Source organism: Sphingopyxis sp. GW821-FHT12C06 (assembly GCF_058807415.1).
The window spans coordinates 220,235-274,654 of record NZ_JBXAQR010000006.1 but is presented as its reverse complement, the minus strand read 5'-3'; the positions used below and the strand labels follow the sequence as shown (position 1 = coordinate 274,654).

Sequence of the window (54,420 nt, the reverse complement as noted above, 5' to 3'; positions counted from 1 at the left end):
ACGTGCCCCGAAGGGGATATGCGCCGCTCGCCAACATGGCGCTTACGCTGCAAACGATCGTCGAATGCACGGAGGCTGAGGAAGATCAGCCCCGCATGGGCCTCGTCTATGGCAATTCCGGCTATGGCAAGACCGTCGCCGCCGCATTCGCCGCCGCCCAAACCGGTGCCACCTATATCGAGGCGAAAAGCCTCTGGACGGTTCGCGCGCTGCTGGAAGCGATCGCCGAGGAATTGGGCATCTCCAAGCCCGAGCGCACGGCACCGCGGCTGTTGCGCCAGATCATCGACGAACTGAACCGCGCGCCGCGTCCGCTGATCATCGACGAAATGGACCATCTGGTGAAAAAGCAGATGGTCGAGATCATCCGCGATATTCACGACGCCACGTCGATCGCGATCCTGATGATCGGCGAAGAGGCGCTGCCGACCAAGCTCAAGGAATGGGAGCGGTTCGACAACCGCATCCTTGTCTCGACGCCCGCCCAACCCGCATCGTCCGACGACGCGCTCCTGTTGCGCAACCACTATGGGTTGGCCGGTGTGATTGCCGACGATTTGGCGATCCATTTCGCGCAGCGGTGCCGGGGCGTCACTCGTCGTATCGTCAACAACCTGCGCGCTGCCGCCCGCACCGCTGCGACCGAAGGCGTTGATTGCATCGACCGCGCATGGTGGGGGCCGCGTCCTGTCAGCAACGGCGACATCCAGACGCGCCGGAGCATGGGCGCATGAGCGGACATCCTCGCGCCGTTCCGGTTTCCGCAATTGAAACCAAGCGACTCCTCAAAGAGGCGGGCGGGCGTACCCTACATCTCAGCATTGGCCGAGACGGAGCAGCACTGCATCCCGATTGCAAATGGCCTGAACCGCTTCTGGCGCAATGGCGCGCAGATAGCAGCTTCGACAGTCGCGAAGTTTATCACGGTCTTTATCGCATCTTTTGGAAAGCCGGAGGAACCTCGTTGGCAGCGATCGGCAGCGACCGGCAGGGCCGTCGCTGGATTGCTCCGACGAACTGGACGAGCGCCGGACTTTTGGACGAAACGATTGACAGGATCGCTTGCGTCGAAGGCCCCGGCGAATGGCCCGGAGCGTTCGCATGACCGCGCTTGCCGCCGCCAGCCCGTGGCGCCCCGTCGATCGTCTGCGCGATCCGGCGCAGGCGCTGTGGAGCGAGCTGCGCTTCGCTGATGCGCCGGTCGATGAACTTGACCTGCTCGTCGGGGCAGTCCGCCATTGCGAAGATGCCCGCCCCACGCGCGGCGCGACGCTCAAGCTGCTGGAAACCTTGCTCGGCCGCTGGGTCGGTGCCCGCTTTGTGGTCACCGAGCCCGGCAAGCCTCCCCGCTATTCCCTCGATCGGAGTTGTCTGTCGATGGCCTCGCCCCCCGCGTTGCCCGCGCCCGCGCGCGCCAATCCCTTGCCCCGTCGCACCCAGCGTCAACGCCTTTGGTCGGCGATGCGCGTCTTGCGCAATTTCGATCTGACCATGCTGCTGATCGCCGCAAATGCGAAGCCGACTGCTGCGCGCAACATGCTCAGCATTTTGGAACGCGGCGGCTGGCTGCGCCGCACCGCGACGGGCTGGAGCACAGGCGCCGCTCGGCCATGGGGACCCGTCGTCCCGTCATGGACGCGGATCGTGGAGGCGGGGAAGCCGATCCTTCGCGTCACCGATCATCGCGACAGCTCGATCATCGACCTGCCGGTCCGCCGCCATCGTGCGCAGTCGCGATTGGACAGCTCCACCGAAGCCTTCGTGGATGGGGGGGTAAGTTAACCATGTCTGGTAACGTTAATAAAAATGACGACCTGAACAACCTCGACCGCGCCCGCGTGGCGTGGGGTCACGATATGCCTCGCTGGGTCCGACTGCTCGCGAGCGCAGCCGATGCGACCAGCCAACGCGCGGCGGCCGACCGGATCGGCAAATCCAGCCCCTATGTCAGCCGGATTATCCGCAACAACTATACCGGCGACATGGCGGAGGCCGAAAAGCTCGTGCGCGCCGAATGGGGCGCCGAGGATGTCGATTGCCCGCTGTGGGGCTCGATCCCGCTGTCCAGTTGCATGACCGCGCGGCGCCGATCGGCGCCGCCGACCAACCGGGTCCACCATGTGCATCGGCGCACCTGTCCGACCTGCCCCAACAACCTCGACGGCCCGGCCGCCGAAGAAGGGGGCGCCTGATGTGCCCTCCCGTCGTGTCCCGGCGCGCGCAGTGGCGCGCCGCGCTGCTCACCGTCGCGTGGCTGTTCCCGCTGCTCTGGGCGCTCGTCTGGGGCGTGATGGCAGTGACGCCATGACCATGATCACCGAACCGCCGCCGCCGCTCTGGCCGCAGCTTCTCATGGTTGCGTCCGCAATCATCGCAGGCGGCTTCCTCGCCGCCGCCGTCATCTTCGCATCGCTCGTCTGAAAGGAATTCCCATGGGCCGCCGCAAATCTGCACCCCAAAAAGCCCCGACCACAACCGCCGAGGCAATCGCCCGGCTCGAAACCTATTTGGGCAAGATCGGCGCGATCGAGCGCCTGAAGGCTGACGCCGACACGTCGATCACCGCCATCGAGGCCGACCGCGACAAGGCGATCGCGCCGCTGGAAGTCGAGGCCAAGGATTTGTTCCTTGAGCTGCGCGCCTGGTGGGGCGTCGCAGGTGCCGCGCTGACCGAAGGCAGGCGCAAGTCGATCGAACTGGCGGGCGCGCTGATCGGGGAGCGGACCACGCCCCCTTCGCTGAAACTCCCGAGGGGAAAGCCGGTCGCCGAGATCGTCTCGGAACTGCTCGACGCACTCGGTGGCGACTTCCTGATCACGACCAACAAGCTCGATAAGGCGGCGATCGTCAAAACGCTTCGGATGCAGCTCGACCCCGAAGACTTAGACGACGCAGCGGCTCTCCACGAGCAGAGCATCCTTTCGGAAAAACTCAGCCTGACCGTCTCGCAGCGCGAAGAATTCTTCATCGACCGCGCGGCGCCGAAAGAACCCGATCCTGAAACCGTCGCGACTCCGGCGCCGGCCATCGTCGAGGTGCCGGCATGATCCGGGTCCAGAGCAATGTCGTTGGCGAAGCGCAAATCCTGATGCGCTTCACCAACGGCTGGACCGCCGCGATCGCGCCTCACGCCGATGGCGCCGCGACCCTCGCCGCGTGGGCCAGCCACGACGATCAACCGTCCTTCGAAACGATGAAGGTTGGCGGTGGCGGCTCCGTCCACCCCGCCGACGAGATCGCTGATTTCCTGATCCAGATTTCCAGCCAGCCGGTCGCGGCACTTTCGCAGGCGGTCGCACCGTGAGCGCCGGTCGCTTCATGACGGTCCCGGCCAGCACCGTGCTGACCAGCCCGCCCCCCGGCGCGCCGTGCCGCGACGGTATCGGCTTGGCCGTTGTCGATGGCCAGTTGTGCGTCGCGATCGTCGATGGCGCCAGCGGTCAGATCATGGTCGCACGGCTTCACCAGTCCGTCCTCGACGAATTCGCCGGGGTGCTGGCTGACCATCTGTCCGAAGTATCGCCAGTGGTGGCGGAAACGCTCGCGGAGGCGGAAATATGGCCCACGATGCAATGACCGATATGGTCACCATCCGCATCGATCGTTTCGCGCGCTGGATGCCCCAGCTCGTGCGCGCGGTTGCGATCGTCGGCGACGTGACGCCGGAGGCGCTGGTCGGCCCCAGCCGTTCAAAATGGCTGGTCATGCTTCGACAGGCAACGGCGCTCGCCGCGCACGACGTGCTGAGGAAGTCTTATCCCCAGATTGCTGGCGATCTGGGCGGCCGGGACCATTCAACGATATTCGCTGCGCACCGTCGCGCAGTAGCGCGCCGCGAAACCGACGGGGAGTTTCTTCAGTTGTCGGACGTCGCACTTGGCATCGCTCGCGCGATCGCCGGTCGCGAGCTGCAGGAACCGGCCATCGAACCCGAACTGCCGCTGTGGAACACGCTTCCCGCCACATCCTCTGACATCGCAGAACTTGAGGTGATTTCATGACACCGCACGAAAAACAGCTTCTCGATTTTATTCGCCAGCGCGTCGCCGAAACCGGATGCGCGCCAACCTTAACCGAAATGGCTGATCATCTTGGCCTGAAGGCAAAATCGAACGTCGCCCGCCGCGTTGATAGCCTTGTCCGACAGGGCCTCCTTGTGCGCCGTCCGCGCTCCACGCGCGGCCTCACGCTCAATACCTCGGACCTCGCTCATGTTCCCACGGCGGCGCTGCAAGCCGAGTTGGCGCGGCGCGAGGTGAACCAATGAGCGATCTTCTCCTCCGTCAAGCCGTGCTGCGCATAGTCCGCGGCCAAACCGAAATCGCCCTTTCGCGCATCCAGTTGGCGCTGAGCAACGCCGGTCAGGAAGTCGGCGGCGTTGCCCTGTCACGGCAACTGCGCGCGCTCGGCTTCCGCCGTGATGGCTGGCATGGCGTCGGCTACGATCGGACGCCCCGTTATATCTGGGGAGCATCGGCATGACCGCGCGCTCCGCACCCCGTCGCGCCGCCAAGCCCATCAGCCCTGAAAACGCGCTGATGCGCGCGATCATGGCCGCGTGCAAACGCCAGAAGATCGACAAGGACGAGCGCGTCGGCATCCAGACCCACATCATTGGCAAGACGTCGATGAAGAAAATGACCGTCGCCGAGCTGACGAAGCTCCGCGACCATTTTAACCGCGGCTGGAAGGGGCCGACAAATCAGCGTCCCCATGTCGGCAAAATCCGCGCCCTATGGTGGTCGCTTTACTGGATAGGTGCGATCGAAAGCGTCAGTGACGACACCTTGAATGCCTTTGTAAAACGCCAAACACACATCCAGCACATTAACTTCCTCGACCACACCAAGGCGGCATCGGTGATCGAGGCGCTGAAATCATGGCTCGAACGCGAAGGCGTGATGTGGTGGTCGGCCGACGAGCTGGCGGGCGTCGCCAGCACAGCGGGGCCGACTTCGGCGGGAACCGCCTTTTCGTCCGCCGAGGCCGATCGCCACGCCGTGCTGTCGCAGCTCGCGATCCGGCTCGATCGGGCCGGACTGATGGGACGCTTCGCCCTCTATCCGTGGATCGGCCAATGCATCGGCCGCCCGACGGTCAAGCAATGGTCGTTCAGCACGTCCGAACTGGACATGGGCCTCCGCGCACTGGGCAAGAAATATCGCGCCCACCTCGCCAAGGTTCAGCGGCTATGAAACTCAACCGCCCCTGCACGATCGACGAACTGCCGATCCCGCAGGACGCTCGCGTCACTGCGAAATGGACCGAACAGATGCGCGAAATGGCCGCCCATATCGGCGCCCATCGGACGCTTCTGGTCGTTGACGCGCTGGGCGGGCAACAGATCGACATCCCCAGCAACCCGGCCAACAACCGCATGGCTGCCGTGATCGGCGACGAAGGCGCGACAACCATGTCGCGGATTTATGGCGGCAACAAGCTGTGGGTCCCTGTCGGCCGTGCAGCGCTCAATGAAGCCCGCCGTGGCGGCATCATCGCCGCAATCCGTGAAAAGAGGATGACGATCGCCGAAGCGGCGCCGATCCTGAAAACCTCGCGCAGCTATCTCGGCTATCTGGTCAACAAGACCGACGAGGGCGAGGATGTCGAACCCTATGTCCCGCGCAGAGGTCAGCCCGATCCGCGCCAGCTCGACATGTTTCTAACCGCTGGCAATCCCCAATCTAAATCCCCCGGTTGTGACGATTGATCGCTACCCAACGTTCGGTGAAGGATTGATTTTGGAGCCTATCGACTTCAGCTTTTGCGGCGAATTCCGTCCATCGCTTTTGTTTAAAGGCATCGAGATATTCCACTCGCCCCCATACATAGAGATACTTTCCCTTGTCAGCGACAAGTTCCAGATAGTCGCGAGGCAAATGGCTGTCAGCAATGCAAAAAACGGGTGAGCCAATGCCGACAGTTGCGGAGCCCTCTTCAGCTCCGCCACGCTGGAGTGGGAAATCGAAATTGGGAGCAAGCGGCTGATCCGACATGGACCAGTTCGCCCAACAATCGACTTCGAATGCTGGCGTCTGGCCCGCGTTGATCCATTTGATCACAATTCTCCAGTCGCCCTCATCAGTCGCGACCTCAATGTCGCCGAAGCAGAGATACGCACGGAGCTGACGTTCATTGCTCTCTCGCGTTTGGCGCAAATCGGTGATCAAAAAGCCAAGTGCAATTGCCGCAACGATAGTTTGTCCGATCACCGCCCAAAAATTGTTTCGAGCCCACACCACCGCATTTTCTTGCGCTGACAGTCCCTTTCGTTCCCGCTCATTTCGCTCTTTCTCAAAACGGTCAATTTGCGCTTCCCGAGCGGCCGCAATCTCCGTTGCGACCTGCTCGATCGCGCGGGCCGTGTCGGAGGATGTGCTGACAGTCCTCGAAGGTGCAACTTGCGCGTCGGCCGTAAAATGGGCCTCTTCAGCGTTTGACGTGGTCGCGGTCGCGACGCCGATCAGAAATAGAAATGCGCAAATCCTAGACAATTTCATCGCAATAAATCCCCCGAGTTGCCTTCGCCGCTCATTTCTGAGATTTAGATATGTGTCCATGAAAAAGTAATCGCTCTTCTTGGTCAACGTATCGGTGGTGTAAGTCGCTAGCGGCTGCCCGCCCCAGCCCCCAACCTCTGACAATGTGACCCCACGCGCGGCGCCAGAAGGCGCCGCCGATTTGCACCTGCAATCGGGGGTTACATGGGTTCCTTCTTGGCAAAGTTCATGGTCTTTTGGCCACTTGCCGTTTTCGCAATGCCGGTCCTGCTCGCGGTCGGCCTTCTCTGGCTTCGCACCAAATTCCCCGACATCGTCGCTTTCAACAGGGCTGTGGGCGAGATTTCCGACCTCAAGACGAAGGTGGGAATGTTCGAAGTCGAGTTGCGCGAGCTGCGCAACGACATCGAGAGCGAACCGACCCGCGCGCAGGTGCTTTCCCAGCTCAGCGACGCAATCTCGCGCTTGAGCCGGGTGGAAGGCGGCATTGAAGGCGTCAACCGCCAGCTTCAGGCGCAAAGCCAGTGGATACAGGCCCTCGCACTGCCGGAGGGACGCCGATGATCCATCCCAAAATCCAGCCGGTAGTGCGCCGTGCTATCCTTGATCTGGTCGAAGATGTCGGCGGCGAGATCAACGACGATACCGCGACCATCCTTCTCAACGAGCTTGGCCATCGCGTTGGCGGCCCCGATGTCGTGATCGAGCTGCGCTGGCTCGCCGATCGCGACCTGCTGAAATTGCAGGAATATGGCGCGCTCATCGTCGTGTCCTCGACATCGGCGGGGCTTGCGGCCGCGCGTGGCACCATGCGTTTCGAGGGCGTCAGCCGCCACAAAACGGGGGAATGAAATGGCCCCTCGTTCAACGGTCGCCCAAAATCCCGCCGCTCAGGCTGCCGTCGATAGACTGATCGCCGACGGCGGCTACACCATCGACGAAATCCATGATGCGGTCGCCGAATTCGGCCTCTCGCGCTCGGCTGTCGGCCGCTATGCGAGCCGCTATCGTCCGATGGTCGAAACGATCAGGCGCGATCGCGCCGTCCGCGAAGCGATGCGCAAGCATTTGCCCGATGGTGTCGATACCGGCTTGGTCGACATCGCCATCCACCGCGCCCAATCCGAAGTCCTGCGCGCCATGGATGCGATGGGCGACGAGGACGAGCCTGCCGAGCCAGCCAAGATCGAACGGCTTGTGCGTTCGCTGCGCCACGTCATCAACGCGATGCGCGACAAGCAATCGTTCCAGGACGAAATCCGCACCAGCGAGCGCGCGGCGGCGGCCGACGTTGCCGCTGCGGCTGTCCGCGAGATCGGCGCGGGCGATGCGCAGGCCGAATACATCAAGCGGAAAATCCTGAAGATACCGGAAAAGCCGCAGTGAGCGACGCGCCGGCCCTTTCGGAACCGCTGCTGCGCTTCGCAGGTGCGCGCCCTGAAGATGGCAGCCGCGCGGCTGTCCCTTGGCGGCTGGCGCTGGCCCTTCGCGACTATGCCTATGCCTGCGGTCTGAAAATTGACAGGCTGGAGCGTAGCCGCAATCGCGCATCGGGCAGTTCCTACATTTTGATGACCGATGCGCTCGATCGCGGATGGATCATGCGTGTGTCCAACCATCGTCGCGGACCGCGCCAGACCAGCCACGCAACGCCGCACCTCGATCTTGTCAGCCTCGACGGAACCTCCGGCCTCGCTGCCGGGCGCAAACTGATCGACGCGATCATCGCCGACACCGCGCCTTGGTTCGATGCGGGCGCTACGATCCGCCCCCTGCCGCAAATCCGCCGCAACGTCCGGAGGCGGCGCCGGTGATTGAGGTACAGGACGACACGCCGGGCATCCTGCTGTCCTATCAGTCCGATGGCCATAGGATCGCGGACGACAATCAGTTCGCCCTTTGGGAAAAATCGCGCCGTATTGGTCTGACCTACGGCTTTTCGCCCTATGCCGTCCTTAAGGCATCGGCGTCCAAGGGCGCCCAGAATGTCTACTACATCGGCTATAATCTCGACATGGCGCGCGAGTTTATCGGCTATTGCGCCGACTTCGCGACCGCGTTCGAAGAAATAACGGTTTCGCTCCCTTCCGACGATGAAATGGAGCTTGTTCAGCGCCGCTTCGACGGCAGCTATCTCGATGCCAAGGGCGATGTCCTGGTCGATGCCCAGGACGAACATTATAGCCCTGACCAAGTCGTCCGCGAAACCAAGGGCGGCTTCCTGATCAAGGGCGACGCGGGCAAGTCGATCAAGACTTTCCGCATCGATTTCCCGTCGGGCAAGAGCATCGTGGCACTGCCGTCCAGTCCGCGATCCGTGCGCGGTAAGCAGGGCATCTTCATTATCGATGAAGCGGCCTTTCACGATAATCTGGAAGCCCTGATCAAGGCGATCCTCGCAACCCTGATGTGGGGCGGGAAGGTCATCGTGATTTCGACCCACGACGGGGTCGATAATTACTTCAACACGCTGATTGAGGATATCCGCGCCAAGAAGCGTGGCGGCAACGTTGAGCGCATCACGATCAAGGACGCGATCGCTGCGGGCCTCTACAAGCGTATCTGTCTCGTTGGCGGCAAGGAATGGACCAAAGAGGGCGAAGAGGCTTGGGAAGCCGAACTGCGCTCGATCTATGGCGATGCGGCGGACGAGGAACTGGACGTTATCCCGGCGCGCGGGACAGGCACTTATCTGGCCCGCGCCACCATCAAGCGCGCGATGCGTTCCGATCTGCCCGTCGTTCGCATGGCCTGCCCCAAAGATTTCGAGAAGCTGGAGGAAGAAGAGCGCCGCGACTGGGTGAATGAGTTTCTGGAGCGCGAAGTCTATCCATGGGTCGATAGCTTCGACCAGACGCGCCGGACCTTCTTCGGGCAGGATTTCGCGCGCAGCGGAGACGTGTCGCCGATCATGTTCGGTCAGCACGACGAGTCCATGAACCTTGTCACCCGGCTCACGCTGGAAATGCGCAACGTTCCCTTTTCCGAGCAAGAATATATTCTCGAAACGCTGCTTTGGCGTGTGCCCCTGTTTGCCTGCGGCAAAATGGAAGGGCGCGGCAACGGCTCGGCGATGGCCGAGAAAATGCAGCAGAAATTTGGTTTCGACCGGATCGAGGCCGTTTCGGCGACCGACAAGATCTACCTCAAATATATGCCGCTGCTGAAATCAGCCATCACCGACGGCACCTTCTGGCTCCCCGAAGATGAAGCCGTTCTCGACGACTATCGCATGGTCAAAGAGGTCCGCGGCATCCCCAAAATCCCCGACGGGCCGATGAAGAGCAAAGAGGACGGCAAGGTAGCGAAACGCCACGGCGACACCGCGATCGCCGGGATGCACCTCGTTGCGGCGGCTGAGGAAGACATCGGCCCGATCGAATTCGAAAGCACCGGCTCGCGCACCAGCGAAACCGGCCAGTTTGAAACAACCGAGAACGGCTTCGGCACCGTTCGACGCACCAGCAATGGAGGATTTTGGCAATGAACGCGCCCACCCGCAAGCGCAGGCGTTCGCGCGCCGGAGCTGCGCGACGCTTGGCTCCTGAAATGCAGGGAGAGATCGCAACGACGGCCGATGGCCGCGATATTACCCAGCCGTGGATGACGGGGCTACAGCAGCCAAAAGACCCGCGCCTTGCGGGTGCGGTCGATTGGGGCATCTATGACCGCGTCTATCAGGACGATCAGGTCAAATCGACGTTCCAGCAACGCCGCCTTGCCGTCGTAAAACATACATGGTCGGTTTCGCCGGGTGACGAGAACGATCCCCGGTCCGTCGAAGCGGCCGAGAAATTCTCGGCGACAATGAACCGCGTCGGCTGGGACCGCATCACCGACAAGATGCTCTACGGCATCTACAACGGTTATTCGGTCGCCGAGATCATATGGAAGCCCCGAGACGGTGTGATCGACATCGACAGGATCAAGGTCCGCCATGCCCGCCGCTTCCGCTACGATGCCCAGAACCGGCTCCGCCTGCTCACATCTGTTGGCGGGCTGGGCGAGCCCTTGCCCGACAAGAAATTCTGGGTGTTCAAATCGGGCGGCTCGAATGATGACGAGCCCTATGGTCGCGGGCTTGCCGAATGGCTCTACTGGCCCGTGCTGTTCAAGCGCAACACCATCGGCTTCTGGAATACCTTCCTCGACAAGTTCGGGTCGCCGACGGCGGTAGGGAAATATCGCCCTGGTACGCCTAAATCCGAACAGGCGAAGCTCTTGGCGGCGCTCCAGGCGATCGCCACCGATAGCGGCATCACCATCCCGCAGGGGATGGAAATCATCCTGCTCGAAGCGGCGCGGTCCGGCACCGGCGATTATGAAGAGCTTTGCCGCTATATGGACGAGGCGATCGCGAAGATCGTCCTTTCCCAGACGATGACCTCGCAAAATGGCTCCAGTCGGAGCCAAGCCGAAGTGCATCAGGACGTGAAGTTCGAAGTCGTCAAATCAGACTCTGACCTCCTGTGCGAAAGCTTCACCGCCGAAGTTCCGCGCTGGTGGACCGACATGAACTATGGCGAAGATGTCGCCAGCCCGATCGTGACGCGCCCGGTCGAACAGGAAGCCGATACCAAGGCGCAGGCCGAAACCGATGAAATCCTTGATCGGCTCGGCTGGGTTCGCACTGAAGAAAGCTTCCGCGACACCTATGGCGACGGCTATGTCCGCAAGACCAAGGCGGATGCGGCCAAGCCCGACGACGGCGATCGCACCGACGTTGACGATCCGGACGGCGGCGAGGCCGACGACGACGCGCCGGCCGATCCGAACATCAACGATCGCAAAGCCAGCTTCGCGGCCGACGATCCGCGCCCGCTCTATGTCTATCGGCCGCTGCTCAACGCGGACGACGTGATCGCCTGGGCGCGCGAGCAAGGTTTTGCTTCCACCCTCCCGGCCGAGGACCTGCACGTCACCATCGCCTATTCGAAACGCGCGGTGAATTGGATGAAGATGGGTGGCTTCTGGGGCTTTGGACCTGACACCAGCGACCATCTTGTCCCGATGGGCGGCCCGCGCCTCGTTGACGCGATCGGCGGCGAGGACGCGATCGCACTCCACTTCTTTTCGGGCCACCTCGAACAGCGCAACCGCGAAATGCGTAGTGCCGGTGCGAGCTGGGACTATGCGGATTACATGCCGCATATCACCATCACCTATGATGGTGGCGACGTCGATCTGTCGAAGGTCACGCCCTATCGCGGCGAGCTGCGCTTCGGCCCCGAGGTATTCGAACCGATCCGGCAGGATTGGGAAGCCAATATCCGCGAGGCCAGCTTCGCCGAAACCGGCATTCCCGACAGCGCCACCGACCAGCTCGTCGATGAACTGATTGCCAAGGACGGCTACCGCGCCGTTCGCGCGCTCACCGAACCGATGCTCGCCGCGATCCGCACCGCCCAATCGCCCGCCAACCTGTCTGTCATCCTCGGCTTCAGCCCCGGCGACACCGCGCCGATTGGCGCCGACCTCGAAGCCGCCGGCCTCGCTGCTTCGCTCGATGTCGGGGAGAGCGACGATGTCTGATGACGCGATTGAAAGCGATGACCTTGTCGACTGCGCCTTCTGCGGAGGTTTGTTTTTGCCGGACGACATGGACGGGGAACATTGTCGCGGCTGCGCGGAGGATCTGTTCGAAGATGACTGATGCAATTCGCCGCGCTGCTGACTTCGTCCACGGCGATCGCATATCGCTGTCCCGCGATTGGGGGCCGGGACCACGGGCCTTCATCCTCGGCCACAATCCTGCGCGTGCCGACGACGAGTCCGACGACATGACCGTCCTTTGGCTGATCGCATGGTTCAAGCTGTTCGGCTTCGGCGGGTTCGATCTGGGCAATCTCTATCCGTTTGTTACGGCCGATCCTGCAGAGTGTCGTCGCCGCGCCAATTGGGCGGCGAGCAATGACTGGCATGCCCGTGACCAGATGCTGTTCGTCAACCTGCCCGCCGTCGTTGAAATGGCGAAAAAGGCCGATCAGGTTTTCGTGTGTTTCGGCGCGATCGCGTACGACTGGGATTGGGTTGAGCACGTCGTCGAGCAAATCCAGTCGGGCGTTGAACCCTATCCTGACCTTTGGTGCTGGGGGAAGGCGAAGGCCGGCGCCCCAAAGCACCCGATGGCGCGCGGCTTGCATCGCATTGCTCGTGATCAAGCGCCGATCCTCTGGAGGGCGGCATGAGCACCGAATTGAGCTTTCCGACCGACTACTCCATCGCGCGGGCCGTGCGGGATGGCGGCCGCGCTTATCACATCGCCGACCGGCTCGGCGCTCCCGATAGGCATCTTCGCCGCATCACGCGACGACTGCTGTCGTTGGAAAAATCAGGGATGGTTCTTCGGTCAGCACGCTATTCGGTGCCCAACAGCTATTTCTGGGAACTGACCGAGCGCGGTGCGGATTGGGCGGGCGTCGAGGTCGGCTGTGGCTGATCGCCCCATTCTCTCCGACACGATCTATATGGAACCGGGCGACATCCTTGCCGCCTGGGCCGAGCGGTCGGCCTTTCGTTTCTCCACCCATTGGACCGATACATGGCAGGAAGAGCATGCCGCCTTCTTCACGGTCGCCAAGATCGCAAAGCTCGATCTGCTCACCTCGGTTCACCGTTCGCTTGACGATGTCATCCGCAACGGCGGGACGTTCGAACAATGGAAGGCCAACCTGCTTCCCGAGCTGAAGAAGCACGGCTGGTGGGGCGTCGTCCAGGATGAGGCGCTGACCGGCACACCCGATCCCGTCATCGTCAACGATCGCCGCCTGCAAACGATCTACCGCATGAATATTCGCATGAGCATGGCGGCGGGTCGTTGGCGCAAAATCCAGCGTGAAAAGGCGCTGTTCCCCTATCTGCGCTACCGCTCGGACCACTACCGCAAACATCCGCGCCTCGACCACAAAAGCTGGCACGGCGATATCTTCCCTGTCGATGATCCAGTGTGGCAGTGGCTGTTCCCGCCAAACGGCTGGGGCTGCAATTGCCGCGTCGAACAGGTCAGCGAAGCGCGGATGCGGCGCATGGGCTGGAAGGTCAGCGATCGGCTCAATCCGTCGCGCCACGACTTCATCACCGCTGCCGGCGAAATTGTATCGGTGCCGCAAGGCGTCGCGCCGGGCTTCGGCTATAATCCCGGCACCGCTCACCTCCGCGTCGTCGCCGATCGCGCCACCGCATCGCTGTCGTCGGCGATCGGTGCAGGCTTGGAAAGCGCTGCCCGGCAAACGCTGCGCGAGCTGGTCGCCGATCCCGCGTTCGATCAGTTTCTCGCGCTGCCCGATCCGCAATTCCCTGTCATGATCCTTGATGACATGATGGCCGACGCGATCGAGGCGAAAGCGCGCGTTGCCGTCCTGTCCGAAGCGACGATGGCGAAGCAGCTCCACAAGCGCGGCGATCTGCCCGCCGAAATCTACCGCAAGCTGCCCAGCCTCGGCGATCGGCCCGATATCGTCGCCCGCGATGGCGACAATGTTCTGATCGTCACTCGCGAGGAAGGCGGCGCGTGGGTCGTTGCGATCGTCAAGCGGACGGCCAGCGGCGAGGGTCTGTTCGTCGTCAGCGTGCGGCAACAGAATGAAGCGTCGCTGCCGCGCCTGTTGCGCGATGCGGAGATCATCCTTGATCGGCGGTAGGGAAAGTGGACGCGCGGCGAGGACTTGCATCCCCCGCATGGCGCTTCGTCAGCCCAATGGCTGTCGTGCTACGGCCGCAAGGTTCACCGTGTCACGCGCGTCCTGGGGACCGCATAGCACTTCACCCGTTAATTCTCAATTCCTGCCTGAGGTCGCCCTTTCGGCGCCGGGCATCACGATATTTGCTTGCCCCCTAAAGGGGGAGGCAAAGGGCGTTGGCGCGCCCATCACCGCAGGAGCCAATTCCCGCACCTTGCGACGCCGCGGCGTCGCGCAGTTCCCCCACCGGCGCTCCGGCCGGGGTCCGATAGGTGCTTCAAATGCAGGAGTCTATTCGTTGCGGCGGTTGCCGCGCCCTTTTGTTCAAATGCCATGCAAATGCGATTGCAGGCACCATAGAAATCAAGTGCCGGCGCTGCCGGCAAATCAATCACCTGAGGCCATTGAGCCCTTCTCCGAGCGCCGATCGAGCAGCCCATGGAGAATGCCATTGTGGCTCTACGTCCCCAAAACCAATCTAACCTCTTCGGCCTGTCCCTCTGCGCCGGCTATGCCGGCCTCGACCTCGGCATCACCATTGCCGAGCCCCGATATCGAACTGTCTGTTACGTCGAGCGGGAAGCTCACGCAGCGGCAACTCTCGTGGCGCGGATGGATGACGCGGCCTTGGATCGCGCGCCTGTCTGGGACGATCTGCGATCCTTCGACGGCCGCCCATGGCGTAGCCGCGTTCATATCCTCTCTGCCGGTTATCCCTGCCAGCCATTCACCTATTCGGGATTGCGACGGGGAAACTCCGATCCCCGGCATTTGTGGCCCGAGGTCGAGCGGATCATCAGCGAAGTCGCCCCCCCAATCGTGTTCCTCGAAAACGTCGAGGGACACGTCACCTTGGGACTTGCCGATGTCGTCGGAAGCCTTGCGGAGCTGGGCTATACGGCAAAGGCGGGCCTCTTCACGGCGCGAGAAGTTGGCGCGAGCCATACTCGGCGCCGGCTCTTCATTCTGGCCCACGCCAACGGCGACCGATGGGGGCCATGTCGCGGACATCCTGATCGAGCGGGGGGAAGTGAAGCTGGTGAAGGTTCACTGTCTCTCGCCGAAGAGCGCGGGGCAAATCCCGCTCAACAACGCCGCGCGGATATGGACCCAGCTCTGGCTATCTATGAAGGCGCTGGGTTGGCGGCCGGGGGTGGTGAGCTACCAATCTTCCCACCCGGTCCAGGTGAGCTTCCGAAGTGGGAACGGATCCTTTCACAGCACGCTCATACCCAACCCGCGCTTCTACGAATGGATGATGGGCTGGCCGATCAACTGGAGCGCACCCGAGGTGCCGGGAACGGGGTTTGCAGCATGGCTTCTGCGGTCGCGTATTCTACACTCAAGGCTGATTTCGCTTGCGACGGATGGCGGGTTTGGTGAGTAGCTGGCCGCGCCCTGTTATCGCTCTTCGGAGTGGCGGCAGGGCGTGGCTACCGCGTCAATGTTCGCGTCAATGTTTGGTGTCGCGCGACAAAAATATCGTGCGGCGTCGAGCCGCAGAATTCCGCCGATTGCCGCGTCAATGTTCGAAAGGCGCATAACTTTGACGCGCCGACGCGTTTCTGCGCCTTTCAGGGCGGTTGAAATGCCAATTAAGCGTCATCTTATCCCGTATCGGACAAAAACTCTTTGTCTCGCATCGAAACCGCAAAAATCCCGGATTTCCTATGCTTTCATCCCGTCGAAATGCCCTGATGTCCCCCGATATCCCGTCAAGGTATTATTGGCCGGTCACACCGCTTTGCGGCGCGGTGGGGTCGGCATGACGGTCGGCGCGCCATTTGTTCATGAAATGTTCCACGCGACATTTCAGGCGACGGCCGGGTTCGCGGCCGCCGCGCAGGTCGCTGACGAGCCGCGGATCCGAGACCGCGGCGCGGCCGAAGACGGTTGGGGGCATGGCCGTCTCCTTCAGGAAAGTCTCGATTCGCTGCAGCAGAGTGCGTTCCATTTTCTTCTCCCCATCCGACGCTGATCGGGCGACTCGCCCAATAGGATATTTCCTATCAAAAGATCAAATTTCCTACTTGTCTAGGAAAAATCCTGTTGCTAAAAAGAAACTGGAAGGACCATCCTTTGCCCGACAATTTCCAGGACCCGCGCGTGGCGCTCGACCGTCTGCTTCAGGACAAGGGCATCGATTATGCCAGTCTGTCGGCGAAGATCGGGCGCAATCCCGCCTATATCCAGCAATATATCAAGCGCGGATCGCCGCGGCGGCTGGCCGAGCAGGATCGCGCGCGGATCGCCGCCTACCTGGGTGTGTCCGAAGCGATGCTGGGCGGACCTGTCGCGCGAGTCGCGGTGCCGACGCGGGTTCGTGGTCCCGGCATGATCCTGGTGCCGAAGCTTGCGATCGGCGCTTCGGCGGGGCCGGGGGCGAGCGTCGACGGCGAAGCGATCGAGGGCGAGATTGCGTTCGACCCGAAATGGCTGCGCGGGCTTGGCGCCGATCCGCGCGCGCTCAGCATCATCCGGGTCGAGGGCGATTCGATGGCGCCGACGCTGAACGACGGCGACGATATCATGGTCGACGGCGGCGATGCTGCGGCACGGCTGCGCGATGGCATTTATGTGCTGCGCATGGACGATGTGCTGATGGTGAAGCGTGTCGCGCGCGCGCCGGGGCCAGGTCGCATCTCGGTGATCAGCGACAATGCGCATTACAGGAGCTGGGATGATCTGCCGATGGCGGCGGTTCAGCTCGTTGGCCGGGTCGTGTGGACCGGGCGGCGCGTGCGCTAGGATTCAGGATGGCGCCGCCATTGCGGCTTCGATCTCATGCTCCAGAACTTCGGCGCGCTGGCATTGCCCGGTATCGCCGCGCTGGCATTTTTCGGCCGCCTTGTCGCGCTGACGCGAAAGCTTGCCGACCTGCTCTTCGCGCTTGCGCATCTCGCGGCCGCGGTTTCGGTCGGCTTCGTCCTGGCTGGTGGTCGTCCAGTCGGCGACCTGCCCGACAGCCTTTACCGGTGCGGTGACGACGGTCTTCACGGCGCTGAAGCAGCCAGTGAGCAGCGGCGCGGCCAATATCGCGATAATCATGACGCGCATTCTTCAATCTCCCGGCGGTTGCTGCTCCATCGCATAACTGCCCCGATCTGAACAGATGATTGCGACAGGAGCCCTCTTCTTGCGGCAATCTGTCATATCACTGAAACAAATGGTTAAAGTCGTGTTTACCAGTAGCGCGTAGGTCCCGGCACCGAAGAAGGATCGAAGCATGAAGAGAAGCCGGTGAACTCCATGGACATTGCTCTGGCCCCGTTGGCCGGCCATGTGGCCGCGATCGGAGGCGACGCGCATCTGTCGCAGGTGATCGATCTGTTTCGCGGCGATCCGCAACTGCGTGTTCTTGCCGTGCTCGATCCGGCGGGCGCGCCGGCCGGTATCATCCGCGAACAACGGGTGCGTGAACTGCTCTTTTGCCCCTATTGGTTCTCATTGATGCAAAATCCCTCGATCGGCGGATCGATCGCCACGATGATCGAGCCGTGCGTGATCGCCGATGTGGCGCAGTCCACGGCCGATCTGCTTCGCATCATGTCGCGTTCACAGGGTCATGACAGCCTTGTGCTGGTGGAGAATGGGCGATTCGTCGAAACGCTCGACAGCGGTCAACTCGCCCGATTGGCGATGCTGCGCGAAGTCGAGATCGCACAGGAGCGCATAGCGCGTGCGGCTGAGGTCGATGATGCGGGGCGCCGGTTTCAGCAGGATATCGCGGGGCTGTCGGCGACGCTTTCCGACATGGCGGGCCAGGTCGAGGTGGTGGCGCAGCGATTGTCCGATCGTGCCCGGCGAACCGGCGGTGATGCGGTGACGGTCGCCGGAGCCTCGGCACAGACTTTGGCGGGGCTGCGCGAACTGGGCGATCGCGGCCATGCGCTCGCGGTGACGATGGCGAAAATCGTCGACGACGGGTCGCGGGCGCGCGCGGTCCGGCAGGATGCGCAGCGGAAGGTGAGGCAGGCCGGCGAACGGGCGGCAGCACTGCAGGCCGCCAGCCAGTCGATCGAACAGATGCTGGCGCTGATCATCGACATGGCGAGCCGTACCAACATGCTGGCGCTCAACGCGGGGATCGAGGCGGCACGGGCCGGCGACGCAGGCCGTGGTTTTGCGGTCGTCGCATCGGAGGTGAAAACGCTTGCCAGCCAGACGCGGGCGGCAGCGGGCGACATCACCCGATATGTTGACCATATCCGCGATATCGTCGGTCAGGTGACGGCGGGGGTGGTCGAGGTGGAAAAGGCGATCGATGCGAACAATGGTTTCTCCGACGCGATCGACCGTGCCGTCGACGGGCAAAGCGCGACGACCTTGATGATCGCCAGCTATGTCGAACAGGCGGTGTCGGCGGGCCGCGAAATCGACGGCCGGGTTCAGGAGATCGGCCGGGGTGCGGGGGCGGTTGGCGATGGCGCGACGATGCTGGGGCAATTGTCCTCGGGGCTGACGCAGGCGGCGCTGTCGCTGCACCAGCGTGCGCGGCGTTTCGTGGAAGCCGTGGCTGCTGCCTGATTTTCGGCTGTCCGCAAGCACTTGCTGCGCAGGCCAGCGCTGTTAGGATGGCCCCCGTGCCAGCGGCGCGTGGCCGCCGGCGGGGAGGAGGGTCCTATGAACAATATGCAAAAGGGTCTGGCCGAGTTTATCGGCACATTCTGGCTTGTCTTCGGCGGCTGCGGCAGCGCGGTGCTGGCGGCGGGCTTTCCCGAACTCGGCATCGGTTTTCTGGGCGTGGCGCTGGCGTTCGGCCTGACGGTCGTGACGATGGCCTATGCGATCGGCCATATTTCGGGATGCCACCTCAATCCCGCCGTCACGGTTGGATTATGGGCGGGCGGGCGTTTCGACGCGCGCGACATTCCGCTCTATGTCGTTGCACAGGTCGCGGGCGCCATCGTCGCGGCGTTCCTGCTTTTCTATATTGCCAGCGGCAATCCCGCCTATGATCTCGCGACCAATGGCCTTGCCGCCAACGGTTTCGGTGCGGGTTCGCCGGGCGGCTACGATATTTGGTCGGGCTTCATCATCGAAATCCTGCTGACCGCTTTCTTCCTGTGGGTCATCATGGGATCGACCGATGGCCGCGCGCCCGCGGGTTTCGCGCCGTTGGCGATCGGGCTGGCGCTAACGCTGATTCACCTCATCTCGATTCCGGTGACCAACACCTCGGTCAATCCGGCGCGTAGCACGGGGCCGGCGCTTGTCGTCGGCGGGTTGGCGCTCCAGCAATTGTGGCTGTTCTGGCTGGCCCCGCTCGTCGGCGGTCTTGTCGGTGGCTGGCTGTATCGGACGATCGGCGCCGACAGCGTCGCCAAGCCGGGCATCAAGGGCGATTGAGGCAAGTGCGCCGGCCGGCAATCCGCCGGCCGGCGCCTGTCCTGTTATTTGAGCAGATCGAGAGCGAAAGCGCGGACCTCGTCGGCTATGTCGGGCCGTTCGAGTGCGACCGCGAGATTGGCCTGAATATACCCGGCCTTCGATCCGCAGTCATAACGCGCGCCGTCGAAGGTTACCGCGTGGAACGGCTGGCTGCCGATCATCGTCGCCATTGCGTCGGTCAGCTGGATTTCGCCGCCAGCACCCTTTTCCTGGCGCTCCAGCACCCGCATCACTTCGGGCTGTAAAATGTAACGGCCCGAAATGATCAGGTTGGACGGGGCGTCGGCAACCGCGGGCTTTTCGACGAGGCCCTTGACCTGGGTCAGTGCGCCGTCGGCCCGGCCCGGCGCGATCACGCCATAGCTCGATACCTGGCTGGGCGGCACTTCGAGAACCGAGATCAGATTGCCGCCGACCTTATGGTAGGCGTCGACCATCTGCTTCATGCATCCGGGCGAGCCGTGCATGAATTCGTCGGGCAGGAAGATAGCGAAGGGCTCGTCGCCAACGATGTCGCGGGCGCACCAGATGGCATGGCCCAGCCCCATCGGTTCCTGCTGGCGAACATAGGCGCAATTGCCGGGCCCAAGGCGGGTTGCTTCGAGAACCGAAATATCCCGGCCGCGCTCCGACATCGTCTTTTCGAGTTCGAACGCGATGTCGAAATGATCCTCGATCGCTCCCTTGCCGCGGCCGGTGACGAAGATCATTTGCTCGATCCCCGCCTCGCGCGCCTCATCGACCGCATATTGAATCAACGGTCGATCGACGATCGGCAGCATCTCCTTGGGGATCGCCTTGGTCGCGGGGAGAAAGCGGGTGCCGAGGCCTGCAACGGGAAAGACGGCTTTGCGGATCGGTTTCATGGATCGGCCATAGCGATGAGGACGAGGCAAGGAAAGCGAAGCCGGGCCGGCGCTGCCGGCCCGATGGTTTATTCCGGCGAAACGATCACGACGACGCGGCGATTGTCCTGCCGGCCTTCGGGCGTATCGTTGCTCGACAGCGGCAGCGTTTCGCCGCGCCCGACGATCTGGCTGGGGGTAAAGCGCATTCCCCCGGCGGTCAGCGGTGCCGCCACCGCCTGCGCGCGCGCTTGTGACAGCGCGAGATTATAGGCGGCCGCTCCCGTTGAATCGCTATGGCCTTCGACGCGCGCAGTGACGATGCCGACCGACAGCAGATTCCGCGCGAGCGTCGTTATGCGCCCGTCCTGGCCCGGCTGCAGCGCGCTTTCGTTGGACGGAAAGAGCAGGCGTTCGTTCAGCGTCAGCTGCCAACTGTCGTCGGTTTCGCTGGCGGTTTCGACAAATCCTTCGGCCTTCAGCACCACAATCTGCGCTGCGGTAAAGCCGCGCGCCGGCGGTGCGCTCTGGCATGCGGCGAGCAATGCAGCGAGCGCTGCGACGAACAGGAAACGGAACGGGGGGGGGAGGGCATAGGTCACAGGGTTACTCCGCTGGGGGGTGGCAGATCAGGAACGATTGGTCAGCTTGTTGGCGTACATGGCGGCGTCGGCGGCGGTCAGCAGCGCGGTCGCGTTGGCGCCATCATCGGGATAAATGGCGACGCCGACGCTGATCGATACCGAATAGCTGCCGCCTCCGGGCAGGGTGATCGGCAGCGCGACGCCGGTGCGAACCCGGTTCGCAAGGCTGTCGGCGCCGGAGTCCTCGCCCAATGGATCGATGATGACGACAAATTCGTCGCCGCCGATGCGCGCCGCGAAATCGCCCTTGCGCAACGTGTCCTTGATGCGTTCCGACAGGGCGACCAGTACGGAATCGCCCGCTGCATGCCCGAAATTGTCGTTCGCTGCCTTGAAATTGTCGGCATCGATGAACAGCAAGGCAAAGCGATCGTTCCGACTCTGTGCCGACTGGATGCGTAGCGCCAATTGTTCGTCAAAGGCGGCGCGGTTCGGCATCGCGGTCAGCGTATCGTGCGACGCGCGGTGGGCGAGAATCGCGTTTTCGCTTTCCATCGTGCCCTGCCAGCCCTGCAGTTCGTCGAGCAGTGCATTGATGTCGCCGCCCAGCCGGTCGAGTTCGGCGATGCCCAATGGCGTCACCCGTTTGTCGAAGCGGCGATGCAGCCGCACGTCATGCGCCACGGTCGCAATTTCGTTGAGTGGCTTGACCAGTTCATATTCGAACCGTCGCGCCAGAAAAATGGTGCCGAGCGCCGTGATCAACAGGCAGACGAGACCGGCCAGCAATCCGATCCGGACATAATCGGTCAGTGTCGATGAATCGCCCCACACTTCGATCGTGCCAATGACCGAGCCGTTGCGCCGCACGGGGACCGACGCGGGTTTGGGAAAGAAGATACCGGTCAGCAGCGGTATGGGGTCCTTGGTGGGCGACGCCCATTCGGTCAGCGGCTGGCCCCGGTCGTCGAGGACGCGCAGCCGCGCGATGCCCGGAATGCGGGTCAGCGGCGCGATCCCCTCACGCGCGGCCTGGGCGTCATTGAACACCAGTGCCGGTTCGGCGCCATAGGCACCGAGCTGCGCCGCCAGTTCCAGATTGCGGTCGGACGAGCCGAGCAAAGCGGTAACCCCGGCGAGCAGGATGGTGAGCCCCGACAGCGCGACCGCGAACAGGGTGATGCCGAAATGGAAACGCGACAGCAGCTTTTGCAATGTCGTGCGCGCGCCCATTCTTTCGGGCGCCGGGCGTTCGACGGGACGTTCGGTCATTCGCCGCCGCCGATCTTCAGTACGCGCGGGTCAATGCGCAGCGGTCCGCGCCCGATCGAGTCGAGGTTGACCGAAAAGCTGAGGCTGGTGCGCCGGCCGTCGAGGCAGAACATTGCGCCATGGACGCAGGCCGCGTCGTCGTCGGTGACGGTCAGCACCGGGCGGCTGCGAACCCAGCCGATCAGGCGCTGGCGGTCGGCGACGGGCATTTTGCCCAGAAAGATAATGTCACAGCCGGTATCGTCGGTGACACCGGCCGCGGTCGTGCGAAGCACGGTCACAACGGATCCCGCCGGGGCGATGCGATTGGTCATCTGCGGCGTGCCGACGAGGCACATCGTTCGGGCTGCGTTGGCGCGTGCGCCAGGCCAACGGGCATAGCTGATGATGCCGCCGAGCATTCGATTGACCGCGCGGGCCCTGCCGTCAGCGCTGTCCTCGATGATCGTCTGGCTGGCTGCCTGGACCGACATCTGTGGCGCCGTAAACAACGTGCCGATCAGAAATAGTGATGCCAGCACTTTTCACGGTCCCCAACTACGCCCTGAACTCACCCTGCCCCGGCGCGCGGGGGTCCGCTAGCCAAAACTACCTGAAAGTCAATGAAAACTGACGTCATGCGACCATAATGCAACAGGTCTTGTGGTGGTGCCCCGGTCTTTAGTCCGTACGCAGCCGATCGCCGAACCCTTTGCGCAGCTTGGCGATCTTGGGCGGGATGACGGCAAGGCAATAGGGGTTGCGCTGGCCTTCGCCGTCCCAATAGGACTGGTGATAGTCCTCGGCCGGATACCAGTCGGACGGGGCCTCGATCGTGGTGACGATCGGTGCCGGCCAGTCGGGCCGGGCGCGTTCGATGCCTGCGCGCACGGCGCTTTCCTGCGCGGCATCGAGGGGGAAAATCGCGCTGCGATACTGGGTGCCGATATCGTTGCCCTGGCGGTTGAGCTGGGTCGGGTCATGCGTCGCGAAATGGACGTCGAGCAGATCGTCATAGCTGATTTCGGCGGGATCATAGGTGATGCGGATCGCCTCGGCATGGCCGGTATTGCCACTGCAAACCTGCTTGTAGGTCGGGTTCAGCACCGCGCCGCCGATATAGCCGCTTTCGACGGCTTCGACCCCGCTGAGCGACTGGAACACGGCTTCGGTGCACCAGAAGCAGCCTCCGGCAAAAATGGCGGTCTCTCGGGTCATGGCAGCGGTCCTTGATCGGGAAGGGGAGGAATGATCCCCAAATAGGATGGGCGCGCGGCTATTCCAAGGGCGGCGGCGCGCCGATCAGGGGCGGGGTGAGTGGTGCGCCCGTCGCCTCGGCGGCGCGGATCGCTGCGATTTCGGCTTCGACCGATTCGACGCGGGCCTGCCAGCGCGGGTGGGTGCCGGCCTGGAACAGCACCGCTCCGCCCTGCTTGCCATAAGCGCGCCAGAAACGCACCGCCGCGTCGATGTCATAGCCCGCGCCCTGCATCAGCCACACCGATAGCCGGTCGGCTTCGACTTCGGTCTGGCGGAACAATCTGGCGCTGCGCCCGAATTGCTTGCCGAGCCCGCGATCGACCCCCGCTGCGTCGAGCCTTGCGCGATGGCGCAGGATATTATGGGCCAGTTCGTGCGCGACTGCGGCGGCGAGTTCATTGTCGTCGGTCGCAAAGCGGGCGAGTCCGGCGTTGATCAGCACCAGCCGTCCATCGGCAACACCCGCCACCTGCTTGCGGTCCTCGACGCGAAAATCGCTGGCGCATCCCGCGACGGGCGTAACGCCAATGGTCCGTTCGCCCCCTGTCCCGATTTCGATCGCGGCATCGGGAGGGAGGGTGCCGAGCCGGGTTTCCAGCGCGGTAATGCGCGCGAACGGGTCACCGGCAGGCTGCACTGGCAACGGAACGCCGTTGATCGCAAGGATCGCGGCACCGACCTCCAGCCCCGCTGCGGCGGCGGGTGAGCCCGGCGCGATCGCCGCGATGAAAGGCGCGTCGGCTTCGCTGGCACGATAGGTGCTACGGGCGGCGGCACGATAGCGCTCGTCGTAAAGGCGCAAATCTCCCCACAGCCAGCCGAACTGCGGCTGAACCGCCGGGCACCAAGCGGCGTTGGCGGTGGTCAGGCGGAAACCGATCGCAGCGACGCGCGCCTCGAGCGCAGCGAGCGTGGCGTAGGGCGCAGGCTCGGTTGGCGCGGCAGCGAGCGCGGGCGTCGCCATCAGGATCGATAGAGTGGCAAACAGGGATTCTAAGGGACGCGGCATGGGTGCGGCTTATCAAGCGTGGGCTGTCGCGGCCATGAATATTCCCGAAAGGCCCGGCTTTCGGCCTCTTGCCTATCTCCGGGCAAGGGGCGATAGGGCGGCGATGACGAAATTTTCGACAAACGCCCGTCCATCGAGCCCGCGTCCCGCCGCACTGGCGCGCTGGCTGTGGGCGGTCGCCCTGCTGGTGATATTGGTGATTGCGGTTGGCGGGATCACCCGCCTGACCGAATCGGGGCTGTCGATCACCGAATGGCGTCCGGTTTCGGGCGTGCTGCCACCGCTCAACGAAGCCGATTGGGTGGCCGAATTTGAAAAATACAAGCAGATCCCTGAATATAAGGAGATCAACCTCGGAATGTCGCTGGCGGGATTCAAGGCGATTTTCTTCTGGGAATGGCTGCACCGGATTTTGGGGCGGCTCGTCGGCATGGCGCTGGTCGTTCCGCTGATCTGGTATGCTTGGCGCCGGGCGATTCCGGCGGGCTATGGTCCGCGCTTGCTGGCGCTTGCGGCGCTGGTCGGGATGCAGGGGGCGATCGGTTGGTGGATGGTTGCATCGGGGCTCGAATATCGTACCGATGTCAGCCATTTCCGCCTCGCCGCACATTTGCTGACCGCGTTGTTCCTGCTCGCCGGACTGGTGTGGACGGCGCGCGATTTGAGGGTCCTGGCGCAGGATAGCCGTGCGCAGCCGGCCCGGCTGACGGGCTTTGGCATCGGTGTGATCGCGGTTCTGTTCGTTCAACTGCTGCTCGGCGCCTGGGTTGCCGGGCTCAACGCGGGCTATGTCGCGAGCACATGGCCGTCGATGAACGACCACTTCGTGCCCGAAGGCATCGACTGGTCGGGCGGCGCGTGGATGGCACTGACCAACGATCCCTTTCTGATTCACTTCCTGCATCGCTGGTGGTCGTGGGTGGCCGCGCTCGTGCTGCTGCTGTTGGCGCGAAGCTTGTCGCGGCGCGGTGCCCGGACCGAGGCGCGGCTGCTGGTTGCCGTGGTCGCCGCTCAGATGATGCTGGGCATATTGACCGTCGTGACCGGCGTTTCGATGTGGATCGCAGTGTCGCACCAGGTGGTCGGCGGGCTGCTGGTCGCCATTACGGCGGCGGCGCTTCACCGGCTGGGGCGACGCGCTGCATGATCGTGGCGGGGGCCTTGGGCGGTGCGTTGTTGCTGCTCGCGGCACCGGAGCCCGGATCTTTGCCGCCGGAGTCGCCACAACACGCCGCCACGCAAGTCGATTTTGCGCCACCCGTTGGCCGGGAAATGGCCTATCATGTCACGACGCGCCGCCTTGGCCGCGACGGCGCGCTGATCAGCTTCTCGCTCGTCTATGCGCTGCAATGGCAACGCGCCGGGCGCGGATATCAACTGGCGGCGACCTTGCAACGAATCGAGTCCGACGCGCCGCCGGAGGTCCTTCGCTTGCTGAGCTCTGCGCTTCAGCCGCTGGTCGGCGAGACCCTGACCTATCTCGTCGCGCCCGACGGCCGTCATGTCGACATGATCGATTCGGACGGTCTGTGGGAGCGGGTCGCCGAGCGTACACAGGCGATGGCCGCCGGGGCTGACCAGCCGGAGGCGCGCAAGCTTGGAGCCTTGTTGGCGGCGCTTCCCGCCGAGGAACGCCGGCGGCAGGCAAGCGCCGAGATTCGCGCGCTCGTCGCCCTGGCCAACCCCGATATTCCGGTTGCGGGCGGGGCAACGCAGGATGGTGCCGTGCGGACGATCGTCAAGGCGGAGCGCGAAATGCTGCCGATTGGCGACGGTGCCCGGCCGCTGGAGATCGACAATCGCTGGACGATCGACACCACCACCGGACTGGTGCTGAGCGAACAGCGGCGGAGCTGGATCGTCGAACCCGGGAGCAAGTCGCGGACGCTGATTGAGGAGCGGATGCGGGTGCTTCGGCCCGCCGCGATCGAATGACGGTATTATAATACCCGTCAGCAAAGCCGCGCTATGCTTGACTTTCCACTCATTGGGCTCCATTGGCCCGCTCCGAAGCGCTGCTGTGTCCTTGCTGGACGGGCGGCGCGGTTTGTTTCGGGGCTATGGCATCGTGCCGGTCGCCCCAGTCCATATCTGTCAAGGAGCGTGCCATGATGAAGGCGCTGACCAAGACGACCGTGTCGGCCAATGCCGCAACGGTCGAAAAGAAATGGGTGCTGATTGACGCCGAGGGTCTCGTTGTGGGCCGCGTTGCATCGATCATCGCCAGCATCCTGCGCGGCAAGCATAAGCCGAGCTTTACCCCGCACGTCGATTGCGGTGACAATGTCATCGTCATCAACGCCGAAAAGGTGGCGTTCACGGGCAAGAAGCTTCAGGACAAGCGTTACTACAAGCACACCGGCTATGCCGGCGGCATCAAGGAAACCAGCCCGGCCAAGATCCTGGAAGGCCGTTTCCCCGAGCGCGTGCTCGAAAAGGCCATCGAACGCATGATCCCGCGTGGCCCGCTCGGTCGCCAGCAGATGCGCAACCTGCGCGTCTTCGCCGGAGCTGAACATCCGCACGAAGGGCAGAGCCCCGAAGTGATCGACGTCGCGTCGATGAACCGCAAGAATAAGGTGGGTGCATAATGGCTGACGAACAGACCATGACCGATCTCAAGGATCTCGCCGGCGCCGTTGAAGGCACCGTCGCTCCCCAGATCTCGAACGCGCCGCTGCGCGAGAAGATCGTCGACAAGCAGGGTCGCTCCTATGCGACCGGCCGTCGCAAGGACGCGGTTGCCCGCGTGTGGGTCAAGCCCGGCACGGGCAAGATCACCATCAACGGCCGCGACCAGGAAGTCTATTTCGCACGTCCGACGCTGCGCCTCGTCATCAACCAGCCCTTCGGTCTGACCGAGCGCGTTGGCCAGTATGACGTGATCGCAACCGTCAAGGGCGGCGGCCTGTCGGGCCAGGCAGGTGCCGTGCTTCACGGTATCGCGCAGGCACTGACCCGTTTCGAACCCGCGTTGCGCGGCGTCGTCAAGACCGCCGGCTTCCTGACCCGCGACAGCCGCGCGGTCGAGCGCAAGAAATACGGCAAGGCGAAGGCCCGCCGCAGCTTCCAGTTCTCGAAGCGCTAAACAGTTTTCCGTCGACGGACGGAGAAGGGAAGGGCGGTCCGGCAACGGGCCGCCCTTTTTCTATGGGCGAGACGGGCGCATGGCTGTCCTCTTTGGAGAGGCGTGCTTCCGGTTGTTCGCTGCCATTCCCATAACTAAAGCAGGTCCAGACTCCCGAGCGCCAGCGCCTGCCGCGCCGGGCGTTCGGCCATCACCGCGAACATTTCGTCGCCGCGCGCGGTGCGTTCGACATTCATCGACGCGAACACCGCCATAAAATAGCCGCTGAGTGCCCCGACGCGATAATCGTCCCACAGCGCGTCGGTATCGGTCGCGACCCCTGCCGTGGTCAGCGCCGCGATCCACTGGTCGAAAGCGGGACGGTCGGCGGCGGCGCGATCGGCCGGGTCGGCGATGCTGGTGCCGATCAGATAGGCAAGGTCGGCGGCGCCGCTGCCGCGCCCCAGCGTCTGCCAGTCGACCAGCCAGCATTTGTCGCCTGCCGGCGCGAACAGGACATTGTCGATGCGCAGGTCGCCGTGGACGATCGTCCGTGCGGCGGGCTCGCGGCCCACGAAGGCGTCGAGCCGCTCGACCAGCCCCGCGCCGACATCGAGCAGTTCGGGGGCAAGGCGGTCGGCATAGCGTTCGCGAAATCCCAGATAGAGCTGCGGGAAGAGCGCGCGGACGAGTACGCTATTGTCGCGCGACAGCCATGGCATTTCGGCAAGCCGGGCGTCGTCCCACAGCAGCGCATGCAGCCGTGCCGCGGCGTCGATGCACGGCCGCAGCCCCGACAGGCCGAGCCCCGCGAGCTGGTCACCCGCGCGGGCGGGCGCGAGATCGGAGAGGATCAGGATGAAGTCGACTTCATCCGCCGCGATATCGGCAAAATGGCAATGCGGACCGGGGACGCCGCTGTCGGCCGCGAGTTCGCGATACCAGCTCACTTCTTTGACATAGGTGCCGACGAGCTTGGCGATGTTGCGGCTCGCCTCGTCGTGGCTCGGGCATTTGGCGATCACGCTGGCCGGCGCATCGACTCCGCCCGCCCAGTCGAGCGTCAGGCGAAAACTGTCGCACATCTGTCCGGTGCCGACCTTGGCGACGGTGAAGTCGCGCAGCGCGTTAGCTTGCTGCCCCAGCGCCGCCGCGAGCCACGCCGGGGTCATCGCGGCGGGTGAGGTCGGAAAGCTCATGCGGCGGGATCCATCAGGCCGGTAAGCCCGCTCGGAAGATGCGGTCCGACGAACAATTGTTCGAGCATGCCGACGCCGCGATGGACCGTGTCGCCATCGGTCAGCTCGGCGGTGGTGAAGGCCTGAATATGCATCGCGAGCGGATTGCCCCAGCCACGCTCGGCCTCGGTCAGGCTGTCGTGCGCGACCGCGACTTCGGGCCCATGGTCGCGCCCGTGCGCCCATGTCGGATGGGTATAGCCAAGCCCGCTCATTGCAAACACCGGCCCCGACGGCGCGAGTGCCAGCGAACGGCCCGCGCCCATGTCGGTGCGCATTTTGGCGATTCGCCGCGTTCCCGCCTGCCAGTCGATCGCGAAGCGCGCGGCGTCGAAATGCTGTTCGGCGCCGCTATCGGTGATGATCACCGCGCGGCGGTTCCACGGCGCGCCGACGCCATCGTCATTGCTGTGGAAGAACAGTGAGCGATCGCCGAAATTGCATGGCGTCCACAGCCAGAAGAACTGGTTGAAATTGCCCTCGGGCGGCGGCTGCGGTTCGCTGGCGCCGACCGGGCGCACGCCCCAGCTGCGGTCGCGGGTGCCCGCCCAGTCGCTGCCGACATCGACGCGCTGGCCGTTCACCGACAGCCAGCCCGACCAGCGGCCGTTCTGTGTCATCCGCGTATAGTCCATGAACAGGCGGGTGCCGTTGCGGCGGATGAAGCGCGGCTCCTCGATCGGGAAATGGCGCCCGGTGAAGTTGAGTTCGCCTGCGAGTAGTCCGTCGTTTGCCGCGATGCGCAGCGTCACGACCTGAAGCGGAATGTCGATGGCGATCGCTATCGGACCGACACTGAGGTCGAGCCGTTCGCCGCCCGAGCGGCGGCTGGCGCGGAGATTATATTGCACCCCATCGAGAATGACGCAGAAACTGGCGTCGACGATCCCGAGTTGTGGGTAAAACCCCATCGCCGCGGCGAAAAACACCGATCCGTCCGGCGCATAGCCGTTGAAGAAATAGCGGTCATAGAAATTGCGGTCGGTGCCCGCGAAGGCGATCGGCTCGCTCGTCTGGTGCAGTGGAAAATCGTCGCCCTTGGTCAGCATCATCTCTCTTCCCGTTTTTCTTTGCAACCTAAGGTGATGGGAGACGCTGTCAATGCACCGGCGGATCGACCGCGGGAATGGCGTGGATCGGGGCGACCGGCTCGCCGGGCTGGCGCGGTGGCAGCGCGTCGGGGGGCACGTTGGCGATCTGCATGTCGGGGGTTGGCACCGCCTCGACATTGCGGACCCGGACGGTCAGCGCACCATCGGCGAATCGCAATTCGTTGAAGCCCGGCGGGGTCGACCGGATGCGCTGCGACAGCGTGCCAGCGCCGATCATGCGAATGGGGCCGGCTTCGGTGTCGGCAACCAGATCGAAGGCGTCGTGGACATGGCCGGTGAGAACGGCCGCGACCCCGCGTGCCGCAAGTTCGCGGAGCGCGCGCGATCCGCCACGGGTCAGTGCGCGGCCGCGCGTTCCGGCCTCGACCAGCGGATGGTGCGCGGTGACGAGCGCTTGGGTGCCGGGGGGTAGGGCGTCGATTGCGGCGAGGGTTTTCGCCAGGGCTTTCGGCGTCACCCATCCCTTCGACCAGTCGAGCCGCCACTGCGCGCGCGCGGTTGTCTTGAGCGGGACGATGGCGAGGCCCGGCAGGTCGATCTCGCGCTCGATCAAAGTCTCGATTCCCCGGATGCGGCGATAAGGATAAAAGAAGCGCGCGACGGGGTTGAAATAGGGCAGATCATGATTGCCGACCTCGACCGTCACGGGTGCGCCCAGCGCGCCGATCCAGTCGCACGCTGCGGCGAATTCACGCGATCGCGCGCGCATCGTCAGGTCGCCGGTGATCAACACCGCATCGGGCGGCTCGCGGCGCACGATATCGGCGAACCAGGCGAGGGCGGCGCGGTCCTCGAGTCCGAAATGCAGGTCGCTGATGTGATAGAGCCGCGTCATGCCGTGGCGACGAAATCCACCGCGCTGGTCCCGATGGCAAAGCGCGCGGGCGAGGACATCTCGCCAAGCTCGCCGTCATGCTCGAGGCTGATCGCGGCATCGCTTTCGAGGATGATCGTCTCGCCGGTCGCGATCGCCTCGCTCGGTCCGTCGCGAAAGTCGCCGCCGAGCCAGGCAAGGCCGTGGCGGAGCACGTCGCCCGTGCCTTCGGTCAGGATGCCGTCGGCGCGCAGCCCGGCGTCGGTCGGGGTCAGGATGACGGCGGGATAGGATTGGGGTTGCCCCGCGACCCGGACTCCGGGGGCGTTGAGCATCGTGTCGAGTGCGTCGGGCGCGGCGCGGCTCGCCTCGATCAGTCCCTCCTGTCGCATCGTCTCGCGCACCTCGGCCCAGCGCGTCGCGGGCCCGGCGATGACGGTGATAAAGGCGTCACCGGTGTCGCTGCGGATGATCGGGATCGGGCGGCGGCGCGCCTTGCCCGCTAGTGCATCGGCAAGAATTTCGGGCGCCGGGCGGTCGCCGTGCAACGCCTTCGACAGCAGATTCAGCGTCCCGCCGGGGAGCGGCAGGATCGCGCCGTCCCACCCCTTGGCGCGCGTCGCGGCGGCGTTGATCGTCCCGTCGCCGGTCCACACGAGGAGCAGGTCGATACTCTGCGCGCGTAGAATGGCGGCGTCGGGGATATCGCCATCGGGCAGCGTAAAGGTCGCGGTGAGCGGGGTTCCGTGGGCGGCGCAGGTTTCGGCGATTTGTTCGCGGACGGCTTCGTCATGGCTGCCGCTCTGGCTGTTGCAAACGAGGGCGGGGCGGCTGAATTTTGCGGTCATGCGCTTTCTTACGCATGAGAGAGGAAAAGGTGGCGGGGGCGGCATTTTGGGCGGCAGCGCCCCCCAAGCCGACATTCTATTCTATTTCTCGTCATCCCGGACTTGATCCGGGATCCGGAAGGCGAGGGCTGCCATGGACCCCGGATCAAGTCCGGGGTGACGAAAAGTGGAGCCATGGTCCTCGCCGCTTGTTCGTCGCCGCGCCGCCCTGTAGGACGCGCGCTTTGCGGCGGTGCCGAAACCAAAGGGGCGGCGGTTGATCAAATTCATCATCGTGGTGGCGCTGCTCATCCTGCTGTTCGGTGGCGGGGCGAAGCTGGTCGTTGCGGGCGGCGCGAAGTCGCTCAACATGGCCGACCGCCTCCTCGGGCAGGGCGATGGCGCGCGCCAGTTGCTCGCGGGGCAGCTTTACGGGCGCGGGCCGCGTCAGTTGCTCGATATCTGGGTGCCCGAAGGCGCGAAGGATGGCGACCGCCTGCCGGTTGTCGTTTTCTTCTATGGCGGCGGCTGGGACAGCGGCGACCGCGAGAGCTATGGCTTTGTCGGCCGCGCGCTGGCGAGCCAGGGCTTTGTCGTCGTCATCCCCGACTATCGGTTGGTGCCCAAGGCGCATTGGCCCGATTTCCTGCAGGACAGCGCGGCGGCGGTCGCGTGGGTGCACGAATATATCGGTACATTGGGCGGCGATCCCGACCGAATCGCGCTGATGGGCCATTCGGCGGGCGCCTATAATGCCGCGATGCTGGCGCTCGACCCGCAATGGCTGCGCGCTGCGGGCAGCGACCCTAAGGTGATCCGCGGCGTCGCGGGCATGGCCGGTCCCTATGATTTCCTGCCGCTCGAAAAAGGTGGCCGCGCCGAGAAAGCGATGGGCAAGGTGAAGCCGCTCGAACAGACCCAGCCGATCGCCTTCGCGCGCGGCGACGCGCCGCCGATGTGGCTTGCGCACGGCGACGAGGATGATGTGGTACGGCCGCGCAACAGTCAGAATCTGGCCGCAGCAATCGAAAAGGCGGGCGGGTCGGCGTTGCTGCGTATCTATGCCGGCATGGGGCATACCGGTATCGTGATGGCGCTGGCGCAGCCGTTTCGCGGCAAGGGGCCGGTGCTTGACGAGGCGAGCGATTTCCTGCGCGGCGTGACCGGCCGCCGCATTGCACCCGCTGGCGAGTTGACCGCGAAATGACCGCTCCCATCCCCGCTCCCATCCCCGCTATCGTCCTCGCGGGAAGTCGCCCGGGTCCTGATCCGCTGCTCGATGGTAGCGGCGTTTCGACCAAGGCGCTGCTTCCGATCGCGGGCGACGCGATGCTCGTCCATGTCCTGCGCGCGCTCGCCGCGTCGCCGCTGGTCGGAACAATCACGATATTGGCGCAGAACAGCGCTGCGCTCGCTGCCGAACCGGTGTTGGCCGACCTCTCCGGCGACATCCTCTTTCAGGATTCGGGGCAGGGGATCAGTGCCTCGCTCGCCGCCGCGTTGCCGCCGGGTGACGATCCGCTGCTGGTGACGACCGCCGACAATGTACTGCTGACACCTTCGATGATCGCCGAATTTCTGGCGGGCGCCGAGGACAGCGACGTCGCGGTGGCGATGGTCGAGCGCGACGTGCTGCTCGCGCGCTATCCGCAGTCGCAGCGGACCTGGTTGAAATTTCGCGGCGGCTGGTGGTCGGGGGCGAATATGTTTCGCCTCAACGGGCGCCGCGTGCTGCCCCTGCTCGACTTCTGGGGGCGGATCGAGCGCGATCGCAAAAAGGGGTTGAAGATCGTCGCCGCCTTCGGGCCGTGGCTGCTCATCGGCGCCTTGCTAAGGTTTTTTACCATCCAGCAGGGCGTCGCGCGCGCCGGGCTGCGTTTCGGGCTGAAGGCGAAGGTCGTGCCGATGTCCGAGGGCGAGGCATGCATCGATGCCGACAAGCCCGTCGACATCATCCTGATCGAACAGATTCTCGCGGCGCGCCGGGCTAGCTAAGTCGCAGCGTCCGGCCGGTCTTGCCGAGCGAGGCGCGGTCGGCGAGTGGCAAGGCAAAGCGCATCGACGCCCATATTCCGCCAGCGGCGATCACGGCGATCAGTGGCAGCGCTATCGCATCGGGCAGGCGCCCGGCGAGCAGGGCTGCAATCCCCGCGACCAAGGTGATACCGATCCCGCGCAGCGCGACGCGCGGGAATTGATGGTCGAAAGGATGAAGCTTCTCGTTGATCGCGAGCTGCAGCATCGGGATGCCCGCCATCACCACCAGCCCGATCGACATGGCGAGCGTGACTCCGGTCAATGCGCCCATATGACCGACGACCAGCCAGCCGGTGCCGATCGCGGCGATCACCCCGACGATGCTCGCGGTCAACTGGTCGCGGAAGGCGGCTACGACCTGCAATACGGGCAGAGAGATGCCGAAGACCGCTTCGACCGCGCGGGCGAAGAGCAGGATGACGAGCGCGGCCTGCGCGATATGCGCCTGATGACCGAACAGGCTCAGCAGCGACGAGCTGCCCGCCGCGAGCACCGCGGCGAGCGGCAGCGCGATCGCGAAGATCAGCCGCGTCGCATAGGCGTAAATGTCGGCAACCTGCGCGCGGTCGGAGCGCTCGGCGCTCGCGGCGAGCGGCGCCATCACATAGACGAAGGCGATACGGACGAGTTGGACGACGCTCGACAGCTTGCGCGCGATCGTGAACAGGCCCGCTGCCGCCGCGCCCGCTGCGCCGGGGAGCAGCAGGTTGAGGATCAGCGCGGGCGCATCGCCGAACAGGCGCCCGATGATGTTCGAGGGCAGCATCGACAGCCCGGCCCAGAAGGTGCTGCGCGCGGTCACGGTCATCCACGGTCCGCGCCACAGGTCGGCAAAGCTGTAATAGCGCGCGAGCAGGCGAAGGCTGAGGATCGCGGTAACGCCCAGCGAGCAGATATGCGCGATGAACAGGCCCTTCAGCCCCCAGCCGCCGGCGAAGAACAGTCCCGCGAACACCAGCCGCAAAATCTGTTCCCAGACGATGCGCAGGCGGATTTCGGCGCCGAACACCATCCGCGCGCGCATCGCCGAGGTCGCGATCTCGACAAAGGCCCACAGCGGAAGCGCCCAGACGAACAGCCGGATTGCGGGCGCGACGAGTGGGACATCCTTGTCGGCGACGTTGAACAAGGGCGCTAGGTCGGCGGCGAAGATCGCGATCAGCGCAGCGACGAGAATGCACGGGCCGACGCCGAATATCATCGCGGTGCGTAGCGCAGCCGCGGCCTCGGCATCGCTCGCCGATTGCGGCACGGTGCGCTGCATCGCGCTGGTCATGCCGGTGTCGAAGATATTCTCGAGCAGGTTGATCGTCGCCCAGAGCACGGCATAGAGGCCGTAACCTGCGAGCCCGAACATCAGCACATACAGCGGCTGCGCGACGATCTCGACCACCGCGCCCAGCCGGGCGAGCACGGTGGTGCCCAGTCCGCGTGCGACACTGCGGCTCGTTACGGCGGGTTGGGCGGCGGCGTCTTCGCTCATTCTCTGCGCACCTAGCGGCTTGCCTGCGGGCCCGCCAGCAGCTTTCGCGCTTTTGCGTCCTTCCCCCCCTTGTCGTTGCGGTTAATCGGGTCTAGTCCGACCCGCAATTGCATCAGGGAGCCCTTCATATGGCCGAATTTCGCCTGCCCAAGAACAGCCGTCCGCAAAAGAGCGGAAAAGTCCACAAGGCGGAGGGCGCGGCTGCGGTCAAGAAATTCAAAGTCTATCGCTACGACCCTGACAGCGGCCAGAACCCCCGCTTCGACACGTTCGAGATCGACACCGAAAAATGCGGCCCGATGGTGCTCGATGCGCTGATCAAGATGAAGAGCGAGCAGGACAGCTCGCTGACTTTCCGCCGTTCGTGCCGTGAGGGCATTTGCGGCAGCTGTTCGATGAACATGAACGGCAAGAACGGCCTCGCCTGCACCACCGCGATCGAGGACCTGAAGGGCGACATCACGATCACTCCGCTGCCCGCGATGGATGTCATCAAGGATCTGGTCCCCGATTTCACCCATTTCTACGCGCAATATAGCTCGATCGAGCCCTGGCTGAAGACCAAGACGACGACGCCGAGCGGCAAGGAGCGGCTGCAGTCGCCCGCCGAACGCGAAAAGCTCGACGGGCTGTACGAGTGCATCCTGTGCGCCTGCTGCTCGACCAGCTGCCCCAGCTACTGGTGGAATAGCGACAAATTCCTCGGCCCCGCGATCCTGCTTCAGGCTTATCGCTGGCTTGCCGACAGCCGTGACGAAATGACCGGTGAGCGCCTCGATGAGCTCGAAGATCCTTTCCGCCTCTATCGCTGTCACACGATCATGAACTGCGCCAACGCGTGCCCCAAGGGTCTTAACCCCGCGCGCGCAATCGCCGAGGTCAAGAAACTGGTGGCCGAGCGGCAGGTGTGAACGACGGGATCGAGGAACCACGCCGCGCGGACCATTTCAGCGCCGAGGCGCTGGAAGGCGGTTGGCTCAGCTGGAACCTGAAGGATCCGAGCCGCTTCAACAGCTTCATCGAACCGCTGTCGGTGCGTGCCGAGTCGCCGACCCCCGACGGCCGGCCGTGCGCGCGGGTGCGGATGCTTCCCGAGCGCAAGCACAGCAATCTGGGCGACAATGTCCATGGCGCGGTGACGCTGGCGCTCGTCGACATCGCGCTGTTCGCGGCGTCGCATCAATTCGGCTCGCTCAACGCCGGCCATTCGGTGACGCTCGATCTGTCGACCCAATTTGTCGGTGCGGGGCGTATAGGTGAGCCGCTCGATGCCGTGGTCGAATTGGTGCGCGAAACCGGGCGACTGATCTTCTTGCGCGGCCTCGTTGTCCAAGGCGAAGGCGATGAGCATATTGTGCTGAGTTTTGCCGGTACGATTCGCAAGGCGAGCAAGGACCGCGGCTGATGTCGGTGCTTTCGGCCTATGACGCATTGGTCGCTGGCGGTGAACTGCGCCCCGACCCCGAGCAACGCGCCGCCGCCGAGCGGCTGAACCGTCTGCAACAAGAGCTGGAAGCGGCGCCGCCGCGTGGCAGCCTGCTCTGGCGTCTGACTGGCCGCAAGCCAGAGGCGCCGCGCGGCGTCTATCTTTGGGGCGCGGTCGGGCGCGGCAAGTCGATGCTGATGGACCTGTTTTACGATGCGCTGCGCATCCAGCGCAAACGGCGCGTTCATTTCCACGCCTTCATGCTCGACGTTCACGCGCGGATGCGCGAGGTACGCAAAAGCGAGAGCGGCGATCCGATTCCGCTGGTTGCCGACGCGCTGGTTGCGGACGTTCGCTGCCTCGCCTTTGATGAAATGGTGGTCAACAACAGCGCCGATGCGATGATATTGTCGCGCCTGTTCACCGCGCTGATCGAGCGCGGGGTGACCGTCGTCGCGACCTCGAACCGTCCGCCCAAGGATCTCTACAAGGACGGGCTCAACCGCGAGCATTTCCTGCCTTTCATCGCGCTGGTCGAACAAAAGCTCGACGTGATGGGGCTCAATGGTCCGACCGATTATCGCCGCGACCGACTCGGCGACGGCGCGCGCTGGTTCGTGCCCGCCGACGATGTGGCGAGCGCGGCGCTGTCGGCCGCCTTCTTTCGCCTGACCGACTATCCACCCGAGGATCGCGCGCATGTCCCGACGCTCGAGCTCGACGTCGGCGGCGGGCGTATGCTGCATGTTCCCAAGGCGCTGAAGGGCGTCGCGGTCTTTTCGTTCAAGCGGCTGTGTGCCGAGGCGCGCGGGGCGTCGGACTATCTGGCGATCGCCCGGCAATTCCATGCCGTCATCATCGTCGGCATCCCGAAAATGGGCCCCGACAATCGCAACGAGGCGGCGCGCTTCGTCACGCTGATCGACGCGCTTTACGAATATCGGGTCAAGCTGCTCGCGAGCGCGGCGGCGATGCCCGATGCGCTATATGTCGCGGGCGACGGGGCTTTCGAGTTTGAGCGGACCGCGAGTCGCCTCGCCGAAATGCAGTCCGACGATTACCTGGCGCTGGGCCATGGACCCGCCGACGGGATGCCTGCGGCCTAAGCCACGACCAGCAGGACGCCGCTGGCGATCTTGCCCCAGCGCGATGAATGAACCGTCACGGCGATGAGGTCGCGGACGTAACGCACCTCATGTGCCAGATGGCCGATCCCCTGTTCGATCGTGCGGCGCAGCGTGCGTAGCGGCCGCGGCGCGGCAACCGCGATTCGGACCGGCCGCGCGGGCGGAGCGGGCAGGGTAGCAAAGCCACCGCTGTCGATGCGCGGATCGTTGGCGACGGCGCGGCACAGCGCCTCCATTCGCGCGATGGCGAGGTGGTTCGGCACTTCGCGGTCGCGGCTGAGCAGCTCGAAACTGTGGCTGAAGGCCGAAAACTGGATCGCGCCGCTGGCTGCGCTATGGTCGAGCGCGTCGCGCATTTCTTCCTCGGACATCGCGCAAAGCTGTGCCGGACGGAAGCGGTCGGAGCGTTCCATCAGGCCGCTGACCGGCACTTCGCACACACCAAGATGGTGGCGCATGCCGACATCGCCGGGGTCGAGCGAGATGGCGCAGCCGTGGCTGCGATACGCGCCGTTGAAGCTGCTGTCGAAGCGAAAGCCGAGCGCGGCTAGCGCGCTCAACGTATCGTCATTGGCGCCGAAGTTTCCGGCGCGAAACGCCGTCGGCATCGGCGCACCGGCCCCGACCAAAATGTCGCGGGCGAGCGCGATCAGCTTCTTCTGTTTGGGCAGCGGAAAGTCGCCGATGTTGCGCCCGGTCAGCCGGCCCGCTGGGTTGAAGCGCGCGAAGGCCAGCCATTCGGTGTGGATATGCAATTGCACTTCATGCCCGCGGGCGACGATTGGCTGAACGATCATATCGACGACAGCGGGGCCATAAACCAGCGCGGGCATGGGATCGACAAAGAACACGCCGTTCAGCCCAAAGCGTTCAAGCATGTCCATCTGGAAGTGGATGCCATAGTCGCCATCGCGGCAGCGGCCGAGAATCGAGCTCTCGAAATTGGCGCGCGCGTCGGCGCCCCGTTGATACAGGCCCGCCGACAATTCGGTGTCGAAACTGATGATTGCGCGCGTCATTCCTGCCAGTCTAGCCGGCGTGGGATAAGAGCGGGTTAACCCTCATGGAGATACGATTGCAGTTCCCCGCTCTTGCCGAAGGTGGTTGCAGCGCCCATCTGTGAGTTTCGCTAGCTTGCCTTATAGTTATTGCGAACTATTAGCAAAAATAGGGAGTTTTTCGGCCTTTTCGTAGTTGTTTCCTTAAGGGAATCGGCGTAGGGGCGACCCCATCAGTGGGATCGACAAGGGGTTTAAGCCCGTGCCTCCGTCGATCTGTGACGCATTGCCGGGCTTGCCAGGAAGGGAGTGCCGCGCGCTATGGGACGCAAGAAAATCGCTTTGATCGGAGCCGGGAACATCGGCGGGACGTTGGCGCTCCTTGCCGCGCAGAAGGAACTCGGCGACGTCGTTCTGTTCGACGTGGTCGAAGGCGTGCCGCAGGGCAAGGCGCTCGATCTGTCGCAGGTCGCTCCGGTCCAGGGCTTTGACGCCAAGATCACCGGCACCAACGACTATGCCGACATCGCCGGCGCCGACGTCATCATCGTTACCGCTGGCGTCGCCCGCAAGCCGGGGATGAGCCGCGACGATCTGCTCGGCATCAACCTGAAAGTCATGAAGGCCGTCGGCGAAGGCATCAAGGCCAACGCCCCCGACGCCTTCGTCATCTGCATCACCAACCCGCTCGATGCGATGGTGTGGGCGCTGCGCGAGTTCTCGGGCCTGCCGCACAACAAGGTCGTCGGCATGGCCGGCGTGCTCGATTCGGCGCGCTTCAGCCACTTCATCGCCGACGAGTTCGACGTGTCGGTCAAGGATGTGAACACCTTCGTCCTCGGCGGTCATGGCGACACGATGGTTCCCGTCACGCGCTATTCGACGGTCAACGGCATCCCCGTTCCCGATCTCGTCAAAATGGGCCTGTCGAGCCAGGAAAAGATCGATGCGATCGTCAAGCGTACCCGCGGCGGCGGCGGCGAAATCGTCGCGCTGCTTGGCACTGGTTCGGCTTTCTACGCTCCGGCTGCTTCGGGCATCGCGATGGCCGAAGCTTATCTTGGCGACCAGAAGCGCATCCTGCCCTGCGCTGCCTATGTTGACGGCCAGTACGGCCTCGACGGCCTCTATGTTGGCGTTCCGGTGCTGATCGGCGCCGGCGGCGTCGAGAAGATCGTTGAGATCGCACTCGATGACGAAGACAAGGCCGGCCTTCAGGTTTCGGTCGATGCGGTCAAGGAACTGCTCGATGCTTGCAAGGCGCTGGATCCCAGCCTCGCTTGATGACACCAACCCGTCCGGCGTCATGCCGGACGGGTTGCAATCCCGTATTAGCGTGTCAGGTTCGAGCCAAAGAGCTTCCTGACCCTCCCCTAGGAGATTTGAATATGTCCATCCTGATCGACAAGAATACCAAGGTCATCACCCAGGGGATGACGGGTGCGACCGGCACCTTCCACACCGAACAGGCGCTGGCCTATGGCACGAAGATGGTCGGCGGCGTGACCCCGGGCAAGGGCGGCACGACCCATATCGGCCTGCCGAACTTCAACACCGTCGCCGAAGCGAAGGCCGTCACCGGCGCGACCGCGAGCTGCATCTATGTTCCGCCGCCGTTCGCTGCCGACTCGATCCTTGAGGCAATCGACGCCGAGATGGAACTGATCGTCTGCATCACCGAAGGCATTCCGGTGCTCGACATGGTCAAGGTGAAGCGCGCGCTTTCGGGTTCGAAATCACGCCTCATTGGCCCCAACTGTCCCGGTGTTCTGACCCCCGAAGAATGCAAGATCGGCATCATGCCCGGCAGCATCTTCAAAAAGGGCAGCGTCGGCGTCGTCTCGCGCTCGGGCACGCTCACCTATGAAGCGGTGTTCCAGACCTCGAACGTCGGCCTGGGTCAGACGACCGCAGTCGGCATCGGCGGCGATCCGGTCAACGGCACCAACTTCATCGACATGCTCGAACTGTTCCTTGCTGATGACGCGACCAAGTCGATCATCATGATCGGCGAAATCGGCGGCGACGCTGAAGAACAAGCCGCGCAATTCCTGATCGACGAAGCCAAGCGCGGCCGCAAAAAGCCGATGGTCGGCTTCATCGCCGGTCTGACCGCTCCTCCGGGACGCCGCATGGGTCACGCCGGTGCGATCGTGTCGGGCGGCAAGGGCGACGCCGGAAGCAAAATTGCGGCGATGGAAGCTGCCGGCATCACCGTGTCGGCCAGCCCGTCGGAACTCGGCACCACGCTCGCCGAAGTGCTGAAGGAACGCGTCTGAGGGACTGCCCGCCGGCAACGCATTTTGCCGGCGGGCGTTCCTTCCCCAATCATCCTCCCCCGGAAGCCATTTCTCTTGAGAGAATGGAAGAGATTATGAACCTCGAACGACAGAGCTTTGACATCGACGAACCGCAGGCCGGCCCCAGCTGGGCGCCGAAAAACTGGCCGCAGATCGACAGCGACGACCTGACCGCCGCGCTCGACCCGCAGCAGATGCAGGTCGCGGTCAAGGCCGCTGCGGCCAAGGCGGGTGCCGCGCTGTCGAGCGCCGAAGTCGAACGCGCCGCCGACGATTCCATCCGCGCGATGATGCTGATCCGCACCTATCGTGTGCGCGGCCATCTCGCAGCTAATCTTGATCCGCTCGGGCTCAGCACGCGCGAATTGCCTGCGGACCTCACGCCCGAATTCCACGGCTTCGTCGGCGCCGACCAGGACCGCCCGGTGTTCATCGGCGGCGCGCTGGGCCTCGAAAAGGCGACGATTCGCGAAATCGTCGCGATCCTGCGCGCCAATTACTGCGGCAATGTCGGCCTCGAATATATGCATATCGCCGACATCGAAGAGCGTCAGTTCCTGCAGGAACGGATGGAAGGCGCTGACAAGATCATCGAATTCTCGGTCGAGGGCAAACGCGCCATCCTGAGCAAGGTGATCCAGGCCGAAGAGTGGGAAAAATTCCTCGCGCGCAAATATGTCGGGACCAAGCGTTTCGGCCTCGACGGCGGCGAAAGCATGATCCCCGCGATGGAAGCGATCATCAAATATGGCGCCCAATATGGCGTGCGAGAGATCGTCTATGGCATGGCGCATCGCGGACGGCTCAACATGCTCGCGAACGTCATGGCGAAGCCGTATCAAGTGATCTTCCATGAATTCGCCGGCGGATCGGCGAACCCCGACGACATCGGCGGTTCGGGCGACGTCAAATATCATCTTGGCACCTCGACCGACCGCGAATTTGGCGGGGCGTCGGTGCATATGTCGCTGGTCCCCAACCCGTCGCACCTCGAAGCGGCCGATCCGGTCGTGCTCGGCAAGGTGCGCGCGCAGCAGGTGGTCCGCGACGATCTGGCCAAGCATGAGCAGGTGCTGCCCGTGCTGATCCACGGCGACGCGGCGTTTGCGGGGCAGGGGATCGTTTGGGAATGCCTCGGCTTCTCGGGCATCCGCGGTTACAACACCGGCGGCTGCCTCCACTTTATCGTCAACAACCAGATCGGTTTCACGACCAGCCCGCAATATGCGCGCTCGTCGCCCTATCCGTCCGATGTGGCGAAGGGCGTGATGGCGCCGATCCTCCACGTCAACGGCGACGATCCCGAAGCGGTGACCTTCGCGTGCAAGCTGGCGATCGATTTTCGTCAGCAGTTCAAGCGCGATGTCGTGATCGACATGTGGTGCTATCGCCGCTTCGGCCACAATGAAGGCGACGAGCCTTCGTTCACCCAGCCTTTGATGTACGGCATCATCCGCCAGCATCCGCCGGTGTCGCAACTGTGCGCGGCCAAGCTGGAAGGCGAAGGCGTGATCGACGCGAGCTGGGCCGATGCCCGCCGCGCCGAATTCGTCGCCCGGCTCGAAGACGATTTCGAGGCCGCGAAAAGCTATAAGCCGAACAAGGCCGACTGGTTCGCCGGGCGCTGGTCGGGGCTCCATGCCCCCGCCGACCCCGAAAATGCGCGCCGCAATATCCCGACCGGGGTCAGCGACAAATTGTTCGATTCGATCGGCCGCACGATGACGACGATTCCGGACGATCTGGAGGTGCACAAGACGCTGCGCCGCGTCATCGACGCGCGCGGTGCGATGTTCGCCGACAAGAGCGACAAGGAAGTGTTCGACTGGTCGACCGCCGAGCAGCTTGCCTTTGGCACCTTGCTCAGCGAAGGCTATCAGGTCCGCCTGTCGGGTCAGGATTCGGGTCGCGGCACCTTCAGCCAGCGTCACGCCGTCTGGGTCGACCAGAAGGATGAGCGCAAATATGTGCCGCTGACCACCGTGCCGCACGGCCGGTTTGAGGTGCTCGACAGCCCCTTGTCCGAATATGGCGTGCTCGGTTTCGAATATGGCTATGCCATGGCCGATCCGAAGAGCCTCGTGCTCTGGGAAGCGCAGTTTGGCGATTTCGCCAATGGTGCGCAGATCATGATCGACCAGTTCATTGCGTCAGGTGAAGCCAAGTGGCTGCGCGCCAATGGCCTCGTGATGCTGTTGCCGCACGGTTATGAAGGTCAGGGCCCCGAGCATAGCTCGGCGCGTCTCGAACGCTTCCTGCAACTGTGCGCGGGCGACAATATCCAAGTGTGCAATATTTCGACCCCGTCGAACTATTTCCACGTCCTGCGCCGCCAGATGCTGCGCTCGTTCCGCAAGCCGCTGATCATAATGACGCCCAAATCGCTGCTCCGCCACAAGCTGGCGGTGTCGCAGCGCTCGGACTTCATCGGCGATGCGCATTTCCGTCGCATCATGTCCGATCGCACCCCGCCAGCCGACGCCGATATCAAGCGCGTTGTCCTGTGCTCGGGCAAGGTCGGTTATGATCTGATGGAAGCGCGCGACGCTGCCGAACTGACCGACACGACGGTGATCCGCATCGAGCAAATCTATCCCTTCCCGGGTGACCCGCTCGCGGTGCGCCTCAAGCGGATGCCGAAGCTGGAAGAGGTTGTCTGGGCGCAGGAAGAACCGCGCAACAATGGCAGCTGGTTCTTCGTCAACGAGCTGATCGAGGACGCGCTGACCGAGGCGGGCAAGAAGGGCATGCGACCGCGTTATGCGGGCCGCGCCGCCGCGGCTTCGCCCGCGACGGGCCTGATGAGTCGGCACCAGACCGAACAGTCGGCGCTGGTCGCCGACGCGCTCGGCCTGAACGTCCGCGCGGAAATCCGCCGGGCCAAGAGTAAGTAGGACTGTTTACACCGGTGTGTTTCCGCGAAGGCGGAGGCCCATCACCCAGGGTCAGATGATGGACCCCCGCCTTCGCGGGGGAACAACGAAGAGAAGAAACGATGAGCACCGAAGTCAAAGTCCCTACGCTGGGCGAAAGCGTGACCGAAGCGACGATCGGCGAATGGCTGAAGCAGCCGGGCGATGCGGTCGCCGTCGATGAGCCGATCGCGAGCCTCGAGACAGACAAAGTCGCGGTTGAAGTTCCCTCACCGGTTGCGGGCGTGATGGGCCAGCAGGTTGCGGCGGTCGGCGACACCGTCAATGTCGGCGCGGTGATCGCGGTGATCGAGGCCGGCGCCGGCAAGGCCGCGACTCCCGCCGCGAAGGCCGAAGCCGCTGCACCGGCTCCTGCCGCAACGGCCGAAGAGCATGGTGACGGCGTCACGACGCTCTCGCCCGCGGTACGCCGCCTGGTGCTCGAGCATGGCGTCGACCCGACCAAGATCAAGGGTAGCGGCAAGGACGGCCGGCTGACCAAGGAAGATGTGCTCGCTGCTGCGAGCGCTGCACCCGATGTGGCCGCTCCGGCGCCCGCGCCTGTCGCCGCTGCTCCGGTTGCGGCCGGTACGCCGGGCCGCCGCGAGGAACGCGTCAAGATGACGCGTATGCGCCAGACAATCGCCAAGCGGTTGAAGGCGGCGCAGGATACGGCGGCGATGCTGACGACTTTCAACGACGTCGACATGTCGGCGGTGATGGCGACGCGCGAAAAATATCGCGACAGCTTTGAAAAGAAGCATGGCGTCCGTCTGGGCTTCATGAGCTTCTTCACCAAGGCGGTGGCGCTCGCGGCGCATGATATTCCGGCGGTCAACGCGCGCATCGATGGCGATGAAATCGTTTATCACGACTATCTGGACGTGTCGGTCGCGGTCAGCGCGCCGAACGGCCTGGTCGTCCCGATCGTCCGCAACGCCGATGCGATGAGCTTTGCCGAAATCGAAAAGGCCATCGCCGACCTAGGCAAGCGCGCCAAGGAAGGCACGCTGACCATGGACGACATGACCGGCGGCACTTTCACCATCTCCAACGGAGGCGTTTTCGGCGGTCTGATGTCGACCCCGATCATCAACCCGCCGCAGTCGGCTGTGCTTGGTCTCCATCGCATCGAGGATCGTCCGGTCGTCCGCGACGGACAGATTGTTGCGCGCCCGATGATGTACATCGCACTCAGCTATGACCATCGCCTGATCGACGGCCGCGAAGCGGTGACCTTCCTCAAGACGATCAAGGAAGCGATCGAGGATCCGACGCGCCTCCTCATCGACCTCTAAGAATTTCTCCCCCAATCCCCCGTGGGGTAAAGGAACGAAAAATGGCTGATTACGACTACGACGTCCTTGTCATCGGTGCCGGTCCCGGCGGTTATGTCGCGGCGATCCGCGCCGCGCAGCTGGGCCTCAAGACCGCTTGCGCCGAAGGGCGCGAGACGCTGGGCGGTACCTGCCTCAACGTCGGCTGCATCCCGTCGAAAGCGATGCTCCACGCGTCGGAATATTATGAAGCGGCAGCCGACGGCGCGATGGCGGCGATGGGCATCAAGGTGAAGCCCGAACTCGATCTGCCCACCATGCAGGGCCAGCGCAAGGATGCGGTCAAGGGCCTGACCGGCGGAATCGAATTTCTGTTCAAGAAGAACAAGATCGATTGGCTGAAGGGCTATGCGAAGTTCACCTCCAATGACACGGTCGAGGTCGCGGGCAAGGCCGTGCGTGCGAAGAATATCATCATCGCAACCGGCTCGTCGGTGACTCCGCTTCCCGGCGTCGAGGTCGACAATGACAAGCAGATCATCGTCGATTCAACCGGCGCGCTCGAACTCGCCAAGGTTCCCGGACATATGGTCGTCATCGGCGGCGGCGTGATCGGGCTCGAACTCGGTAGCGTGTGGCGCCGTCTTGGTGCCAAGGTCACCTGCGTCGAATTCCTCGACCAGATTCTGCCCGGCATGGACGGCGACGTCCGCAAGGAAGCGAACAAGATCTTCAAGAAGCAGGGTGTCGAATTCAAGCTGAAGACCAAGGTCACCAAGGCTGAGGTCAAGGGCAAGAAAGCCGTTCTGACGCTCGAACCTGCGGCCGGCGGTGATGCGGAAACGCTCGAAGCCGACGTCGTGCTGGTGTCAATCGGGCGGCGTCCGAACACCGACGGCCTCGCGCTCGACAAGGCGGGGCTTGCGACCAACCAGCGCGGTCAGATCGAAACCGATCATGATTTCCGCACTTCGGTTCCCGGCATCTGGGCAATCGGCGACGTCGTTCCCGGCCCGATGCTCGCGCACAAGGCTGAAGACGAAGGTATCGCCTGCGCCGAAAATATCGCGGGCCAGACCGGCATCGTGAATCACGATGTCATTCCGTCGGTCGTCTACACGATGCCCGAAATTGCCGGCGTCGGCCTGACCGAAGAGCAGGCGAAGGAACGCGGTGAGGTCAAGGTCGGCAAATTCCCGATGATGGCGAACAGCCGCGCCAAGACCAATCATGAGCCCGATGGCTTCGTGAAGGTGATCGCCGACGCCAAGAGCGATCGCGTCCTCGGCGTCTGGGTCATCGCCAGCGTCGCGGGCACGATGATCGCGCAGGCCGCACAGGCGATGGAATTTGGCGCAACGTCGGAAGACATCGCCTACACCTGCCATGCGCATCCGACGCACAGCGAGGCAATCAAGGAAGCGGCGATGGCGGTCACGGGCAAGCCGATCCACATCTGACGAAAATGCCGGGGGAGAAAAATATGACGACGAAGCACTGGCTCCTGGCGGCGGCTTCGTTCGTCACATTTTTCTCAAGCGGGGCGGCGCAGGCCGCCCCGGACCTCGTGGCGGCAAACGCGCGGCTGACTGCGCTGCTCGACAAAAATTATCCGGCGCTCGACGCGATCTACAAGGATCTGCACCTGCATCCCGAACTGGGGATGCAGGAGGTTCGCACCGCGGGTATCCTTGCGCAGCATTTGCGCAAGGCCGGCTTTACCGTGAACGAAAGGGTTGGCGGGACTGGCGTCGTCGCGGTGCTGAAGAATGGCGAGGGGCCGACGATCCTCGTGCGCGCCGACATGGACGCGTTGCCGATGGAGGAAAAGACCGGGCTTCCTTATGCCAGCAAGGCGCGCGCAACCTATGAGGGCAAGGATGTGCCCGCGATGCATGCCTGCGGCCACGATACCCATGTCACTTATCTGATCGGCGTCGCGCAAGCGTTGACGGCGATGCGCGATAGCTGGTCAGGGACGATCGTTCTGATCGGCCAGCCTGCCGAGGAAACGCTGAAGGGCGCACGCGCGATGCTCGACGACGGGCTGCTGACGCGTTTTCCACGCCCCGATTTCGGTTTTGCTGCGCATGTTTCAAACTTGCCGGTCGGCACCGTCGCGATCAAGGCGGGCGCCTCGTCGGCGGCGTCGGACAGCTATTCGATCATTTTCCATGGACGCGGCGGTCATGGCTCGATGCCGGCGGCGACGATTGATCCGATCCCCATCGCCGCGCGTTTCGTGACCGATGTTCAGACGGTGATCAGCCGCGAAAAGGATCCCGCGGCATTCGGGGTGCTGACGATCGGTGCAATCAACGCGGGCAGTGCGCCCAACATCATCCCAGACAGCGCCGAGGTGAAGGCCAATCTACGCTCGCATGCCCCCGAGGTGCGCGAACTGCTCAAGAGCGGCACCGCGCGCGCGGCGAAGGCCTCGGCGCAAATGGGCAATGCGCCGGAACCGACGATTACCTATCTGGGCGGCACGGGTGCGCTGGTGAACGACGAAAGCATGGCGGCAGCGGGTGCGGCGGCGCTGAAGCCGGTGTTCGGCAAGGGTCTGGTGTTCGTGCCGGCGAGCGTCGCCCCGATGTCGGCGAGCGAGGATTTTTCCGAATTTGTCGATGCGGGCGTTCCGTCGCTCTTCTTCGGTATCGGGGGCTATGACCCCAAGACGCTTGCCGATCTGAAGGCAAAGGGCCAACCCGTGCCGACCAATCATTCGCCCTTTTTTGCGCCGCAGCCTGAACCCGCGATCCGCAACGCAGTGTCGGCGATCGTCCTGTCCATCATCGGCGGCGTCCGCCCCGTCGCGAAATAGCCGCTGACGATGCCTGACGTCGACAATGCGCTGCTGATCCGCCTGCTCGATCTGGCGGGGATCAGCGTGTTCGCACTGTCGGGTGCATTGATGGCGGTGCGGCTCCGTCAGACATTGGTGACCGCCGCCTTCTTCGCGCTGGTCACAGGCGTCGGCGGCGGCAGCGTGCGCGATTTGTTGATCGGTGCGCCGGTGTTTTGGGTGCAGGACGGCGCTATCGCGGCGGCGTGTCTAGCGATCGCGTTGATCGTCTGGGTGACCCCCGAACGCTGGTGGCAGGGGCAATTGCTCGAATGGGCCGATGCGGTCGGGCTCGCGGCCTACGCCGTGTTCGGGACGGCCAAGGCTTTGGCGTGGGGCGTCCCGCCCGCCCCCGCGCTGTTGATGGGAGTGATCACCGGGTGCGTCGGCGGGACGATCCGCGACATCCTTGCGGGCGTCCCCTCGATCATCGTGCGGCCTGAAATCTACGTCACTGCCGCTGCATTGGCGTCGGCGCTGTTCCTGCTGCTGCTCTGGCTCGGCGCCGGGACGGCGGCCGCGGCGATAGTCGGCGCGACTGCCGGATTTCTCCTGCGCGGCGCGGCGATCCGCTGGTCGCTGGCGCTACCATCTTATCGCGATCCCAAAAGCGGATAGGCCAGTCTGCTTGACGTGCGCGTCAGTCGGGTCATGATGTGGAGATTCCGGCAAAGGATTTCCGCAGCATGAAAACCGAGCAAGCGACGATCAACGGCATCAGCATCACTTTTGAGGATAAGGGGCCGCGTGATGCGCCGGTCATCCTGTTGGTGATGGGGCTGGGCGGGCAATTGACGCTGTGGCCCGAAGAGTTTGTCGATGCGCTGAACCAGCGCGGTTTTCGCACCATTCGCTATGACAATCGCGATGTCGGCCTGTCGTCGCGCTTCGATGCGGCGGGGGTGCCGAACATCAAATGGATGGTGGTGAAGTCGGTGCTCGGCCTGCCGATCCGTTCGGCATATACGCTTGCCGACATGGCCGCCGACGGCATTGCGCTGCTCGATCATCTGGGCGTCGAGCGCGCGCATATCGTTGGCGTGTCGATGGGTGGGATGATTTCGCAGCATATTGCGGCGCGTTATCCCGAGCGGGCCTTGTCGCTGACGTCGATCATGTCGACCACCGGCAACCGGCGCCTGCCGCGTTCCGACAAGGAAGCGATGCGCGTGCTCACCAGCCGGCCGATGAGCGGTGCGCCTGAGGATATGATCGCTTTTTCGGTTCGCGCCGCGCGGGTGATCGGCAGCCCCGGCTATCCCGCTGACGAGGACCGGTTGCAGCGCCGCGTGCGCGCTGATTTCGAACGTGGCTGGTACCCGCAGGGCGTCGCACGGCAGATGGCTGCGATCGTCGCCGACGGCGACCGGCGTGCGATGCTGAAGAATATCAAGGCGCCGACCTTGGTGATTCACGGCGAGGCCGATCCGCTGGTGCCGATCGCGGGCGGGCGCGATACCGCCGACAATATTGCGGGCGCGCGGTTGATGACGATCCCGGGCATGGGGCACGACCTGCCACTGGGGCTGGTCGACACGATGGCTGACGCGATTGCTGGGCACATCCGCGCTATGGCAGCCGTCCCGGCCTGAATTCTCCCCTCCCATTTTGTGGGAGGGGTCGGGGGAGAGCATGTAGGCAAAAAGGGGCGGCCGAAACAGACCCTCCCCTACCAAGCGGGAGGGGGACTCAGCGCAGCAGCAGCGCCAGCGTCGCGAGGAAGCCCTTCGCTTCGACCGTTCCCGGCCGCGGCACGGCGGGCAGGTAGGCGCGGCAGTCGAGGCACGACGCCTGCACCGATCCCGCTTGCGTCAGTAGCGTCAAATCCTGCGCCAGCCGCCGTTCGGCCAGCTGGCGGTTCATCGCGGCGATGCCGAACCAGCCGCGCGGCGCGGCCGCCGTCTCTTGCTCGGCGCCAGTGAGCGTCCCGAGTAGCTTAGAAAATTCGCTCGGCTCATCTTCGAAATATTTGGCATGGAAGTCGCCCTTGACGCCTGCGCGTTTGGCGGCGTCGGCCATCGCGTCGGGCAGGCCGCCGAACTGGTCAACCAGGCCGATCTGGCGCGCGGTGCCGCCCGCCCAGACGCGCCCTTCGGCGATTTGCTGAATCTTCTCGAGCGGCTGCTTGCGGCTTTTGGCGACGAGGCCGGTGAAGCGGCCGTAGACATCCTCGATGCTCGCCTGCGCCAGCGCGTTAAACTCATCGTTCACCCCGCCCAAAATATCGGGCTGGCCGGACAGCGGTGTCGTGCTGATCCCGTCAGTCGTCACGCCGACCTTGGCAAGGGCCTTGTCGAAGCTTGGCAAGATACCGAACACGCCGATTGATCCTGTGATCGTCTCCGGCTCGGCGAAGATGCGGTCGGCGGGGGTCGATATCCAATATCCGCCCGATGCGGCGACATTGGCCATCGATACGACAATCGGCAGCTTCTTCGCCTTGGCGGCGAGCAGCGCCTGTCGGATATTTTCTGACGCAAGCACCGATCCACCCGGCGAATCGACGCGCAGGACGATAGCTTTGACGTTGCTGTCGGATATCGCGTCGAGGATATGCTGCGCGATGGTGTCCCCGCCCGCGACGCCGGTCGGGGCTTCGCCGTCGATGATCTCGCCGACCACCGGAACGATCGCGATTGCGCTACCCTTCTCCTGCGGAGGATTGGCGGCGACCCAGTTTTCGAGCGGGATCGCGTTGAAATTCCACGGCTGACTATCGTCATAGGCGCCGCTGATCTCGGTCACGCGGTTGTTGAACGCCATGCGGCTGCCCAGCTTGTCGATGAGCCCGGCGTCGAGCGAAGCTTTGGAAAGGTCATTGCCTGCCGCGCGCACTGCGCCTGCCGTGTCGGCGACATAGGCGTCGATCCTGGCCTGCGGCCGCGCCTTTTTGACGTCGGTCAGCCAATTTTCCCACAACGCGCCAGCATAGGCGAGGTCGGCTTCCTTCGCCTCGGGCGACTGGTCGCTGCGCAGATAGGGTTCGACCGCGCTCTTGAACGTGCCGACACGATAGATGTTCGCGGTGACGCCCAGCCGGTCGATCAACCCCTTATAGTAGAGCCGCGACCCGCCGGGACCGGCGATGGCGACGCCGCCGATGCTGTCGGCCCAGACTTCGCTGGCATGCGCCGCGATCTGATAGCTGTCGGTGGTGTAAGCGGTAGCAAAGGCGAGAACCGGTTTCTTCTTGGCGCGCACCTTGTCGATCGCCTGGCCGATCTCGGCGAGCGAAACCTGTCCGCCGCCAAGGAAGCGATCGAGGTCGAGGACGACCGAGGTGATCCGCTGGTCGTCAGCGGCGGTTTCGAGCGCGTGGACGACATCGCGCACGCGGAACTCCTTGAGCTGCTTGCCGCCCGACAGCGCTGCAACCGTGTCGATCTCGGCAGGCTGTTCGGACACCACGCCATCGAGGTCGATCACCAGCGCCCCCTGGCTGACCGGAAGCCCCGCATTGGGGCGCCCCGTGAGCAGGGCGAAAAGTGCGACGAAGAAAAGCAGCAGGAAGACCAGTGCCAACCCGTCCTTGATCGCGACGAGCAAGTTCCACACTTTGCGCGGAAAGCTGGTGCCGCGCTTTGGCTGGTCGTCGCCGGGAAGCGGCCGGCGTACCGGGATCGCCCAAGGGCCGGCGGGGTCGTTCGGGGTGTTGGCGGTGGTTTCGGTCATAACGGTAAACCTAGGGATGCGCCCCGCCGTTGGCAATGCACGCTTCGACCGGCGGGCGGCGGCGGCCTATCGGCGACGTCAGAGCCAGTTTTTTTGGCGATACCAGCGGACGGTTTCCGCCAGCGCGTCATCGGTGTTGATTTCGGGGCGCCACAGGTCGGTGGGCGGGCAGGCGCCTTCAGTGGCGACCCAGTCGGGATGCGCGATATAATTTGCGCGGTCGGGGGTCAGCTTGGCGCGGCTGCGGCGCACCAGCTTGTCGAGCTGTCCGGTGGCCTTGAGCAAGGTTGCTGGAACGCCCAGCGCCGCGATTCGGTTGCGGCCGACCGCGCGGCCGACCGCGCGGGAAAAACCGCGATGTGACCAGCCGGTCTTGCGGCCATCGTCGGGCTCATAGATCGCGCCGACGCTCACCTCGCGGTCGGCGGCGAGCGCGACGAGCAGGCGCGCGAGTTCATCGACATAGATGGCCGACATACGCCCCGACGGCACCAGCGCGATGCCGCGCTGCGCCATGCGGAACAGGTCGAGCATCTCTGTGTCGCCGGGGCCGAACACCGCAGGCGGGCGCACGATCGTCCAGTCGAGCCCGCTTGCCTGGACGATGGTTTCGGCGCGCGCTTTCGACCAGCCATAGTTTGAAACCTGGGGCTCGCGCGCGGTGAGCGACGAGACATGGATAAAGCGGGTGACGCCCGCATTGCGCGCGGCATCGACGACATGGCCGGTCGCGGTGGCATTTCCCGCCTCAAACGCCGCGCGCGTGGGTACGTTTACGACCCCCGCGATATGCATGGCAACGTCGCTGCCCGCCGCCATTTCGGCGAGGCTATTGGGCTGATCGAGTGCGCCCGCGATCCAAGTGACGCCCTCGCGTTCGGGCTGCGGGCGGCGGGTGAGCGCGCGGACGTGCCAGCCGGCGGCAATCGCGTCGCGCATCGTTGCGCCGCCGACGAAACCGGTCGCGCCGGTCATCGCGAGCACGGGCGTCGTTATAGCAGCACCATATGGTCGCGGTGGACCATCGCGGCGCGCGGGGCATAGCCGAGCGTCGCTTCCTGCGCATCGCGACCGAGGCCGAGGATCGCGTTGGCGTCTGCGGCTGGATACTCGGCGAGGCCGCGCGCGACGACACGCCCGTCGGCGCCGGCGATGTCCAGAATGTCGCCGCGCACGAAATCGCCGGTCGCGGCGGTGACGCCGGCGGCGAGCAGGCTCGCGCCGCCCTGCAACGCCTTCGCGGCGCCCGCGTCGATGCTCAGCCGCCCCTTGGCGGTCAGCCCGCCCGCGAGCCATGCCTTGCGCGCGCTGGCGCCCTTTTCGGCGACGAAAAGCGTATGCCGCGCTGCGGTCGACAGCGGATGCGCGATGTGGCCCGACGCGATCGCCAGATGCGCGCCCGCCGCGTTGGCGATGCGCGCCGCTGCGATCTTCGACACCATGCCGCCCGACCCCATTCCCGACGCCGATCCGGTGTCGGCCATCGCCTCGATCGCCGCATTGATCCGCTCGACCCGTGCGATGTGCACGGCGCCGGGCTGCGCGGGGTTGCGGTCGTACAGCCCGTCGATATCGCTGAGCAGGATTACCCCGCCTGCGCCCGCCGCCTGCGCGACGCGAGCCGCGAGCCGGTCGTTATCGCCGAAGCGAATTTCCTCGGTCGCGACGCTGTCATTCTCGTTGATCACCGGCACGACCCCCAGCGACAACAGCCGGTCGAGCGTCGCCGCGGCGTTAAGGTAACGGCGACGATGCTCGAGATCGTCCAAGGTGACGAGCATCTGCGCCGCGGTCAGTCCTTCGCCGCCGAGCACTTCGGCCCAGACCTGGCTTAGCGCGATCTGCCCGGTCGCTGCAGCGGCCTGCGCATCCTCAAGGCTTCCACGTCCGCCCTTGGCCAGCCCCAGCCGCCGCGCGCCGAGCGCGATCGCGCCCGACGAGACGACGGCGACCTGCTGGCCCGCCCGCGTGCGCGCCGCAATATCGGCGGCGATGCCGGTGAGCCAGTCGCGCCGCACCGCGCCGTCGGGATCGACGAGCAGCGCCGATCCGATTTTGACGATCAGGCGCGAGCAGGCGGAGGGCGCGAACAATGTCATGGCGTTGCCGATAGCGCGTGCGGGCGGGGGTGCCAATCCGAATGTCGAGCCCGCCGTTCGTGCGGTTGGATGCCGAATATGCTATGATCGCGCGACATCGAGCCTTCTGGAGAGTCGCGACCACATCACCTTGATCCAGGGAGAAAAATGATGGCGTCCGTAATCGATGAAACAAAGCTGCATGCGTTCGTGGGGAAGATGCTGGGCGATCTGGGTGGCGCGATGAGCGTGCCGACCGTGCGGCTGGGCTTTCGGCTGGGACTATTCGACGCCTTGGCCGAAGCACCGGCCAGTGCGCCCGAACTCGCCGCGAAGGCGGGCAATTTGCACGAACGCTATGTCCGCGAATGGGCGCTGGCGCAGACCGCCGGCGGCTATGTAGACTATGATCCGGCCACCGACCGGTTCAGCCTGTCGCCCGAACAGGCGATGGTTTTCGTCAATCGCGACAGTCCGGTCTATCTCGCCGGCGCATTCGAACTGGTCGCCGCGATGATCGAGGCCGAGCCCAAGGTCGAAGAATGTTTCCGCCGCGGCACCGGGGTGCGCTGGGGCGATCATGCGGGTTGCCTGTTCTGCGCGACGGGGGCGTTTTTCCGCCCCGGTTATGTCAACAATATCGTGCAGGCGTGGATCCCGGCGCTGGACGGCGTGGAGGACAGGCTGC

At 64.2% G+C, this 54,420-nt stretch carries 61 protein-coding genes (2 of these 61 only partly in view); 43 read left to right on the top strand and 18 right to left on the bottom strand.

From position 1 onward, the window contains the following. From AC1RRJ_RS18875 to AC1RRJ_RS18825, 11 genes are all read left to right on the top strand, one after another. Window positions 1-734, top strand: the 3' portion of a protein-coding gene (locus tag AC1RRJ_RS18875) for an AAA family ATPase (protein WP_493125529.1). The gene continues 37 nt to the left of window position 1, outside the view; only the last 734 of its 771 coding nucleotides appear in the window; its start codon lies off the left edge, out of view; its stop codon occupies window positions 732-734. 367 nt (window positions 735-1,101) lie between these two features. Beyond that, window positions 1,102-1,782, top strand: coding sequence for a hypothetical protein (locus AC1RRJ_RS18870; RefSeq protein ID WP_493125527.1), 681 nt, complete (start codon window positions 1,102-1,104; stop codon window positions 1,780-1,782). 2 nt (window positions 1,783-1,784) lie between these two features. Beyond that, window positions 1,785-2,192, top strand: a complete 408-nt coding sequence (locus AC1RRJ_RS18865) for a helix-turn-helix domain-containing protein (protein ID WP_493125525.1) — start codon at window positions 1,785-1,787, stop codon at window positions 2,190-2,192. 240 nt (window positions 2,193-2,432) lie between these two features. Further along, window positions 2,433-3,047 carry a host-nuclease inhibitor Gam family protein gene (locus AC1RRJ_RS18860; protein WP_493125523.1) on the top strand — a complete coding sequence of 205 codons (615 nt, stop codon included), beginning with the start codon at window positions 2,433-2,435 and terminating at the stop codon, window positions 3,045-3,047. Then, the gene (locus AC1RRJ_RS18855; protein WP_493125521.1) at window positions 3,044-3,304 is read left to right on the top strand and encodes a hypothetical protein; all 261 of its coding nucleotides are present in this window, start codon (window positions 3,044-3,046) and stop codon (window positions 3,302-3,304) included. Before AC1RRJ_RS18860 ends, AC1RRJ_RS18855 begins: the two co-directional genes overlap by 4 nt. Beyond that, window positions 3,301-3,576, top strand: a complete 276-nt coding sequence (locus AC1RRJ_RS18850; RefSeq protein WP_493125519.1) for a hypothetical protein — start codon at window positions 3,301-3,303, stop codon at window positions 3,574-3,576. Before AC1RRJ_RS18855 ends, AC1RRJ_RS18850 begins: the two co-directional genes overlap by 4 nt. Further along, window positions 3,573-4,001 (top strand): helix-turn-helix domain-containing protein, encoded by a 429-nt coding sequence (locus AC1RRJ_RS18845; RefSeq protein WP_493125517.1) that lies wholly within the window; start codon window positions 3,573-3,575, stop codon window positions 3,999-4,001. Before AC1RRJ_RS18850 ends, AC1RRJ_RS18845 begins: the two co-directional genes overlap by 4 nt. Next, window positions 3,998-4,267 carry a LexA family protein gene (locus tag AC1RRJ_RS18840; protein ID WP_493125515.1) on the top strand — a complete coding sequence of 90 codons (270 nt, stop codon included), beginning with the start codon at window positions 3,998-4,000 and terminating at the stop codon, window positions 4,265-4,267. Before AC1RRJ_RS18845 ends, AC1RRJ_RS18840 begins: the two co-directional genes overlap by 4 nt. Then, window positions 4,264-4,482, top strand: a complete 219-nt coding sequence (locus tag AC1RRJ_RS18835; protein ID WP_493125513.1) for a hypothetical protein — start codon at window positions 4,264-4,266, stop codon at window positions 4,480-4,482. Before AC1RRJ_RS18840 ends, AC1RRJ_RS18835 begins: the two co-directional genes overlap by 4 nt. Further along, window positions 4,479-5,195 (top strand): regulatory protein GemA, encoded by a 717-nt coding sequence (locus tag AC1RRJ_RS18830; RefSeq protein WP_493125511.1) that lies wholly within the window; start codon window positions 4,479-4,481, stop codon window positions 5,193-5,195. Before AC1RRJ_RS18835 ends, AC1RRJ_RS18830 begins: the two co-directional genes overlap by 4 nt. Then, entirely contained in the window at window positions 5,192-5,710 is a 519-nt protein-coding gene (locus tag AC1RRJ_RS18825; protein ID WP_493125509.1) for a hypothetical protein, read from the top strand. Before AC1RRJ_RS18830 ends, AC1RRJ_RS18825 begins: the two co-directional genes overlap by 4 nt. Here AC1RRJ_RS18825 and AC1RRJ_RS18820 read toward each other — a convergent pair. Then, entirely contained in the window at window positions 5,685-6,587 is a 903-nt protein-coding gene (locus AC1RRJ_RS18820) for a hypothetical protein (RefSeq protein ID WP_493125507.1), read from the bottom strand. The genes AC1RRJ_RS18825 and AC1RRJ_RS18820 overlap by 26 nt on opposite strands. Window positions 6,588-6,758: 171 nt before the next feature. On the opposite strand from AC1RRJ_RS18820, the gene AC1RRJ_RS18815 reads away from it, so the two are divergent. The 11 genes from AC1RRJ_RS18815 to AC1RRJ_RS18765 all read left to right on the top strand — a co-directional run bounded on the left by AC1RRJ_RS18815 (window position 6,759) and on the right by AC1RRJ_RS18765 (window position 15,562). Further along, entirely contained in the window at window positions 6,759-7,064 is a 306-nt protein-coding gene (locus AC1RRJ_RS18815; protein WP_493125505.1) for a hypothetical protein, read from the top strand. Continuing rightward, the gene (locus tag AC1RRJ_RS18810) at window positions 7,061-7,351 is read left to right on the top strand and encodes a hypothetical protein (protein WP_493125503.1); all 291 of its coding nucleotides are present in this window, start codon (window positions 7,061-7,063) and stop codon (window positions 7,349-7,351) included. Before AC1RRJ_RS18815 ends, AC1RRJ_RS18810 begins: the two co-directional genes overlap by 4 nt. Before the next feature lies 1 nt (window position 7,352). After that, window positions 7,353-7,886 (top strand): phage protein Gp27 family protein, encoded by a 534-nt coding sequence (locus AC1RRJ_RS18805; RefSeq protein WP_493125501.1) that lies wholly within the window; start codon window positions 7,353-7,355, stop codon window positions 7,884-7,886. After that, entirely contained in the window at window positions 7,883-8,314 is a 432-nt protein-coding gene (locus AC1RRJ_RS18800) for a hypothetical protein (protein WP_493125499.1), read from the top strand. The genes AC1RRJ_RS18805 and AC1RRJ_RS18800 overlap by 4 nt, the downstream gene beginning before the upstream one ends. Beyond that, window positions 8,311-9,987, top strand: a complete 1,677-nt coding sequence (locus AC1RRJ_RS18795; RefSeq protein WP_493125497.1) for a hypothetical protein — start codon at window positions 8,311-8,313, stop codon at window positions 9,985-9,987. The genes AC1RRJ_RS18800 and AC1RRJ_RS18795 overlap by 4 nt, the downstream gene beginning before the upstream one ends. Next, window positions 9,984-12,032 carry a phage portal protein family protein gene (locus tag AC1RRJ_RS18790; protein ID WP_493125495.1) on the top strand — a complete coding sequence of 683 codons (2,049 nt, stop codon included), beginning with the start codon at window positions 9,984-9,986 and terminating at the stop codon, window positions 12,030-12,032. The genes AC1RRJ_RS18795 and AC1RRJ_RS18790 overlap by 4 nt, the downstream gene beginning before the upstream one ends. A gap of 17 nt (window positions 12,033-12,049) precedes the next feature. Further along, window positions 12,050-12,688, top strand: coding sequence for a DUF1643 domain-containing protein (locus AC1RRJ_RS18785; RefSeq protein WP_493125737.1), 639 nt, complete (start codon window positions 12,050-12,052; stop codon window positions 12,686-12,688). Then, entirely contained in the window at window positions 12,685-12,939 is a 255-nt protein-coding gene (locus AC1RRJ_RS18780; protein WP_493125493.1) for a hypothetical protein, read from the top strand. The genes AC1RRJ_RS18785 and AC1RRJ_RS18780 overlap by 4 nt, the downstream gene beginning before the upstream one ends. Next, window positions 12,932-14,140, top strand: coding sequence for a phage head morphogenesis protein (locus AC1RRJ_RS18775; protein WP_493125491.1), 1,209 nt, complete (start codon window positions 12,932-12,934; stop codon window positions 14,138-14,140). The genes AC1RRJ_RS18780 and AC1RRJ_RS18775 overlap by 8 nt, the downstream gene beginning before the upstream one ends. A gap of 320 nt (window positions 14,141-14,460) precedes the next feature. Next, complete coding sequence (locus AC1RRJ_RS18770) at window positions 14,461-14,661, top strand: Com family DNA-binding transcriptional regulator (protein ID WP_493125489.1); 201 nt, start codon at window positions 14,461-14,463, stop codon at window positions 14,659-14,661. Further along, window positions 14,618-15,562 (top strand): DNA cytosine methyltransferase, encoded by a 945-nt coding sequence (locus tag AC1RRJ_RS18765; RefSeq protein ID WP_493125487.1) that lies wholly within the window; start codon window positions 14,618-14,620, stop codon window positions 15,560-15,562. The genes AC1RRJ_RS18770 and AC1RRJ_RS18765 overlap by 44 nt, the downstream gene beginning before the upstream one ends. Window positions 15,563-15,902: 340 nt before the next feature. On the opposite strand, the gene AC1RRJ_RS18760 is transcribed toward AC1RRJ_RS18765, so the two are convergent. Continuing rightward, entirely contained in the window at window positions 15,903-16,082 is a 180-nt protein-coding gene (locus AC1RRJ_RS18760) for a hypothetical protein (RefSeq protein WP_493125485.1), read from the bottom strand. 176 nt (window positions 16,083-16,258) lie between these two features. Between AC1RRJ_RS18760 and AC1RRJ_RS18755 the strand changes: the two genes are divergently transcribed. Next, complete coding sequence (locus AC1RRJ_RS18755; protein WP_493125483.1) at window positions 16,259-16,927, top strand: S24 family peptidase; 669 nt, start codon at window positions 16,259-16,261, stop codon at window positions 16,925-16,927. Between the two features lie 3 nt (window positions 16,928-16,930). Here AC1RRJ_RS18755 and AC1RRJ_RS18750 read toward each other — a convergent pair whose 3' ends face one another. After that, window positions 16,931-17,236 carry a hypothetical protein gene (locus AC1RRJ_RS18750; RefSeq protein WP_493125481.1) on the bottom strand — a complete coding sequence of 102 codons (306 nt, stop codon included), beginning with the start codon at window positions 17,234-17,236 and terminating at the stop codon, window positions 16,931-16,933. Window positions 17,237-17,461: 225 nt separating this feature from the next. On the opposite strand from AC1RRJ_RS18750, the gene AC1RRJ_RS18745 reads away from it, so the two are divergent. Together AC1RRJ_RS18745 and aqpZ are read left to right on the top strand one after the other, a co-directional pair. Then, window positions 17,462-18,706, top strand: a complete 1,245-nt coding sequence (locus AC1RRJ_RS18745; protein ID WP_493125479.1) for a methyl-accepting chemotaxis protein — start codon at window positions 17,462-17,464, stop codon at window positions 18,704-18,706. A gap of 96 nt (window positions 18,707-18,802) precedes the next feature. After that, window positions 18,803-19,528, top strand: a complete 726-nt coding sequence (aqpZ, locus tag AC1RRJ_RS18740) for an aquaporin Z (RefSeq protein WP_493125477.1) — start codon at window positions 18,803-18,805, stop codon at window positions 19,526-19,528. 44 nt (window positions 19,529-19,572) lie between these two features. Here aqpZ and galU read toward each other — a convergent pair whose 3' ends face one another. From galU to AC1RRJ_RS18710, 6 genes are all read right to left on the bottom strand, one after another. After that, window positions 19,573-20,436 carry a UTP--glucose-1-phosphate uridylyltransferase GalU gene (gene galU, locus AC1RRJ_RS18735; protein WP_493125475.1) on the bottom strand — a complete coding sequence of 288 codons (864 nt, stop codon included), beginning with the start codon at window positions 20,434-20,436 and terminating at the stop codon, window positions 19,573-19,575. A gap of 68 nt (window positions 20,437-20,504) precedes the next feature. After that, window positions 20,505-21,017: an outer membrane lipoprotein YfiB gene (gene yfiB, locus AC1RRJ_RS18730; RefSeq protein ID WP_493125473.1), complete on the bottom strand. Its 513-nt coding sequence runs from the start codon at window positions 21,015-21,017 to the stop codon at window positions 20,505-20,507. Between the two features lie 27 nt (window positions 21,018-21,044). Then, the gene (dgcN, locus tag AC1RRJ_RS18725) at window positions 21,045-22,271 is read right to left on the bottom strand and encodes a diguanylate cyclase DgcN/YfiN (RefSeq protein WP_493125471.1); all 1,227 of its coding nucleotides are present in this window, start codon (window positions 22,269-22,271) and stop codon (window positions 21,045-21,047) included. Next, window positions 22,268-22,744, bottom strand: a complete 477-nt coding sequence (gene yfiR / locus AC1RRJ_RS18720) for a regulatory sequestration protein YfiR (RefSeq protein WP_493125469.1) — start codon at window positions 22,742-22,744, stop codon at window positions 22,268-22,270. Before yfiR ends, dgcN begins: the two co-directional genes overlap by 4 nt. 187 nt (window positions 22,745-22,931) lie before the next feature. After that, a complete protein-coding gene (gene msrA, locus AC1RRJ_RS18715; protein WP_493125468.1) occupies window positions 22,932-23,468 on the bottom strand; it encodes a peptide-methionine (S)-S-oxide reductase MsrA in 537 nt (178 codons plus the stop codon). A gap of 58 nt (window positions 23,469-23,526) precedes the next feature. Next, window positions 23,527-24,474 carry a M48 family metallopeptidase gene (locus tag AC1RRJ_RS18710; protein ID WP_493125466.1) on the bottom strand — a complete coding sequence of 316 codons (948 nt, stop codon included), beginning with the start codon at window positions 24,472-24,474 and terminating at the stop codon, window positions 23,527-23,529. Window positions 24,475-24,622: 148 nt separating this feature from the next. Between AC1RRJ_RS18710 and AC1RRJ_RS18705 the strand changes: the two genes are divergently transcribed. The 4 genes from AC1RRJ_RS18705 (at window position 24,623) to rpsI (ending at window position 27,607) form a co-directional block, all read left to right on the top strand. Continuing rightward, window positions 24,623-25,666, top strand: a complete 1,044-nt coding sequence (locus AC1RRJ_RS18705) for a COX15/CtaA family protein (protein WP_493125464.1) — start codon at window positions 24,623-24,625, stop codon at window positions 25,664-25,666. A 125-nt stretch (window positions 25,667-25,791) separates the two neighbouring features. Further along, on the top strand, window positions 25,792-26,454 hold the full coding sequence (locus AC1RRJ_RS18700) for a hypothetical protein (protein ID WP_493125462.1): 663 nt from the start codon (window positions 25,792-25,794) through the stop codon (window positions 26,452-26,454). A 176-nt stretch (window positions 26,455-26,630) separates the two neighbouring features. Continuing rightward, complete coding sequence (gene rplM, locus AC1RRJ_RS18695) at window positions 26,631-27,110, top strand: 50S ribosomal protein L13 (RefSeq protein ID WP_493125735.1); 480 nt, start codon at window positions 26,631-26,633, stop codon at window positions 27,108-27,110. Further along, the gene (gene rpsI, locus AC1RRJ_RS18690) at window positions 27,110-27,607 is read left to right on the top strand and encodes a 30S ribosomal protein S9 (protein ID WP_493125460.1); all 498 of its coding nucleotides are present in this window, start codon (window positions 27,110-27,112) and stop codon (window positions 27,605-27,607) included. Before rplM ends, rpsI begins: the two co-directional genes overlap by 1 nt. 134 nt (window positions 27,608-27,741) lie before the next feature. Here rpsI and AC1RRJ_RS18685 read toward each other — a convergent pair whose 3' ends face one another. From AC1RRJ_RS18685 to AC1RRJ_RS18670, 4 genes are read right to left on the bottom strand one after another with little or no spacing between them, the layout of a single operon-like run. Further along, window positions 27,742-28,785 (bottom strand): phosphotransferase, encoded by a 1,044-nt coding sequence (locus AC1RRJ_RS18685; protein WP_493125458.1) that lies wholly within the window; start codon window positions 28,783-28,785, stop codon window positions 27,742-27,744. Then, a complete protein-coding gene (locus AC1RRJ_RS18680; protein ID WP_493125456.1) occupies window positions 28,782-29,876 on the bottom strand; it encodes an Rv3169 family protein in 1,095 nt (364 codons plus the stop codon). The genes AC1RRJ_RS18685 and AC1RRJ_RS18680 overlap by 4 nt, the downstream gene beginning before the upstream one ends. A 46-nt stretch (window positions 29,877-29,922) precedes the next feature. Further along, window positions 29,923-30,771 carry a metallophosphoesterase family protein gene (locus AC1RRJ_RS18675; protein WP_493125454.1) on the bottom strand — a complete coding sequence of 283 codons (849 nt, stop codon included), beginning with the start codon at window positions 30,769-30,771 and terminating at the stop codon, window positions 29,923-29,925. Beyond that, window positions 30,768-31,598: a diacylglycerol/lipid kinase family protein gene (locus AC1RRJ_RS18670; RefSeq protein ID WP_493125452.1), complete on the bottom strand. Its 831-nt coding sequence runs from the start codon at window positions 31,596-31,598 to the stop codon at window positions 30,768-30,770. Before AC1RRJ_RS18670 ends, AC1RRJ_RS18675 begins: the two co-directional genes overlap by 4 nt. A 256-nt stretch (window positions 31,599-31,854) precedes the next feature. Here AC1RRJ_RS18670 and AC1RRJ_RS18665 point away from each other — a divergent pair, with 256 nt between their 5' ends. Together AC1RRJ_RS18665 and AC1RRJ_RS18660 are read left to right on the top strand one after the other, a co-directional pair. Next, the gene (locus AC1RRJ_RS18665; RefSeq protein ID WP_493125450.1) at window positions 31,855-32,784 is read left to right on the top strand and encodes an alpha/beta hydrolase; all 930 of its coding nucleotides are present in this window, start codon (window positions 31,855-31,857) and stop codon (window positions 32,782-32,784) included. After that, window positions 32,781-33,572, top strand: coding sequence for a nucleotidyltransferase family protein (locus AC1RRJ_RS18660; protein WP_493125448.1), 792 nt, complete (start codon window positions 32,781-32,783; stop codon window positions 33,570-33,572). The genes AC1RRJ_RS18665 and AC1RRJ_RS18660 overlap by 4 nt, the downstream gene beginning before the upstream one ends. Here the strand turns inward: AC1RRJ_RS18660 and AC1RRJ_RS18655 are convergent. Continuing rightward, entirely contained in the window at window positions 33,565-35,097 is a 1,533-nt protein-coding gene (locus AC1RRJ_RS18655; RefSeq protein WP_493125446.1) for a lipopolysaccharide biosynthesis protein, read from the bottom strand. The two genes, AC1RRJ_RS18660 and AC1RRJ_RS18655, sit on opposite strands and share 8 nt — an antisense overlap. Before the next feature lie 128 nt (window positions 35,098-35,225). Here AC1RRJ_RS18655 and AC1RRJ_RS18650 point away from each other — a divergent pair, with 128 nt between their 5' ends. From AC1RRJ_RS18650 to zapE, 3 genes are read left to right on the top strand one after another with little or no spacing between them, the layout of a single operon-like run. Beyond that, the gene (locus AC1RRJ_RS18650) at window positions 35,226-36,008 is read left to right on the top strand and encodes a succinate dehydrogenase iron-sulfur subunit (RefSeq protein WP_493125444.1); all 783 of its coding nucleotides are present in this window, start codon (window positions 35,226-35,228) and stop codon (window positions 36,006-36,008) included. Next, entirely contained in the window at window positions 36,005-36,502 is a 498-nt protein-coding gene (locus AC1RRJ_RS18645; protein WP_493125442.1) for a PaaI family thioesterase, read from the top strand. The genes AC1RRJ_RS18650 and AC1RRJ_RS18645 overlap by 4 nt, the downstream gene beginning before the upstream one ends. After that, window positions 36,502-37,629, top strand: coding sequence for a cell division protein ZapE (gene zapE, locus AC1RRJ_RS18640; protein WP_493125440.1), 1,128 nt, complete (start codon window positions 36,502-36,504; stop codon window positions 37,627-37,629). Before AC1RRJ_RS18645 ends, zapE begins: the two co-directional genes overlap by 1 nt. On the opposite strand, the gene AC1RRJ_RS18635 is transcribed toward zapE, so the two are convergent. Beyond that, window positions 37,626-38,669: a polysaccharide deacetylase family protein gene (locus AC1RRJ_RS18635; RefSeq protein ID WP_493125438.1), complete on the bottom strand. Its 1,044-nt coding sequence runs from the start codon at window positions 38,667-38,669 to the stop codon at window positions 37,626-37,628. The two genes, zapE and AC1RRJ_RS18635, sit on opposite strands and share 4 nt — an antisense overlap. A gap of 300 nt (window positions 38,670-38,969) precedes the next feature. On the opposite strand from AC1RRJ_RS18635, the gene mdh reads away from it, so the two are divergent. The 8 genes from mdh (at window position 38,970) to AC1RRJ_RS18595 (ending at window position 49,574) form a co-directional block, all read left to right on the top strand. After that, window positions 38,970-39,932 carry a malate dehydrogenase gene (gene mdh, locus AC1RRJ_RS18630; RefSeq protein ID WP_088472507.1) on the top strand — a complete coding sequence of 321 codons (963 nt, stop codon included), beginning with the start codon at window positions 38,970-38,972 and terminating at the stop codon, window positions 39,930-39,932. Between the two features lie 104 nt (window positions 39,933-40,036). Further along, a complete protein-coding gene (gene sucD / locus AC1RRJ_RS18625; protein WP_493125436.1) occupies window positions 40,037-40,927 on the top strand; it encodes a succinate--CoA ligase subunit alpha in 891 nt (296 codons plus the stop codon). A gap of 95 nt (window positions 40,928-41,022) precedes the next feature. Continuing rightward, complete coding sequence (locus tag AC1RRJ_RS18620) at window positions 41,023-43,842, top strand: 2-oxoglutarate dehydrogenase E1 component (protein WP_493125434.1); 2,820 nt, start codon at window positions 41,023-41,025, stop codon at window positions 43,840-43,842. 101 nt (window positions 43,843-43,943) lie between these two features. Beyond that, window positions 43,944-45,158, top strand: a complete 1,215-nt coding sequence (gene odhB, locus AC1RRJ_RS18615; RefSeq protein ID WP_493125432.1) for a 2-oxoglutarate dehydrogenase complex dihydrolipoyllysine-residue succinyltransferase — start codon at window positions 43,944-43,946, stop codon at window positions 45,156-45,158. Between the two features lie 41 nt (window positions 45,159-45,199). Next, window positions 45,200-46,597: a dihydrolipoyl dehydrogenase gene (gene lpdA, locus AC1RRJ_RS18610; RefSeq protein WP_493125430.1), complete on the top strand. Its 1,398-nt coding sequence runs from the start codon at window positions 45,200-45,202 to the stop codon at window positions 46,595-46,597. A gap of 23 nt (window positions 46,598-46,620) precedes the next feature. After that, entirely contained in the window at window positions 46,621-47,961 is a 1,341-nt protein-coding gene (locus tag AC1RRJ_RS18605) for an amidohydrolase (protein WP_493125428.1), read from the top strand. A 9-nt stretch (window positions 47,962-47,970) separates the two neighbouring features. Next, window positions 47,971-48,600: a trimeric intracellular cation channel family protein gene (locus tag AC1RRJ_RS18600; protein WP_493125426.1), complete on the top strand. Its 630-nt coding sequence runs from the start codon at window positions 47,971-47,973 to the stop codon at window positions 48,598-48,600. 68 nt (window positions 48,601-48,668) lie between these two features. Further along, window positions 48,669-49,574: an alpha/beta fold hydrolase gene (locus tag AC1RRJ_RS18595; protein ID WP_493125424.1), complete on the top strand. Its 906-nt coding sequence runs from the start codon at window positions 48,669-48,671 to the stop codon at window positions 49,572-49,574. Window positions 49,575-49,671: 97 nt separating this feature from the next. On the opposite strand, the gene sppA is transcribed toward AC1RRJ_RS18595, so the two are convergent. From sppA to proB, 3 genes are all read right to left on the bottom strand, one after another. Further along, window positions 49,672-51,654 carry a signal peptide peptidase SppA gene (gene sppA / locus AC1RRJ_RS18590; protein ID WP_493125422.1) on the bottom strand — a complete coding sequence of 661 codons (1,983 nt, stop codon included), beginning with the start codon at window positions 51,652-51,654 and terminating at the stop codon, window positions 49,672-49,674. Between the two features lie 78 nt (window positions 51,655-51,732). After that, complete coding sequence (locus AC1RRJ_RS18585; protein WP_493125420.1) at window positions 51,733-52,629, bottom strand: NAD(P)H-binding protein; 897 nt, start codon at window positions 52,627-52,629, stop codon at window positions 51,733-51,735. 17 nt (window positions 52,630-52,646) lie between these two features. Further along, a complete protein-coding gene (gene proB, locus AC1RRJ_RS18580) occupies window positions 52,647-53,753 on the bottom strand; it encodes a glutamate 5-kinase (protein ID WP_493125418.1) in 1,107 nt (368 codons plus the stop codon). A 147-nt stretch (window positions 53,754-53,900) separates the two neighbouring features. On the opposite strand from proB, the gene AC1RRJ_RS18575 reads away from it, so the two are divergent. Further along, window positions 53,901-54,420, top strand: partial view of a class I SAM-dependent methyltransferase gene (locus AC1RRJ_RS18575; protein WP_493125416.1) — the 5' end (the start) only. The gene runs 545 nt beyond the window's last position; only the first 520 of its 1,065 coding nucleotides appear in the window; it begins with the start codon at window positions 53,901-53,903; its stop codon lies off the right edge, out of view.

Excerpts from the sequence above, each read along its gene's own strand:
- AC1RRJ_RS18870 (WP_493125527.1), top strand. The coding sequence starts at position 1,102 with ATGACCGCGCTTGCCGCCGCCAGCCCGTGGCGCCCCGTCGATCGTCTG.
- AC1RRJ_RS18865 (WP_493125525.1), top strand. The coding sequence starts at position 1,785 with ATGTCTGGTAACGTTAATAAAAATGACGACCTGAACAACCTCGACCGC.
- AC1RRJ_RS18860 (WP_493125523.1), top strand. The coding sequence starts at position 2,433 with ATGGGCCGCCGCAAATCTGCACCCCAAAAAGCCCCGACCACAACCGCC.
- AC1RRJ_RS18855 (WP_493125521.1), top strand. The coding sequence starts at position 3,044 with ATGATCCGGGTCCAGAGCAATGTCGTTGGCGAAGCGCAAATCCTGATG.
- AC1RRJ_RS18845 (WP_493125517.1), top strand. The coding sequence starts at position 3,573 with ATGACCGATATGGTCACCATCCGCATCGATCGTTTCGCGCGCTGGATG.
- AC1RRJ_RS18840 (WP_493125515.1), top strand. The coding sequence starts at position 3,998 with ATGACACCGCACGAAAAACAGCTTCTCGATTTTATTCGCCAGCGCGTC.
- AC1RRJ_RS18835 (WP_493125513.1), top strand. The coding sequence starts at position 4,264 with ATGAGCGATCTTCTCCTCCGTCAAGCCGTGCTGCGCATAGTCCGCGGC.
- AC1RRJ_RS18830 (WP_493125511.1), top strand. The coding sequence starts at position 4,479 with ATGACCGCGCGCTCCGCACCCCGTCGCGCCGCCAAGCCCATCAGCCCT.
- AC1RRJ_RS18825 (WP_493125509.1), top strand. The coding sequence starts at position 5,192 with ATGAAACTCAACCGCCCCTGCACGATCGACGAACTGCCGATCCCGCAG.
- AC1RRJ_RS18815 (WP_493125505.1), top strand. The coding sequence starts at position 6,759 with ATGCCGGTCCTGCTCGCGGTCGGCCTTCTCTGGCTTCGCACCAAATTC.
- AC1RRJ_RS18810 (WP_493125503.1), top strand. The coding sequence starts at position 7,061 with ATGATCCATCCCAAAATCCAGCCGGTAGTGCGCCGTGCTATCCTTGAT.
- AC1RRJ_RS18805 (WP_493125501.1), top strand. The coding sequence starts at position 7,353 with ATGGCCCCTCGTTCAACGGTCGCCCAAAATCCCGCCGCTCAGGCTGCC.
- AC1RRJ_RS18790 (WP_493125495.1), top strand. The coding sequence starts at position 9,984 with ATGAACGCGCCCACCCGCAAGCGCAGGCGTTCGCGCGCCGGAGCTGCG.
- AC1RRJ_RS18785 (WP_493125737.1), top strand. The coding sequence starts at position 12,050 with ATGACCTTGTCGACTGCGCCTTCTGCGGAGGTTTGTTTTTGCCGGACG.
- AC1RRJ_RS18780 (WP_493125493.1), top strand. The coding sequence starts at position 12,685 with ATGAGCACCGAATTGAGCTTTCCGACCGACTACTCCATCGCGCGGGCC.
- AC1RRJ_RS18770 (WP_493125489.1), top strand. The coding sequence starts at position 14,461 with ATGCAGGAGTCTATTCGTTGCGGCGGTTGCCGCGCCCTTTTGTTCAAA.
- AC1RRJ_RS18765 (WP_493125487.1), top strand. The coding sequence starts at position 14,618 with ATGGAGAATGCCATTGTGGCTCTACGTCCCCAAAACCAATCTAACCTC.
- AC1RRJ_RS18760 (WP_493125485.1), bottom strand. The coding sequence starts at position 16,082 with ATGCCCCCAACCGTCTTCGGCCGCGCCGCGGTCTCGGATCCGCGGCTC.
- AC1RRJ_RS18750 (WP_493125481.1), bottom strand. The coding sequence starts at position 17,236 with ATGCGCGTCATGATTATCGCGATATTGGCCGCGCCGCTGCTCACTGGC.
- aqpZ (WP_493125477.1), top strand. The coding sequence starts at position 18,803 with ATGAACAATATGCAAAAGGGTCTGGCCGAGTTTATCGGCACATTCTGG.
- galU (WP_493125475.1), bottom strand. The coding sequence starts at position 20,436 with ATGAAACCGATCCGCAAAGCCGTCTTTCCCGTTGCAGGCCTCGGCACC.
- dgcN (WP_493125471.1), bottom strand. The coding sequence starts at position 22,271 with ATGACCGAACGTCCCGTCGAACGCCCGGCGCCCGAAAGAATGGGCGCG.
- yfiR (WP_493125469.1), bottom strand. The coding sequence starts at position 22,744 with ATGTCGGTCCAGGCAGCCAGCCAGACGATCATCGAGGACAGCGCTGAC.
- msrA (WP_493125468.1), bottom strand. The coding sequence starts at position 23,468 with ATGACCCGAGAGACCGCCATTTTTGCCGGAGGCTGCTTCTGGTGCACC.
- AC1RRJ_RS18710 (WP_493125466.1), bottom strand. The coding sequence starts at position 24,474 with ATGGCGACGCCCGCGCTCGCTGCCGCGCCAACCGAGCCTGCGCCCTAC.
- AC1RRJ_RS18705 (WP_493125464.1), top strand. The coding sequence starts at position 24,623 with ATGACGAAATTTTCGACAAACGCCCGTCCATCGAGCCCGCGTCCCGCC.
- AC1RRJ_RS18700 (WP_493125462.1), top strand. The coding sequence starts at position 25,792 with ATGGCCTATCATGTCACGACGCGCCGCCTTGGCCGCGACGGCGCGCTG.
- rplM (WP_493125735.1), top strand. The coding sequence starts at position 26,631 with ATGAAGGCGCTGACCAAGACGACCGTGTCGGCCAATGCCGCAACGGTC.
- rpsI (WP_493125460.1), top strand. The coding sequence starts at position 27,110 with ATGGCTGACGAACAGACCATGACCGATCTCAAGGATCTCGCCGGCGCC.
- AC1RRJ_RS18685 (WP_493125458.1), bottom strand. The coding sequence starts at position 28,785 with ATGAGCTTTCCGACCTCACCCGCCGCGATGACCCCGGCGTGGCTCGCG.
- AC1RRJ_RS18680 (WP_493125456.1), bottom strand. The coding sequence starts at position 29,876 with ATGATGCTGACCAAGGGCGACGATTTTCCACTGCACCAGACGAGCGAG.
- AC1RRJ_RS18675 (WP_493125454.1), bottom strand. The coding sequence starts at position 30,771 with ATGACGCGGCTCTATCACATCAGCGACCTGCATTTCGGACTCGAGGAC.
- AC1RRJ_RS18670 (WP_493125452.1), bottom strand. The coding sequence starts at position 31,598 with ATGACCGCAAAATTCAGCCGCCCCGCCCTCGTTTGCAACAGCCAGAGC.
- AC1RRJ_RS18660 (WP_493125448.1), top strand. The coding sequence starts at position 32,781 with ATGACCGCTCCCATCCCCGCTCCCATCCCCGCTATCGTCCTCGCGGGA.
- AC1RRJ_RS18655 (WP_493125446.1), bottom strand. The coding sequence starts at position 35,097 with ATGAGCGAAGACGCCGCCGCCCAACCCGCCGTAACGAGCCGCAGTGTC.
- AC1RRJ_RS18650 (WP_493125444.1), top strand. The coding sequence starts at position 35,226 with ATGGCCGAATTTCGCCTGCCCAAGAACAGCCGTCCGCAAAAGAGCGGA.
- zapE (WP_493125440.1), top strand. The coding sequence starts at position 36,502 with ATGTCGGTGCTTTCGGCCTATGACGCATTGGTCGCTGGCGGTGAACTG.
- AC1RRJ_RS18635 (WP_493125438.1), bottom strand. The coding sequence starts at position 38,669 with ATGACGCGCGCAATCATCAGTTTCGACACCGAATTGTCGGCGGGCCTG.
- mdh (WP_088472507.1), top strand. The coding sequence starts at position 38,970 with ATGGGACGCAAGAAAATCGCTTTGATCGGAGCCGGGAACATCGGCGGG.
- sucD (WP_493125436.1), top strand. The coding sequence starts at position 40,037 with ATGTCCATCCTGATCGACAAGAATACCAAGGTCATCACCCAGGGGATG.
- AC1RRJ_RS18620 (WP_493125434.1), top strand. The coding sequence starts at position 41,023 with ATGAACCTCGAACGACAGAGCTTTGACATCGACGAACCGCAGGCCGGC.
- odhB (WP_493125432.1), top strand. The coding sequence starts at position 43,944 with ATGAGCACCGAAGTCAAAGTCCCTACGCTGGGCGAAAGCGTGACCGAA.
- lpdA (WP_493125430.1), top strand. The coding sequence starts at position 45,200 with ATGGCTGATTACGACTACGACGTCCTTGTCATCGGTGCCGGTCCCGGC.
- AC1RRJ_RS18605 (WP_493125428.1), top strand. The coding sequence starts at position 46,621 with ATGACGACGAAGCACTGGCTCCTGGCGGCGGCTTCGTTCGTCACATTT.
- AC1RRJ_RS18600 (WP_493125426.1), top strand. The coding sequence starts at position 47,971 with ATGCCTGACGTCGACAATGCGCTGCTGATCCGCCTGCTCGATCTGGCG.
- AC1RRJ_RS18595 (WP_493125424.1), top strand. The coding sequence starts at position 48,669 with ATGAAAACCGAGCAAGCGACGATCAACGGCATCAGCATCACTTTTGAG.
- sppA (WP_493125422.1), bottom strand. The coding sequence starts at position 51,654 with ATGACCGAAACCACCGCCAACACCCCGAACGACCCCGCCGGCCCTTGG.
- AC1RRJ_RS18585 (WP_493125420.1), bottom strand. The coding sequence starts at position 52,629 with ATGACCGGCGCGACCGGTTTCGTCGGCGGCGCAACGATGCGCGACGCG.
- proB (WP_493125418.1), bottom strand. The coding sequence starts at position 53,753 with ATGACATTGTTCGCGCCCTCCGCCTGCTCGCGCCTGATCGTCAAAATC.